The following is a 57,671-nucleotide window of genomic DNA, read 5'->3' as shown; positions in this document are numbered from 1 at the left end:
CGGGACGTGGACGGCGACGAGCTGATCGGTCCTCGGGCCTGCGGAGCGAGCCCAGGGCCGAGCCGAGCCGTTCGCAGCGGCGGTGGCCGACGTGCTGCAGGAGCGTGCGGTCCACGGCGCCCGGACCGGGGTGGACCGACTCGACGCGTACGGGCTCCTGCTCTCCCGACGGCCGGCCTGCACCTCCGACCGTCGCACCACGACGAGCACCTGTCCGGGCGGTCGACGGGCTCCCGAGCCCTTGACTCCCCTCGAGGCATCGTGCTCCACTCACCAGGTGGGCAGGTCCATCCACTCAGTGGTCACCACGACGCCGGGCCGACACCCGAGCAGGTCCACGCCGCACCAGCAGAGATCGAGAGCTCGTCCCCTCCCAGGAGACGCACCATGACCATGCAGCTCGAGCGCCCCACCGGTCACGACCTGGTCGACCTGGTGGCGCGTCGCGTTCCCGGGTACAGCCTGGAGGCGCCCTTCTACACGAGCCAGGAGGTCTTCGACCTGGACCTGCGCGCGATCTTCGCCGGGCACTGGCTCTTCGCGGCGGCCGAGGCGGAACTCCCCGAACCGGGCGACTTCGTCACCGTCGCGGTGGGCGGCTACTCCGTGATCATCGTCCGGGACGACGACGACGAGGTGCGCGCCTTCCACAACGTGTGCCGGCACCGGGGATCGCGGCTGCTCGACGACGTACGGGGCAGCGTGGGGAACCTCGTCTGCCCGTACCACCACTGGACCTACGGCGTCGACGGTCGCCTGATGCACGCCGACAACCAGCCGGCCTCGTTCGACCGCAGCTGCTTCGGCCTGAGGCCGGTGCACGTGCGCAGCACCGGCGGTCTGGTGTTCCTGTGCCTCGCCGACGACCCACCGGCCGACTTCGACGAGGTCGCCGCGCGCATCGAGCCCTTTCTGGCCCCGTACGGGCTGAGCCGGGCGAAGATCGCCCACCAGGACGACATCGTCGAGACCGGCAACTGGAAGCTCGTCATGGAGAACAACCGCGAGTGCTACCACTGCGACGGCCACCCCGAGCTGCTGAGCGCCTACTTCCCCCTGTTCGGTTACTCCGCCGAGGACGTCCCGCCGCGGCTGCGGCCCGTCCACCAGCGCTACACCCAGGCCGCCGCCGCACTCCGGTCGGCGTGCGTCCGGCAGGGCTTCCCCCTCGAGGGAGCGCGGGAGCTCGACACCCGTGCCACGGGCTTCCAGCTCTCCCACGCCCCCCTCGACGGTGCCGGCAAGTCGTTCAACACGAACGGCGAGTCGGTGTGCGGCAGGCTGATGGGATCCGTGACCACGGACCGCTTCGGTGACCTGTCCCTGCACATGCAGCCGAACTCGTGGTTCCACCTGCTGGCCGACCACGCGGTGCTGTTCTCCGTGCTGCCGCTCGCGCCGGACCGGACCCTGCTGCGGACGACGTGGCTGGTCCACCCGGACGCGGTCGAGGGCGTGGACTACGACGTGGCCACCCTGACCAGGGTCTGGCAGGCGACGAACCAGCAGGACGGGGTCCTGGTGGCCCGCACCCAGGAGGGCGTCGCGGACCCCGGCTACCAGCCGGGCCCGTACTCGACGGTCGAGGGGGACGTCGAGGCCTTCGTGACCTGGTACGTCTCCCGGCTGGCCGCTCACCTGTCCCGCTAGGGACGCACGGACGGTCGGGGCCGCAGAACCGCAGAGGTGGGACATGGACGAGACGGACGACCGGACCAGGCCATCGGCCCTGCCGGGCCCGGGGTCACGTGGCCGCACGGCGACCGGTGACGAGGGAGCCAAGCTCAACCAGTCGGTCAGGAAGGCGATCACACTGCTCCGCGCGACCGCCGACGACGACAGGGCCAACGTGTCGTCGCTGGCCCGGGCCGCCGGGCTCCCGCGGGCCACGGCGCTCCGGATGATCCAGACGCTGGAGCAGGAGGGCTTCCTCCTCCGGGTAGCCGGTGACGACCGGGTGCTCCTGGGGCCGGAACTGCTGCGCCTCGCCCGGAACACCGACGAAGGGCTCCTCCTGCTGGAAGCCGCTCGCCCGGTCATCGCCGAGCTGGTGGCCGCGGTCAGGGAGACCGGGACGCTGAGCGTGGTGGCCTCCGACGGGGGCCTGGACCTCGTGCACCAGGTCGACGCACCGCACCACCTCCGACCGGGATCCTGGGTCGGACAACGGTTCCCGCTCCACGCCAGCGCCAGCGGCAAGGTGCTGCTCGCCACGTTCGACGACGAGCAGCTCGAGCGCTTCCTGCGCGAGCCGCTCGCTCGTCTCACGCCGGCGACGATCGTGACGGCCGACGAGCTGCGCGCCGACCTCGGCCGCGTCCGCGAGCGCGGGCACGCCTTCTCCGTCGACGAGGCGGAAGAAGGCCTGTCCGGCGTCGCCACGGGCATCTACGGACAGGCGGACGAGCTCGTCGGCGTCCTCACCGTCAGCGGCCCCACGCAGCGACTCGACGGGCGCCGGGCGCGATCCGCGGCCGACCACCTGGCGCGCGCGGCCGGCCGCATCGAGTCAGCACTCCACCGGGACCGGGAGCGCGCCCGCGCCCTCTGAGCCGACGCCGTGCGGACCCGCACGCGGCGGCGCGACCCGGGCCTGCGCCCGACGCCCCACACCCGACCCGTCGCCGGCCGACACCCCGGTGACCGACCCCGTACGTCGAGAGGCTCCACGATGACCGCGCGCCCCAGCCCCGTGGCGGTACCGGACGCAGTCCCGCCGGCCCCTGCTGCTGGGCAGGTCGGCCTGACAGCCCACCCGTCCGTGCTGCCGGTCTGGGGCGAGACGGACAACTGCACGCTGGTGTGCCGGCAGGTCCTCGACATCACCCACGACGTCAAGACGTTCCTCTTCGAGTCCGAGGAACCCGCGCTGTTCCACTACGACCCGGGCCAGTTCATCACCCTGCGACTGCAGATCGGCGGCCGCCCGATCGACCGGTGCTACACGATCTCCACGCCACCGACGCGGCCCCACCTGATCGGGATCACGGTCAAGCGCCAGCCCGGAGGGCTCGTCTCCACCTGGCTGCACGACACCATGGGCCCCGGGCAGCGCGTCTCGGCCGACGGACCGTTCGGGCTGTTCTCGGCCGCCCGGCACCCGGCAGCCAAGTACCTGTTCCTGTCCGCGGGCAGCGGCATCACCCCGCTCATGTCCATGACGCGCACGTTGCACGACCTCGGCGCGGACACCGACGTCCTGTTCGTGCACAGCGCCCGGACGCCGTCCGACATCATCTTCCGGCGCGAGCTCGACGTGATGGCGAGCGTGGCGCCGACCATCCGCGTCGCCCACGTCTGCGAGCGGGACTCCCCTCGGGAGCCGTGGGTCGGGCTCCGGGGCTTCCTGACCGACGAGATGCTGCGGGTGCTCGCCCCCGACCTCCACGAGCGCGAGGTGTTCTGCTGCGGACCCGCCCCGTACATGGCCGCGGTCCGTCGGATGCTCGTCGCGGCAGGCTTCGACATGACGCGGTACCACGAGGAGTCGTTCTCGTTCGAGGACCTCATGGTGGAGGCGGCTCCCGAACCGGCGGACCCCGCGGGTGCCGACGGATCCCGGCCGTCGAGCGCTGGGGCACGGCCCGTCGTCTTCTCGGTCGAGTTCGTCCGCAGCGGTCGCACGTTCCCCTGCGGCGCCGACGAGAACGTCCTGGACGCCGCGTGGGAGGCTGGGTTGACCCCTCCCTCGTCGTGCGGCCAGGGGATGTGCGGCACCTGCAAGACGACCGTGCTCTCGGGCACCGTGGACATGCAGCACCAGGGTGGGATCCGGCCGCGCGAGATCGCGCAGGACAAGCTGCTCATCTGCTGCTCCAAGCCGCTCAGCGACCTGCGGATCGACGCCTGACCCGCCCGTCCGCACAGGTGACCGGCCCAGCGCCGGCCTCCCTGCGCTGAAGCGGCCGCTGCCTAAGCTGGCGGCGTGTTCTTCCTCTTCGGTCTCGGCACCAAGCAGCAGGACCTGGGCTCCGGGGAGGTCCGCACCTGCCCGCGCTGCGGCAACACCACGCAGTGGGCGCGCGTCCGGCAGGTCAGGCAGTTCACGGTGTTCTTCGTGCCGATCGCCCGGTGGGGACGTCGGCAGCTCGAGATCTGCGGGATCTGCGGCACCGCCGTCGAGGTCTGAGCACGGTCGCCGCCAGTGCAGTCGGCGGCCGCCCGGCTCGTGGCCTCCCTGCCTCCGGGAGGCGCACCGCGTCCACCGCCGGACCAGGACCGCCGCCCGAGCACCTTCCCACGGGTGTGACCGGGGTCACTCTCCAGTAGAGTCGCCTCCTCGCAGCCACCCGAGCGCCCGCCGACCCCCGGAACGGGGAACGCGATGGTCAACCGCGTGCTCATGTGGGCCGCCGCCAGCCCGAGGCTCCAGCGGCAGGTGACGCAGAACCCGGTCGCCCGCCGGGCCGCGCACCGGTTCGTCGCGGGAGAGCGCCTCGACGAGGCGCTCGACGCGGCTGCGGCGCTCGCTTCCCGGGGGATCGGCAGCATCCTCGACCTGCTCGGGGAGGGGGTCACCGATCTGTCCGGCGCGGGCGCCGCCGTCGCGGAGTACGAGGCGGCGGCGAAGGCGATCGCCGCGCGCGGCCTGGACGCCCGGATCTCCATCAAGCTCTCCCAGCTGGGCCAGACCGTGGACCGGGATGCCTGCGTGGCGAACCTGACCGAGATCCTCGACCAGGCCGCGGCCGTGGGCGTCCCCGTCGAGATCGACATGGAGGACAGCAGCCTGGTCCCCGACACGGTGGCGCTCTTCCGGGACGCCGCGACCGCGCACCCGCAGACCCGGCTCGCCGTGCAGGCAGCGCTCCGCCGCACCCCGGTGGACCTGGAGGCACTGGCGTCCTTGCGGCCGCGGGTCCGGCTGGTGAAGGGCGCCTACGCCGAGCCCCTCGAGCACGCCCACCAGGGCAAGGCCGAGATCAGGGCCCAGTACCGGTACCTCACCGACTGGCTGTTCGAGCACGGCTCCGATCCCGCGTTCGGGACGCACGACGACGAGCTCGTCGCCCACGCGCACCAGGCCGCCGCCAGGGCCGGCAAGGGGCCGCAGGAGTACGAGTTCCAGTTCCTCTACGGCATCCGCCGCGACCTCCAGCAGGAACTCGTGGACAGCGGTCACCGGGTCCGCGTGTACATCCCGTTCGGTTCCGCCTGGTACCCGTACCTGACCCGCCGGATGGCCGAGCGCCCCGCCAACCTGCTGTTCTTCCTGCGCGCCCTCGTCGGTCGATGAACCGCCAGACACAAGGAGCGTGATCACGGTGTTCGACGCCGTCACCCAGGTGCCCCCTCCGGTCAACGAGCCGGTCCACGACTTCGCCCCCGGCAGCGCCGAGCGAGCAGCGCTGGAGGAGACCCTGAAGCAGGTCGCCGCCGAGCGCGTCGACCTGACCATGGCGATCGGCGGCGAGCAGCGGGCCGGCCGCGGCAAGCCCATCGACGTCGTCCAGCCGCACCGCAAGGACGCCGTCCTCGGCACGATGCGCAACGCGACGCCGGAGGACGTCGCCGACGCCGTGGAGGCCGCCCGCGCCGCCGCCCCCGCGTGGCGGCGGATGTCCTACGACGACCGCGCCGCGGTCTTCCTCAAGGCCGCCGAGCTGCTGGCCGGGCCGTGGCGGCACACGCTCAACGCGGCCACGATGCTCGGGCAGAGCAAGACCTGCTACCAGGCCGAGATCGACACGCCCTGCGAGCTGGTGGACTTCTGGCGGTTCAACGTCCACTTCGGCCGGCAGATCCTCGAGGAGCAGCCGCAGAGCTCACCGGGCGTCTGGAACCGCTTCGACCACCGGCCGCTCGAGGGCTTCGTGCTGGCCATCACGCCGTTCAACTTCACCGCGATCGCGGGCAACCTGCCCACCGCGCCGGCGCTGATGGGCAACACGGTGATCTGGAAGCCCTCCCCCACCCAGCAGCTGGCCGCGCACCACACGATGCGGGTGCTGGAGGAGGCCGGTCTGCCGCCCGGGGTGATCAACATGGTCACCGGGGACGGCCGGGCGGTCAGCGAGGTCGCACTGGTCCACCCCGACCTGGCCGGCATCCACTTCACCGGCTCCAGCGCGACCTTCGGGCACCTGTGGCGGACGGTAACGGAGAACCTGACCGGCTACCGGGCCTACCCCCGGCTCGTCGGCGAGACCGGCGGCAAGGACTTCGTGATCGCGCACCCCTCCGCCGACGTCGACGTGCTGCGCACCGCCCTGGTGCGCGGGGCGTTCGAGTTCCAGGGCCAGAAGTGCTCCGCGGCCTCCCGCGCCTACATCCCCCGCTCGGTGTGGAACCGGCTCCGCGATCCGTTCCTGGAGGAGGTCGAGGGCATGCCGATGGGCGACATCACCGACTTCTCCCTGTTCCTGGGTGCGGTCATCGACCAGCGGTCGTACGACAAGCTCACCGGCGTCCTGGACCGGGTCCGCGGCGAGGACGGCGTGGACATCCTGGCCGGGGGCACCACCGACGACAGCGAGGGCTTCTTCGTCCGGCCCACGCTGGTACAGGCGGACAACCCCGACCACGAGGTGTTCACCACCGAGTACTTCGGCCCGATCCTCGGGGTGTTCGTCTACGACGACGCCGACTACGACCGCGTCGTCCAGCAGGCCGCCGACGCCGCCCCGTACGGGCTCACCGGCTCGATCATCGCCCAGGACCGCGCCGCGATCGTCGAGGCCATGGAGGTGCTGCGGTTCTCCGCCGGCAACTTCTACGTCAACGACAAGCCCACCGGCGCCGTCGTCGGGCAGCAGCCCTTCGGCGGCGCCCGGGCCAGCGGAACCAACGACAAGGCCGGCTCGCCGCTGAACCTGCTGCGCTGGGTGTCGCCCCGGTCGATCAAGGAGAGCTTCGTGCCGCCCACCGACTACCGGTACCCGCACATGGGCTGACGCCGGCGCGCCCCCGGTCGCCGCCACCGGCGGCCGGGGGCGCGGCGGTCACGGCGCCTCGTTGGGATAGCCCTCCTCGTCCATCCGCCGGATGACGCGGGGGTCGAGCCGCCCCTCCCCCACGGCGGCGTCGACCTCGACGTCGACGACGGCGCCGTGCTCGTGCATCCACTGGTCGGCGCGGGACTCAGCGGCGACCCCCTCCTCGGTCACGTGGGCCTCGCCGATGGCCCTGCGCCGGACGGCGTAGGCGACGAGCACGAGCGCCCAGGCCAGCAGGCTGAGCAGGAGCTGCGACCGGGTGCTCTCCCGGACGAACATCTGCACGAGGATCGCGACGATCGCGGCCGCCGTGAGCAGGGTCAGGACGGGGTAGAACCACATCTTCACCCGCAGCCGCTCCGGCGGGATCGTCGGCCGCATCCGCAGCTGCGAGAGGCTGATCAGCAGGTAGACGAACAGGATGATCGCGCCGGAGGAGTTCAGCAGGAACAGGAAGACCGTGTCCGGCGAGACGTAGGCCGCGATCACGCAGAGGAACCCGACGACGCTGGACGAGAGGATCGCCCACGCGGGCACACCACGCCGGTTGATCGAGAGCATCCGGCCGGGTGCCTCGTGCCGGGCGGCGAGCACGAACAGCATGCGGGAGGCCGTGTAGAGGCCGGAGTTCAGGCAGGACAGGACGGCGGTGAGCACGACCGCGTTCATGATGTCGGCCGCCGCCGGGATGCCCATCTCCTCCATCGCGGCGACGTACGGCGAGTCACCGAGCTCCGTGGAGTTCCACGGCAGGATGGTGGCCAGCAGGAAGATGGAGCCGACGTAGAAGATCAGGATCCGGAAGACGACGGAGTTCGTCGCCCGCGCGATCCCCCGTTCCGGCTCGTCGGACTCCGCGGCGGCGATGGTGGCGATCTCGGCGCCGACCATCGAGAAGACCACGATGACGATGCCCGAGAAGAGCGTGCTGACGCCGTTGGGAAACAGTCCGCCGTGCTCGGTGAGGTTCGAGAAGTCGAGGTCGCGGCCCGGCCACAGTCCCAGGACGAACAGCGCGCCGAGGCTGATGAACGTGATGATCGCCAGGACCTTGACGCCGGCGAACCAGTACTCGAACTCCCCGTAGGAGGCCACCGAGAACAGGTTGGTCGCCGTCATGAGCACCATCAGGACGAGCGCCATGATCCACAGCGGGACGTCGGGCAGCCAGCGCTGCAGGATGGCCGCCCCGGCCACGGCCTCGAAGCCGACCACGATCACCCAGAAGTACCAGTACAGCCAGCCCACGCTGAAGCCGGCCCAGCCGCCGAGCGACTGCCGGGCGTAATCGGCGAAGGACCCCGTCGAGGGGTTGGCCACCGCCATCTCCCCGAGCATCCGCATGACCATGACGATCAGGACGCCGGTGAGGGCGTAGGTCAGGAACGCCCCGGGACCGACCTCACCGATGATCGCGCCGGAGCCGACGAACAGGCCCGCGCCGATGACACCGCCGATCGCGATCATCGTGAGGTGCCGCTGCTTGAGGCCCTTGTGGAGGTTGCCGTTCGCGGAGGGGCCGTGTGCCATGTCCGCTCCCTCGTGTGAGTACGAGTGGGTGGGGGTCAGGCGTGAACTCGCAAGAAGCATGGGGGGGCCATCAGCACCGCGCTACTACAACGACTCCGCTCGGTGACGCGGCATGCGCGTGCACCGCCCGGCGCGCGGGCGGGCCGCCCAGGAGGACCTGCTGGTGCGCGTGCACCGGTCGCCGGGCGCCCGGCCTCCTCACCCGCGGCGGCGGGTCAGGCCTTCCAGGCCGTCGTCTCGTCGAGGGCCACCAGGGCGGCAGCCTGGGCCTCGGTGAGGTCGCCGGAGCAGGTCCACTCGGTGCGCAGGTGCCTCCGTGCGGCCTGCGGGGAGCTCAGCCGGTGGCTGTCCGGGGACCAGGAGTCGAGGAGCACCAGGCTGCGCACCAGGCGCCAGGTCCAGCCCGGTGCGGCTGCCGATCCGGACGTCCCGTCCGCCGGCCCGGCCGGGGTCTGCCCTGGCCCGGAGGGACCGGACCCGGTGGTGCCGAGGTCTTCGGGTTCGCTGGACACTGTCGCTCTTCTGCGCTTCTCGTCGGTGTGGTGGAACGCCGGAGACGGGTCGGCGTCTCGACGGCTGCCTCCACCGTACGACCGCGCTGGGCGTCCGGGTCGCACGTCGGGGCGTGACGGTCCGCACGCCCCGGTCCCACCACCGGCGGCACCACGTGTGCGCCCGCCCCCACCACGCCATCGGAGCAGTCCGGCCCCGTTTCCGGCGCCGTGGCCCGACCGCGGCTGGCCGGGTCAGACGATGCGCGTCTGGACGTGCACCTCCTCGGGGGCGGTGTGGGTCATCGCGACGACCAGGTCGAGAGCCATCTCCTCGATGTCGTCGACGCTGTCGGCCCGGGTCGTACCGACACCCGGGACGTCGATGACCCAGTGGTCGCCCTCGCAGATCGCGGTCGCGGTGTAGCTGGCCATCGGTCCTCCTCGGTCCGGTCGACGGTGGTGCGGCGCCCGTCAGGGTCCCGTGCGCGGCGCGGGGGTCGCTCCGGAGCCCAGGCGCACGTTGACCTGCTTGGTCTGGGTGAAGCCGGCGATCATGCCCTCGAGGGACACCTCCCGGCCGATCCCGCTCTGCTTGTAGCCGCCGTAGGACTGGCCGACGACCTGTCCCCCGCCCTGGTTGACCTGCACCCAGCCGGCCTCGAGGCGGTGCGCGGTGGTGATCGCCAGGTCGATGTCGTGGCTCCAGACGTAGGCCCCCAGTCCGTAGGCGGTGTCGTTGGCCATGCGGACGACGTCGTCGACGTCGGTCCAGGCGATGGCGACGACGACGGGGCCGAAGATCTCCTCGCGGGCGAGCCGGAAGCTGTTGTCGCCGCCGGAGAACAGCGTGGGCACGTGGAAGAACCCCTCGGCCAGCGGACCGCTCTCCGGTGGCAGCCCGCCCACCTCGACGTGCAGCGCGGGATTGGCCAGCCCGTCCTCCAGGTAGCCCCGGATCGAGTCGAACTGGGTCTCGTTGATGACCGCGCCGATGTCGCTGGCCTCGTCGAGCGGGTCCCCGACCGTCATCGCACCCAGCCGCTCGCTCAGCCGGGCCAGCACCTCGTCGTGGACCTCGCGGTGCAGGAAGAGCCGCGAGCCGGCGGTGCAGCTCTGGCCCTGGCGGCTGATCCGCGAGGACAGCACCAGCCCCTCGATCAGCTCGTCGGTCACCGCACCGGGGAACACGATCGACGGGTTCTTGCCGCCCAGCTCCAGGGACAGGTGGGCCAGCCGCTCCCCTGCCTTGGCGGCGATGCCCCGCCCCACCTCGGTGGAGCCGGTGAAGGAGATCTTGTCGACGCCGGGGTGCTCGACCAGGGCGTTGCCCGCGGCCCGGCCGGTACCGGTGACCACGTTGAGGACGCCCGGGGGCAGGAACTCCTCGCACACCTCGGCCATCAGCAGGATCGACAGCGGGGCGTCCTCGGCGGCCTTGAGCACGATGGTGTTCCCCGCGGCCAGGGCGGCCGGGACCTTGAACCCGGCGATCATCAGCGGCGAGTTCCACGGCAGGATCGCGCCGACCACCCCCAGCGGCTCCTGCCGCGTGTACTGCAGCTGCGACGCCCCGGCCGGCAGGGTCGTGCCCTTGACCTCACCGGCGACCCCGCCGAAGTAGCGGAACAGGTCGACCAGCAGCGCCGCCTCCGGTCGCGCCTGGGTGCGCAGCGCGTTCCCGGTGTCGGCAGCGGTGACCCGGGCGAGCTCCTCGCCGCGGCCCTCGAGGGCGTCGGCGATCCTCAGCAGCACCCGTTGGCGCTCCGTGAAGTGCTGGTCGCGCCAGGCGGGGAACGCCTCCCGGGCGGCGGTCACGGCACGGTCGACGTCGGTGGCGCTGCCGCGCGGGACGCGCGCGAGGACGTGGCCGCGGCGACCCGGGCTGGTGATCTCACGCCACTCGCTGTCGGCGGCCTCGACCCAGTTCCCGCCGATCAGCATCAGCCGGGTAGGCGGGGACGTCGCGCCGGAGGGCGGGCTCAGGACGCTCTGCTCGGACATGGACTGCTCCAGTGCCTCGGTGGGGCGGGGTCGGCCGGCCGAGCCGGGCCGCTCGGTGTGCCGTGCGTCGGACCGTCCGCACGGACCCACGGTCGACGGCCGTGGGGATGCCTCCGGCGTCGGGGCCCCTCGTCGGCCGCGGTGCTCCGGGCCCCAGCAGCGGGACCCGTGAGCAGGTGCCGCAGGCGGCCACGCCGGGCTGGGCCACCCGGCTGACCCACCGGGCGAGCATGGTCCTCCGAGCCCCAGAGCCCCCGGGTCACCCGGCGCCGCCGGCCTCCCGGGGGGCGCCAGGAATGGCCTCCTCGGCATCGGGGGCGGCCCTGGGCGCTGTCCGGGGCAGGATCGTCGGGGGCCGGGCCGCCGGTGCCTCGCCCCCGGCCACCTCCTGCTGTGCCCCCTGGAACGCGATGATCCGGTTGCCCCGGTTGTGGGACAGCCACAGCGCGCGGACCCAGGTGTAGAGGGTGCCGAACCGGTTGCCCCAGCCCACCAGGTACAGCACGTGGATGAAGACCCACATGGCGTAGGCGAGGAAGCCGGTCACCTTCACCCCGAAGGCGTCGGCGACGGCCGAGCGGTAGCCGATCGTGGCCATGGTGCCCTTGTCGAAGTACCGGAACGGCGGCGTCTGCCGGCCGGCGAGGCGGTCCTTGACGACCCGGGCGACGTACTTGCCCTCCTGGATGGCCGGCTGGGCGACCCCGGGCAGCTTGTCGAGCGACGCCATGTCGCCGATGGCGAAGACCTCCGGGTGGCCCGGCACGGTGCAGTCGGGACCCACCGGGACCCGGCCGGCCCGGTCGGTCTCGACGCCGGCGGCCTCGGCCAGTGCCCGGGCCAGCGGGGACGCCTGGACACCGGCGGCCCAGATGCGCGTGCGCGTCCGGATCGTCTCCCGCCCGCCCGGTCCCTGGACCGTGATCGACTCGTGGTCCATGTCGACGGCGAGGGTGTTGAGCCGCACCTCCACCCCCATCTCCTCCAGGCGCCGCTGGGTGTACGCCTGGAGCTTGGGCGCGAAGGGGGGCAGCACGGCCCCGGCCCCCTCCAGCAGGATGATCCGGGCCTGGCGGGTGTCCGCGGAGCGGTAGTCCCGCGGGAGGACGGTGTGGGCCAGCTCCGCGATCTGCCCGACGAGCTCGACGCCCGTCGGTCCGGCCCCGACCACCACGAAGGTCAGCCACTCCGCCCGCTCGGTGGGGTCGGTGGCGATCTCGGCCATCTCGAACTTGGCCAGGATCCCGTCGCGCAGGTACCGGGCGTCCTCGATGGTCTTCATGCCCGGCGCGTACTCGGCCAGCTGGTCCTTGCCGAAGTAGGAGTGCGTCGCCCCGGCCGCGACGACGAGGGTGTCGTAGGGCAGCTCGACCAGCCGCCCGTCCGGTGCCCGGGCGCCGACCACCTGCCGGTCCAGGTCGAGGTCCTGCACCTCCGCGAGGAGCACGCGCGTGTTCTTCTCCCGCTTGACCACGGCCCGCAGCGCCGGCGCGATGAGCCCGGGCGGCAGGATGCCCGTCGCCACCTGGTACAGCAGCGGCTGGAAGAGGTGGTGGTTGGCCCGGTCCACCAGCGTCACGTCGACGTCGGCGCGGGCGAGGCCGCGGGTGACGTTCAGCCCGGCGAAGCCGCCCCCCACGACGACGACCCGGTGCCTCCCGGTCTCCTTCGCACCCATGGCAGCGCCCTCTCATGCCAGGCCACCCGGGGGCGGCCGGAACCCGCCTCGCCCGGCAGCTCCTCGTGTGCACGATGTGTCGTCCCGACGGATCGTCTCGCCAGCAGCAGGCCTACCGGAACCCCGGAGCCCCCGCCAGTGGACCAGGGCCTGCCCGGTGAGCGCAGCCGCGTGTCGTCACCACGCCGTCCGCCCGCTCCTCGCCCACCGCGGCACCGAGCCGTGCCGTCGCTCGAGCCAGCAGGATCCCGGTGCGTTCCCCTCCCTCCTCGACCGTGACCGGGATACCCGTTCGACGTCTCACCGGGCAGCGAGGAGCTCGGCGGGGTCGGTGAAGGGCACGTCGTGGGCCTCGGCGACCGACTGGTTGACGAGCCGCCCGTCGAGCGTGCTGAGGCCGAGACGCAGGGCGGGGTCGGCCTGGGCCGCACCGGTCACGCCGTGCCGTGCGACCCGGACCAGGTACGGCAGCGTGGCCGAGGTCAGGGCCAGGGTGGAGGTACGGGCCACCGCCCCGGGGATGTTGGCCACGCAGTAGTGGACGACGCCCTCTTCGACGTAGGTCGGGTCGGAGTGGGTGGTCGGCCGGCTGGTCTCGAAGCAGCCGCCCTGGTCGATCGCGATGTCGACGACCACGCTGCCCGGGCGCATCGCGGCGATCATCTCCCTGCTGACGAGCTTGGGTGCCTTGGCGCCGGGCACGAGGACCGCGCCGATCACGACGTCGGCCTCGGCGACGTAGGCCGCCGTCCGGGCGCGGTTGGGCGTCACCAGGTCCAGCCGCCCGCCGAAGATGTCGGACAGGTAGGCCAGTCGACTGGGGTTGGTGTCGAGGACCCGGACGATGGCCCGCATCCCCAGCGCGATCTTCGCCGCCTCCGTGCCGGCCACCCCACCGCCGATGATGAGGACCTTCGCCGCGGGGGTGCCGGGGACGCCGCCCAGCAGGATCCCCGCTCCACCTGCCGGGTTCTCCAGGTGGTGGGCGGCGGCCTGCACGGCCATCCGGCCCGCGACCTCGCTCATGGGGGTCAACAGCGGCAGCTTGCCGTCGGCGGTCTGCACGGTCTCGTAGGCGATGGAGTCGATCCGCCGCTCGAGCAGGAACTCGGTGAGACCGCGGTCGGCAGCGAGGTGCAGGTAGGTGAACAGCTGCTGGCCCGGGCGGAAGCGGTCGTACTCCGCGGGCACCGGCTCCTTGACCTTGACGATGAGGTCGGCGGCGTCGAACACCTCGTCGCCGGTCGGCACGACCTTGGCGCCGGCCGCGGCGTACTCGTCGTCGGCGAACCGGGACCCGACGCCGGCACCGGCCTGCACGACGACCTGGTGACCGTCGTGCACCAGCTCCACGACACCGTCGGGGGTGAGCGCCACCCGCCGCTCGTTGTCCTTGATCTCGGTCGGTACTCCGACGACGGGCGTGCTCATGGCCGATCTCCTCCGGTCGAGGGCCGGTGCGGTCGCACCGGGGCGGTTGTCGCGGGTCGGGACGTCGGGTGCGGTCGCGGCGCGGTGGGGGGCAGGGAGGTCCTTCCTCAGACCAGGCCCTGGGCCTCGGTCAGCGTGTGCCGCAGGATCTGCTCCATCTCGTCGAACTCCGCCTGGCCGCAGATGAGCGGCGGAGCGACCTGGACGACCACGTCGCCGCGGTCGTCGGGGCGGCAGTACAGGCCGTTGTCGAACAGCGCGCCGGGCAGGAAGCCGCGGACGAGCCGTTCCCGCTCCGCGGCGCCGAACGTCTCCCGGGTGGCCTTGTCCTTGACCAGCTCGACGGCCCAGAAGTAGCCGTCGCCGCGGACGTCGCCGACGATCGGCAGGTCGAGCAGCTCGCGCAGGGTGGCACCCAGCGCCGCCTCGTTGTCGAGCACGCGCTGGTTGAGCCCCTCGCTCTCCATGAGGTCCAGGTTGGCCAGCGAGACGGCCGCCGCCACGGGGTGGCCGCCGAACGTGTACCCGTGCGGGAACGCCACTCCTGGGCGCAGGAAGGGCTCGACGACCTTCTCCGAGGCGATCATCGCGCCGATCGGGCCGTAGCCGGAGCTCATGCCCTTGGCGCAGGTGATCAGGTCGGGCGTGTAGCCGAACTTCTCGCAGGCGAAGGTCACGCCGTGCCGGCCGAAGGCGCAGATGACCTCGTCGGAGACGAGCAGGACGTCGTGCCTGTCGCAGATCTCCCTGACCCGCTCGAAGTAGCCCGGCGGAGGCGTGAGGCAGCCGCCGGAGTTCTGCACCGGCTCCAGGAACACCGCGGCGACGGTGTCGGCGCCCTCGAAGAGGATCGCCTCCTCGATCCGGTCGGCGGCCCAGCGGCCGAAGGCCTTGGGGTCCTCGGCGAACTCGGGGTGGCGGTAGAGGTTGGTGTTGGGCACCCGGAAGCCGCCCGGGGCCAGCGGCTCGAAGTCCTTCTTCATGGCGGGCAGCCCGGTGATGGCCAGGGCACCGTGCGGGGTCCCGTGGTAGGCCACCGCCCGGCTGATCACCTTGTGCTTCTGGGGCTTGCCGATCAGCTTGAAGTACTGCTTCGCGGCCTTCCACGCCGACTCCACGGCCTCTCCGCCGCCGGTCGTGAAGAAGACGCGGTTCAGGTCGCCGGGCGCGAGGTCGGCCACCCGCTCGGCCAGCTCGGCCTGCACCGGTGTGGTGTAGCCCCACACCGGGAAGTACGCCAGCTCGGCCGCCTGCTTCGCCGCCGCCTCGGCCAGCTCCCGGCGCCCGTGCCCGACCTGGACGACGAACAGCCCGGACAGGCCGTCGAGGACCTTCCGGCCCCGGTTGTCCCAGATGTAGGCCCCCTCCCCGCGGGTGATCACCGGGACGGGCGTCTCCGGGTGGCGGCCCTGGCGGGCGAAGTGCATCCAGAGGTGGTCAGCGGCGCGGGCCGCCGTCGCGTCCGGTACACCGGCCGGAGGCTGTTCGATCGAGGTGGTCATCCCAGGCTCCTCGTGACGTCGGGTCGGAGGCGTCGAACGGCCCTCGGGGAGCCCGCGCGGTCACGCCGGGCGGAACCGCGTCGCACCGCCACGCGCAGGGCGGTCGTCCTGGGCCCACGTGGTCGGTCCTCGCCCCGAGGTGGTGCAGTGTGCGCGCCGGACCTGCGCCTCGCGGTCGCTGCGGTCGCCGTCGGCATGACCCCAGTCTGCGGACGACCCGGCCCACGGTCACCGGGCACTTCGTGTCTCCCCGCCCCGCCGGCTCGAGGCGTCCGGGCGCTCCGGAGCGACGGGGACGACTCGCGCACCGCTCGGCAGCCACGTGCGCCACCGTGCACGTCGGCGCGGTGACGCACGTGGTGGCCGGGGGCTCCGGTCCGCTCCGCCCGTGGGTCGGCGGGTGGAGACGGGGGCTGGTGCCTGCACGGCAGGCGGCGACGGCGATCCCTCCCGATCACTCCGGTGGCGGCGGTGGTGCCGCCCGCGTCGGGTCTCCCGGTCAGGCTCGACCCACGACCGTGGTGACCGGCAGCCCGAAGCGGCGCTCGACCTGGTGCGGCACGTCCGAGCCGAGCCAGCGCGAGACCCGTTTGGGCAGGGTCGCCACGATGACCTCGTCGAAGCGGTGGCCGCTGAGGGCGTCCTCGATGGCCGCCATCGGCTGAGGACTGCCCAGGTGCCCCTCGGCCTCGACCCCCAGCTCGGCCAGTTCGGCCAGGATCCGGGACAGCCGCCCCCGGGCCTCCTCGGTCGCCTCCTCGTCGGTCTCGGGCCCGCCGTAGCCCGTGGCCATGCTCGGCATGGGGACCAGGCCACCGGCGGCCGGCACGACGTGGTAGTGCGCCGCCCGGGTGTTGGGCACGAGCACGTAGAACGAGGACTCCCCCGCCACCGCACGTCTGCGGAGCTCCTCCCGGAGTTCCCGACCGCCCAGGGTCTGGTTCGCGACGACGAGATACCTGCGCATGTGATCGACCTCCGCGCGTCGACCTCCGGGGAGGAGAGTCTAGGCAACCGACCGGCCGCCGGACCACGGATCCGCACACCGTCCGGGGAGCGAACGCAGGAACGGCCGTCAGCCGGAGCGACGCACGTCGCCGGCGACTGCACTGGTGTCGCCGTGCATGTCCTCCAACTCCACGCCCTTGGTCTCCCGCACCCAGCGCAGCACGAAGAGCAGCGAGAGGATCGCGAAGACGGTGTACAGGCCGTAGGCCAGGCTGAGGGAGATGTCCGAGAGCGAGGGGAAGCTCACCGTGATCAGCCAGTTCGCCACCCACTGACCGCCCGCCGCGAAGGCCAGCGCCGCGGCGCGGATCCGGTTGGGGAACGCCTCCCCCAGCAGCACCCACACCACCGGCCCCCACGACATGCCGAACGCGACCACGAACAGGTTCGCGGCGATCAGCGCGATGGGCCCGGTGACGTCCGACAGCACCGGTGCGCCGTCGGCGTTCAGCGGTGCGGTGCCGAAGACGACGGCCAGCGTGCCGAGCGTGACCGCCATCCCGACCGAGCCGATCAGCAGCAGCGGCCGCCGGCCGAAGCGGTCGACGCTGGCGATGGCGATCAGCGTGGTCGCGATGTTCACCACGGACGTGATGACCGTGATGATGAACGAGTCGTTCTCGCTGAAGCCGACGGCCTCCCACAGGACGTTGGAGTAGTAGAAGATGACGTTGATCCCGACGAACTGCTGGAAGACCGACAGGCCCAGGCCCACCCAGACGATCGGCAGGAGACCGGACCGCGGGGCGCGGAGGTCGGCCCAGGACGGCCGGGTCTCCCGCTCCATCGTCTCCCGGATCCGCTCGATCTTGATGTCGAGGCCACGCTCGCCCAGCAGGGTGCTGAGGATCCGCCGCGCCTCCGGGATCCGGTGGGTGGCGATGAGGTACCGCGGCGACTCGGGGATGGTCAGGGTCAGCACGCCGTAGATCACGGCAGGGACGGCCATGGCGAGGAACATCCACCGCCACGCCTCGAGGCCGAACCAGAACTCGTTCCGTGATCCGCCCGCGGCGCTGGCGAAGGCGAAGTCCACCAGCAGGGACAGGAAGATGCCGGTGACGATGGCCAGTTGCTGCAGCGACCCCAGGCGACCCCGGATCCGGGCGGGGGCGACCTCCGCGATGTAGGCGGGGGCGATGACGGATGCGACGCCGACACCGACGCCGCCGATGATCCGCCCGATGATCAGGATCAGCAGGTTGGGGGCCAGTCCGGTGACCAGGGCGCTGATGAGGAACAGCACCGCGGCGACCTTCATCGTGAACAGCCGGCCGAAGCGGTCGGCGAACCTCCCGGCCGTCAGCGCGCCCGCCGCCGCTCCCAGCAGGGCCGAGGCCACGGCGAAGCCCAGCGTGGCGGAGGGGACCTCGAACCGGTCCTCGATGGCGGCGACGGCGCCGTTGATCACCGCGCTGTCGTAGCCGAAGAGGAAGCCGCCGAGCGCGGCCACGGAGGCGATCCGCACCGCGCTGCGACCGCTCCCGGTGTCCGTGTCGTCGTAGATGGACGCGTGCTGATCAAACGAACCGTGCTCGCTCACCGGATCCCCCTCCGCCGTCCCCTGCACTCCACCCTGTGTCGCCCGGCCGTGCCGTCTGGCACCCCCGCGAGTCCTCTCCCCCGTCGTGCCTCACCGGCGTCGGGCGAGGTCCGCAGCGCCGACGATCCCGGCCTCGGGACCGAACTGCGCGAGCCGCACGGCCGGCACCTCCCGGTACGCGCGCGCCGTGACCCGCTCCTGCAGCGACCGCTCCGCCGGCTCGCGCAGCAGCTCCCCGGCGGCGGAGACCCCGCCGCCGAGGACGAACACCTCCGGGTCCAGGGCCGCGGTGAGGGCGGCCATGCCCTGACCGAGCCAGGTGCCGATCACCCGGAACGCCTCCAGCGCGGCCTCGTCCCCGTCCTGGGCCGCGCGGGTCACGTGCAGCCCGGTGATCGCCTCCGGCCGGCCACCGGCCAGCTCCAGCAACCGACCGGCGATGGCCGGCGAGACCGTGGCGAGCTCCTGGGCCTCGAGGATCAGCGCCCGGCCGCTGGCGTAGCGCTCCCAGCAGCCGCGGCCGCCGCAGCCGCACCGCCGTCCGCCCGGCTCCACCGTCACGTGGCCGAACTCCGCGGCGATGCCCTGCCGCCCCCGGTACAGCTCCCCGCCGGTCACCAACCCGCCGCCGAGGCCGGTCCCGACGGTGAGGACGACGAGGTACTGCTGCCCCCGCCCGGCACCGAAGCGGGCCTCGGCCCAGGCCGCCGCGTTGGCGTCGTTCTCCACGACGACCGGCAGCCTGCACCGCTTCTCGACGTTGACGCGCAGCGGCTCGTCGCGCCAGGCCAGGTTGGGCGCGAACACCACGGTGGACCGGGCGGCGTCGACGAACCCGGCCGCCCCGATGCCGACGGCCTCGACCTCGTGGGATGCCTGCAGCTCCCGCACGACGTCGGCGATGATCTCCTCGATCCTGGCCGGGTCGTGCGACGGTGTGTCGCGCCGGGCGCCGGCGACGACGCCGCCCTGCTCGTCGACCAGACCGGCGGCGACCTTGGTGCCGCCGATGTCGACGCCGATCGCGAGCGACATGGTCGCCCCCCGGTCCTGGGTGCGGTGTGATCCAGAGCACTGTGGACTCTGCTCCAACTCCGCACCCGGTGCCACCGGAAGCGGGTCGAGCAGGCCGGCGACCCCCGGGCCTGCTCGGGCTGCCGGTCCACCGTCCGGCGGACGGACCGGAGTGCTCCGGGACGACCGCTCCGGCGACGCCCACGGGTGTCCCCGGCTCCGGTTCCGATCCGGAGCCCCGACGAGCATGATGTGACGCGGCTCACCGCAGAGCCCCGCTCGGGGCTCGGAGCCACCCGCCCGTCCACCACGGGACGACAGGTCGTCGAGGCGCTGGTGGGTGACTCAGGAGGTGTGGGATGGCGGAGCCGAAGATCCTCGGGATCGTGCTGGCCGGTGGTGCAGGCACACGGCTCGCGCCGTTGACCGAGGACCGGGCCAAGCCCGCCGTGCCGTTCGGTGGCCTCTACCGGCTGATCGACTTTGCCCTGTCCAACCTCGTCAACGCCGGCATCCTCAAGATCGCTGTGCTCACGCAGTACAAGAGCCACAGCCTCGACCGGCACATCACGACGACGTGGCGACTGTCGAACCTGCTCGGCAACTACGTCACCACGGTGCCGGCGCAGCAGCGCCTCGGCCCGCGCTGGTACACCGGCTCGGCCGACGCGATCCTCCAGTCGCTGAACCTCATCAACGACGAGCGCCCCGACCTCGTCGTCGTCTTCGGTGCCGACCACGTGTACCGCATGGACCCGGGGCAGATGTGGCGCCAGCACCTCGACGGGGGTGCCGGGGTGACGGTGGCGGGCATCCCCGTGCCCCGCCGGGAGGCCACCGCCTTCGGCGTCATCCAGACCGCGGACGACGGGCAGCGGATCGAGGCGTTCCTGGAGAAGCCCGCCGATCCGCCCGCGCTGCCCGGCCGCCCCGACGAGACCTTCGCGTCCATGGGCAACTACGTCTTCAGCACCGAGGCGCTGCTCGACGCGCTGCGGACGGACGCCGCCGACGAGGACAGCAAGCACGACATGGGCGGCAACATCGTCCCGATGCTGGTCGGGCAGGGTGCGGCGCAGGTGTACGACTTCAACGGCAACGACGTCCCCGGGGAGAAGGCCGGCACCGAGCGCTACTGGCGTGACGTCGGCACGCTGGACTCCTACTTCGACGCCCACATGGACCTCTGCGCGACGATCCCGGCGTTCGACCTCTACAACGAGCGCTGGCCGATCCTCACCCACATCCCGTCCCGGCCGCCGGCGAAGTTCGTGCACGACGACGGCGACCGGGTCGGCCGGGCGATCAGCAGCATCGTGTCCAACGGCGTCATCGTCTCCGGCGGCTGCGTCCACGAGTCGGTGCTGTCCCCCGGCGTGGTCGTGCACAGCTGGGCGTCCGTCGAGCGGTCCGTGGTCCTCGACGGCACGCACGTCGGCCGCCGGGCCGTGGTCCGCGATGCGATCGTCGACAAGAACGTCCGCATCGGCGAGGGCGTCGAGATCGGCGTCGACAAGGACGACGACCGCGCCCGGGGTCTCGTCGTCTCGGAGGCGGGCATCACCGTGGTCGGCAAGGGACGGGAGATCCTGGACTGAGCACGGACGCCGGCGACCGGGCGACCGGGCGAGCCGGCGCTGCCGACCCGTCAGCCGTCGGCCGCCTCCCTGTCCTGCCGGCTGGTCCGCCGCCGAGGCGGTCGGGGAGCGCGTGGCCGCCGTCCCGGTCGGTGGCGCTCCGGGCGTGCCCACGGTGGTGGGGGAACGCGCTCAGCGAGGGTGCTCGCTGAAGTTGGCGTAGAGGTCGTGCTCGGTGAACTCCCGGCCCAGCTGGCGGCGGAAGAACGCGTTGGTCGAGTAGCGGGTGGAGGACAGGAAGAAGCGCTCCTCGTTGCTCCTGACCATGGCGAAGAAGGGATCCGCCGCATCCGGGCCGAGGTCGAAGTTGTCGTAGTTCACGACGACGTGCACCCGCCGGTCGAGCGCGGAGAACCGGCGGTCGAGCTCCCGGGCCAGGTCGTCGGCGTCCTGCGCCGTTCCCAGCCGCAGCCCCTCGAAGTTGACGTAGACGGTGTCGGTGGCCCCGTCGAACCGGAAACGCTCCGCCATGTCGACGGGAGGCCGGTCGCGCAGCCCCATCGGCCGGTCGCGGAAGATCACCGCGTCCATCGTGCACAGGTCGTCCCCGATGACGGGAGCGACGTCCATGTGGGCCAGCACGTCCCGTTCCACGTCGACGCCCGGGGCGACCTCGACCAGCTCGAGGCCCCGCTCGGTCAGCCGCAGGACGCACCGCTCGGTGACGTAGTAGACGGGCTGCCCGCGCTCCGCAGCCAGGCGCCCGTTGAAGGTCACCTGCCCCACCCGGTCGCGGAACTTGGCGACCGCGCCGGTGTCGTCGACGACCAGCGCGCCGTCGCGCACCGCCACCTGCGAGCGGGCGGTGAACGTGCCGAGGAAGAAGACCACCTTGGCGTTCTGGCTGATGTTGATGAAGCCGCCGGCACCGGCGAGCCGGCGACCGAACCGGCTGACGTTGACGTTCCCCTCCGCGTCGGCCTCGGCCATGCCCAGGAACGCCTGGTCCAGCCCGCCGCCGTCGTAGAAGTCGAACTGGTACGGCTGGTCGATGATGGCCTGCGGGTTGGCGACGGCGCCGAAGCTCAGCCCGCCGGCCGGGATGCCACCGACACCGCCGGGCTCGACGGTCAGCGTGATCAGGTCGAGGATCCGCTCCTCGGCAGCGACTGCCGCCACGCCCTCGGGGATGCCGATCCCGAGGTTCACCACCGCGTTGGTCGACAGGAACATCGCGGCGCGACGGGCGATCACCTTGCGCGCGTCGAGGGGCATCGGGGCCAGCCCGGTGCTGGGCGCGGTGATCTCCCCGGTGTAGGCGGGGTTGTGGGCCTCGGCGAAGGTCTGACCGTGGTTGGCGGGCTGCGCGACGACGACCGCGTCGACCAGGATGCCGGGGACCTTCACCTCGCGCGGGCTCAGCGTCCGGTGCTCGGTGACCCGCTCGACCTGCACGATCACGACGCCGCCGGAGTTCTTGGCCGCCTGCGCCATCGACAGCACCTCGAGCGTGAGCGCCTCCCGCTCCATGGTGATGTTGCCCTCGGGGTCGGCCGTCGTCCCGCGCAGCAGCGCCACGTGCACCGGCTGCGCGGGGAAGAACAGGTGCTCCTCCCCGCGCAGCGTCACCAGCTCGACCAGGTCCTCCCTGGTGCACTCGTTCATCCGGCCGCCCCCGTGGCGCGGATCGACGAACGTGCCGAGCCCGACCTTGGTCACCACGCCCGGGCGCCCGCCGGCGATCTCCCGGAACAGGTGGCTGATCACGCCCTGCGGCCAGCAGTAGGCCTCGATGCGGTCGTCGAGCGCGAGCGCTCCGAGGCCCGGCACGAGGCCCCAGTGCCCGCCGATGACCCGGCGCACCATGCCGTCGGCCCCGAAGTGGTTCAACCCACGGGTGCCGCCGTCGCCCTGGCCCGCCGCGTAGACCAGCGTGAGGTCCCGCGGCGAGCCAGTGGCCTCGAACCGCCGTTCCAGCGCGAGCGCCAGCTCCTCGGCGAACCCGACGCCGACGAACCCCCCGGTGGCGACGGTGTCGCCGTCGAGGACGATCTGCGCCGCGGCGTCGGCCGAGATGACCTTGTTGCGTCGCACCGGACGGCGGGGCTCAGCGCCGACCGGCGCCGACCGTCGCCCGATCGGCGGCGGGGTCCCGCGTCAGGTCGCTGCGGGCGGTCTCCCGGCTGAGCACGACGGCGATCACCGTGAGCACCGCGGCACCGGCGAGGTACAGCGAGATCGGCACGGAACTGCCGTACTCGATCAGCAGCGCCGTGGCGATGACGGGTGCCAGGCTGCCCGCCACGATGGAGGACACCTGACCGGCCACCGACAGGCCGCTGTAGCGCACCTGGGTGGAGAACAGCTCGGAGAAGAAGGACGCCTGCGGCCCGTACATCGCGCCGTGGAAGACCAACGCGATGGTGCCTGCGAGCGCCAGCAGCACGAACGACTCGGAGTCGTACATGCGGAAGAAGACGAACCCCCAGACCCCCACGCCGACCGCACCGAGGAGGTAGACCGGCCGGCGGCCGAACCGGTCGGAGAGTGCCCCCATGGTCGGGATGGCGGCGAAGTGGATCGCGGAGGCGATGAGCGCCGCGTTCAGCGCCGTGCTCTGCGGGACGCCCAGCTGCTGGGTGGCATAACTGAGCGCGAAAGCCGTGAAGATGTAGTAGCCGATGTTCTCCGCCAGGCGGGCGCCGATCGCCAGGATGATCTCGCGGGGGTAGTCGCGCAGGACCTGGACGACGGGCAGCTTGGGAGCCTCCTCCGCCTTGGCGGACTGCTCGCGGGCGGCCCGGAAGACCGGCGACTCCTCGATCGAGACCCGGATCCAGAGGCCCACACCCACCAGCACCGCGCTGAGCAGGAACGGGATGCGCCAACCCCAGGACTCGAACTGCTCGTCGGTGGTCAGCGCCGAGACCAGCGCGAGGACGGCGACGGCGAGGAGGTTGCCCGCCGGCGCACCGGCCTGCGGCCAGGAGGCCCAGTACCCGCGTCGCTCCGGCGTGCCGTACTCGGCGGCCATCAGCACCGCACCGCCCCACTCGCCACCGAGGGCGAAGCCCTGCACCAGCCGGAGGACGATCAGCAGGATCGGTGCCCAGATGCCGATCTGGGCGTAGGTCGGCAGCAGGCCGATCAGGAACGTCGCGCCGCCCATCAGCATGAGCGTGATGACCAGCATCTGCTTGCGGCCGACCTTGTCGCCGAAGTGCCCGAAGATCACCCCACCGATGGGGCGGGCCGCGAAGCCCACGGCGTACGTGGCGAACGCGAGCAGCGTGCCGACGAGCGGATCGAAGTCGGGGAAGAACAGCGTGTTGAACACCAGCGCGGCGGCCGAGCCGTAGAGGAAGAAGTCATACCACTCCACGGTCGTCCCGACGAGGCTGGCACCGACGACCTTGACGATGGACGTGCGGGACGCCGGCGGGACAGCGGCTTCCTGGTGGGAACTGGACAAGGCTCATCCCCTTCGCGTGTGCAGAATCTGTGGAGGTTGCGGATGTCTCCGGCCGAGGGACGGGAACCCCCGGCGATCGCGGTGGCCGCCCGCCTCCGGGCGGCCGGCTCAGCGTTCGGGACGGGTGCAGCGGCGGCGCAGAGCTCGGCGGGGCAGGGGCGCGGGCAGGGCCCACGGACGACGGTGCAGGCCATGGTCACCCCCTTGCTGCGCGATCTCCGGCGACAGCATCCCGGGGTTGCGGCACATCGGCCAATTGTGGGCGTTCTGGATCCGGTGACCGGCGGCGCACGCGCGAGTGGGCCGGGGCCGGCGTGTTCGACCGGGTGCACCAGGGGTTGCTCGACCGCCTCGGCCGGCAGGCCGACCGGGACCGGTCGCGAGCCGTCCCGGACTCGGTCAGCACCCGGGCGAGGAGGGAGTCGAGCCGACCGGCCGCAAGCCGACCGACCGGGCAAGGCCTCCCCAGCCCGTACCACCCGCTCGTCGACGCCCGCGGGGTGCCGCTCGACGTGCTGGTCCCCGCCGGGAACCGGCACGACCGCCCGTACGTCGAACCGATCCTGGACTCGATGCCGGCTGTCCGGATCGGTGGCCGAGGTCATCCGCGACGCTGGTCCGATGACCCGCCGGAGGAGTGCACACCGGCGGGAACGGCTGTGCCGGGGTCGATGGCCGTCGGCGGGACAGCGGGGCGGTTCGCGTTGCGGACGACCGCGTCGTTGACCGCCCTGACCTGGTCGACGCGCATCTTCTCCACCCGCCGGTCATAGGTGAAGAAGCCGTTGACCTCGTGTTCGATGTCGGTGATCTGGGTGTAGACGGCGCCGCTGATGCCGCGCTGCTGCGCCAACGGGATCAGCTCGCGCTGGTTCTCCACGTACAGCCTGGTGAGCTCCTCGCTGTCCTGCGCCATCTGGTACCCGTGGCCGTCCTCGAACCACATGTGGCCGGGTACCTCGAGCCCGAACCCACCGTGCTCACCGTCGACCGCCACGCGGTGGCCGTCGGGCGTGGGGTCCGCGGGACCGGTGTAGTCGTGCCAGTCGATGACGTCGCCGCGGCCGCTGTCGCCGTGCGAGGCGCAGCAGTTGACGCCGCTGTGGGCGTCCACGAGCCGGGTGGGGTCCTGAGCCGCGACCGAGTCGGCGATCCGCCCCGTGGCCTCCCTGCTCCACTCGCCCCAGCCCTCGTTGAAGGGGATCCACCCGATCACCGAGGTCCAGCTGTCGTGCTGGTCGACGACCTCGTGCAGCTGGCGCTCGAACTCGGCCTGTGCATCCGGCGGCGGGATCCCGCCCGTCCGCATGGACGGCATGTCCTGCCAGACCAGCACGCCCAGCGTGTCGGCGTGGTGGTACCAGCGGTCGGGCTCGACCTTGACGTGCTTGCGGATGGCGTTGAACCCGAGGCGCTTGGCCTCGGCCACGTCGAACCGCAGCGCCTCGTCCGTCGGTGCGGTGTAGATGCCGTCCGGCCAGAAGCCCTGGTCCAGGGTCGACATCAGGAAGCGGATCTCGTGGTTGAGCGTGATGCGGAGGCGGCCGTCCGCGCCGTGCACGGTCCCGATCTCCCGCATGCCGACGTAGGACCCGACCCGGTCGACCTCCTGGTCGCCGTCCAGCAGGGTCACCTCCAGCTCGTAGAGGAACGGGTCGTCGGGTGACCACAGGTGGGCGTCCGGGACGTGCACGTCCAGGGGCCGGCCGGGCACTCCCTCCGCGGTCGCGACCTGCACGTCGCCGTCCCTGACCACGGCCCGGACCGTGATGCCGGAGGCGTTCCCGCCGGTGTCGACGGTCAGCGCGAGCGTGTCGGTGTCGACGTCCGTGGCCGTGTCGAGGTCCGCCACGTACGCGCGGGCGGCGACAGGTTCCATCCACACCGTCTGCCAGATCCCGGAGGAGCCGGTGTAGAAGACGCCGCGGTCCGGGACGTTGCGCTGTTTGCCGACCGGCTGCCACGTCGCGTCGGTGCGGTCCTCGACACCGACGACGATCTCCTGAGGACCCGAGGGCGCCAGGGCATCGGTGACGTCGACGGAGAATACGGTGTAGCCGCCGGTGTGCTCGGCGACCTCGGTGCCGTTCACCCACACGGTGGCCGCGTGGTCGACGGCGCCGAAGTGGAGACGCAGCCGCTGACCGTCTCCCACCTGCCAGGACGCCGGGACCTCGAACGTCCGCCGATACCACATGTGGTCCTCGTGCCGCTCGATGCCGGACAGCGCCGACTCGATCGGGTAGGGCACCAGGATGCTCTCGGCGAGGTCCTCACCGAAGGGCGGCACCTCCCCCGCCGCGGCACCGGCGAACTGCCACACCCCGTTGAGGTTCTGCCAGCTGGCCCGCGTCAGCTGTGGCCTCGGGTACTCCGGCAGGGCGTTGCTCGGCGAGACCTGGCCGGTCCACGGCGTCGTCAGCCGCGGCCGGCCCAGCTGCCAGCCGTCGTCGTCCGACGGCTGGGCCGCCGCGGTGAGCACGAAGGCCGACCCCACCATGGCTGCCGAAGCGAGCAGTGCGGTGGTTCTCCGCCGGAACCGCAGAAGACCCGTCATGCCTCTCCCCTCCGAGTCCGGTCTGCCGGCGCACCGGGCGACACGGGCCGCCGGCTGCGCCGAATCAGCGGGGTGGAACCGGCCGGCGACCGCGGATGTGCGCACGCACACCGATCAGCTCCCGGCCAGGGACACCGGCAGCCGCCGCGCTCCCCACCGGCCGACCGGCCCGTCGAAGCGGCCCGGGACGGCGGTGCCGCAGGAGGCGCAGCGCCCGTCGTCGGCGAGCCGGTAGCGCCCGATGACGTACCAGTCCCGCTCCACGAGCGCCTCGCCGCAGGCCGGGCAGGTGGTCCGGCCGCCGTCCGCGTCGTGCACGTTGCCCGTGTAGACGAACTGCAGCCCGTGGTCCCGGGCGATCCGCCGCGCGCGGGTCAGCGTCGCCGGCGGGGTGGGCGGGACGTCGCGCATCTTGAAGTCCGGGTGGAAGGCGGTGAAGTGCAGCGGGACGTCGGGACCCAGGTTCTCGGCGATCCACGCGCACTCGGCGCCGATCTCGGCGTCGGAGTCGTTGTGCCCCGGGATGAGGAGCGTGGTGATCTCGAACCACACGTCGGTCTCGTGCCGCAGGTACACCAGGGTGTCGAGCACCGGCTGCAGGTGAGCGGCCGACACCCGCCGGTAGAAGTCGTCGGTGAACGCCTTGAGGTCGACGTTGGCCGCGTCGACGTGCGCGTACAGCTCCCGTCGCGCCCCGTCGCCGACGTAGCCGGCGGTGACCAGGACGGACCTGACCCCCCGTGCCCGGCAGGCGTCGGCGACGTCCACCGCGTACTCGAGGAAGACGGTCGGGTCGTTGTACGTCATCGCGACGCTGCGGCAGCCCAACCGCTGGGCGGCCGCGGCGATGTCCTCCGGCCCGGCGGCGTCGGAGAGCCGGTCGATCTCCCGCGACTTGGAGATGTCCCAGTTCTGGCAGAACCGGCAGGACAGGTTGCACCCCGCGGTGCCGAACGACAGGACCGCGCTGCCCGGCAGGAAGTGGTTGAGCGGCTTCTTCTCGATGGGGTCCACGCAGAACCCGCTCGAGCGCCCGTAGGAGGTCAGCACGACCTGGTCGTCGACGCGGCCGCGCACGAAGCACAGGCCCCGCTGCCCCTCGTGCAGGCGACACTCCCGCGGGCAGACGTCGCACTGCACGCGACCGTCATGGAGCCGCTGCCAGAACCGTCCAGGCACCGTGAAGGGGTCCTGGAGACTGATGTCGGCCGTCATGGCGCCTCCCCTCGCTCACGATAGGGGTGCCGGGCGCAGTCTCAGGTGACAGCCGGCGCGCACGGCTGCGACCAGGATCGCCACCACGCCGGCCGGGCGCCCGGCCCTCGTCGCCGGCGCTGGCTGTGGCCTGAGCCCGGCTGCGTGCTCCACCCGCGCCGCAGCCGTACCGTCATGGAGGCGACGGTGGACACGCGACGGTCGCGTGTGGGCGGACGTCGCTCGCACCGACCGCCGCGAGCGCCTCCCCTGGTGTCGCTGTACACGGCCCTCGAGAGATCAGGCGGCACACCGCTCCTGTTCGGCCCTCCCGACAGGCCATGACCGACGCCCTCGCTCGCTGCCTCGGCAGCGCGGTCCGGTCCAGCGCCGTCAGCAGCCGTCGCTCTCCAGCTCAGTCAGCTCCATCCCGCGCCTCGCCCTCGAGGCGATCAGGGGGGTGCCAGGCGGGCAGCAAGGTTAGGGCAGGCTAACCTCGCCTGATGTCGAAGAGAGCGGGCCCGCCGCGCCCGTCCCGTCTCGCCGTCCCCCTCGCCGTCCTGACCCTGTCCGGAGCGCTTGCCGCCTGCGGCGGCTCGGAGGACGACGGCTCCCCGCCCGTCGCGGAACCGTCCTCCTCATCGGGCGCCTTCCCGGTCACCATCGAGAACAGGTTCGGCACCACCGAGATCCCCGCGGAGCCACAGCGCGTGGTCACCGTCGGCTTCAACGACCAGGACTTCGTGCTGGCCCTGGGCCTGACCCCGGTCGGCGAACGCGAGAACCTGGGCGAGTACGACGCCACGACCCGTCCGTGGGCGGAGGAACTGCTCCCGGCGGAGGACATCCCGACCGTGGGAGGCGAGGAGATCAACCTCGAGGCCGTCGCCGCCCTGCAGCCCGATCTGATCGTGGGCGTGTACTCCTTCATGGACCGGACCGTCTACGACCAGCTGTCCGGCATCGCGCCGACGCTCGCGCAGACCGACGAGTACGCCGACGGTGCCACCCCGTGGCAGGAGCAGACCCGCCTCATCGGTCAGGCGCTCGGCCGTGCGGAGGAGGCGCAGCAGCTCGTCGAGGACGTCGAGGGCCAGGTCGAGCAGGCGGTCGAGGAGAACCCCGGTTTCGCCGGCAGCTCGATCGCCGTGGACCTGACAGGCGTCGGCTCAGGCCACTACCTGCTGGGTGAGGACGACCTGCGCACCCAGTTCTTCACCGATCTCGGCTTCACCGTCCCCGACGCCAGCACCGACCTCAGCCAGGAGCGGCTGGACCTGCTGAACGCAGACGTGCTGGCGGTGAACGGGTACGACCAGGAAGACGCCGATGCCGACACGCTGCTCTCCAGCCTCGACGTGGTGACCCAGGGCCGCACGGTCCTGCTCGGTGGCTACTCCGGCGATGTGTCCGCCGCGCTCGGTTTCGGCAGCCCGCTGTCGCTGCCCTACCTGCTGGACCAGGCCGTGCCGGCCCTGGCCGCCGCCGCCGACGGCGACCCCTCCACCGTGGTCCCGGCCCTCGGCTGAGTGCTCGACGCGCCCTCGGCCACCCGGCCGGGGGCGCGTGCCGCCTCGGGCAGATGCCGGTCCTGGAGGGGGCACACCGAGACGAGCGCGACGACCCACTGCACCCAGGAGACCCTGCAGAGCCTCGGCCCGATCGCTGGCACGGAGTACCACCACCTGACCGGCCCGATCCTCGTCCGTGTCACCGGCGAGCTGCCCCCGTCGGTGACGACCGAGTACGAGGCTGCAGTCGCCGGTCCGTCCTGAGACGACGAAGAGCCTGGCCGGTCGGCCTCCGAACAGTCGACGAGCCAGGTCCAGGCCCACCAGCAGCCAGTGGGCCTGATCGCGTCCGTGGCTGTGGTGTCCCTCGGGCCGCGTTGCTGTAGTCGTGCAAGAGGCAGGCCGGCCCTCACGGCCGACCCGCCCCTGACCTGCCGTTCCGGCGGCCGCAGCCCGGTGTCCGCGAGGGATCCGGTTGCGGGAGACGCCGAGGCCTCACTCAGGCCCGGCGCTGCCCTTGCTCGACGAGCCAACCGTGCAGGACGGTGGCAAGTCCCTCGGGAGCGTCCAACTGGATCAGGTGCCCCGCATCTCGGACGAGCTGCAGACGGGCCCCAGGTATCGCCTCGGCCAGGGCGTGAGCCCGGTCGACCGGGATCCAGGTGTCCTCGACACCCCAGACGATGAGGACCGGCAGCGCCAGCGAGCCGTACAGCGGCTCCACCTCGTCGGTGTAGGCCTGGTCGGCCTGCGCGATCTGCCGATAGAACGCCGCCTGGCCCAGCGATCCGAGCCACGGCTCGACCAGCATGCCCATCCGGCGCTCGTCGAGGCCGCGATGGCTGGCCCCCTTGATGTACGCGCGCACTGCGCCCTCGTGCACAGCGGCCGGCAGAGCGGCGAAGACCTCAGCGTTGTCGCGGACCAGACGGAAGAACTCCGAGCCCCACGGCGCGAGCGCCACGACGTCGACCAGGGTCAGGGAGCCGTAGAGCGCGCCGTGGAGCAGGTGTGCCCGCAGTGCGACGGCCCCGCCGTAGTCGTGGGCGATGAGGTGCGGCCGGTCCAGTCCCCAGTGACCGACGAGATCGGAGAGCAGCTCGCCTTGCACGTCGAGCGAGACCCGGTGCTCGGCCTCCATCGAGGACTGGCCGTATCCGGGCATGTCCCACAGGTGGACCCGGAACCCGGAGCTCAGCGCGTCGGCGAAGGGGCGCCAGAGCGCCGAGGACCACGGGGTGCCGTGGCAGAAGACCACCGGTGGGCCATCGCCCCAGACGTCCCACCGCACCCGACGTCCTCGCCAGGCGAACGTCTGCTCGAGTCGCACCCGACGATCCTCGCAGGGCTCAGATCGGGTCGCCTCGCCCTCGATCCGACACAGCCCGCCGGGTCGCTGCCGGGATCCCGTGAGCCGAACCCGCTCCGGCCGTGCTCGCGCGATCTGGCCAGCCCGGCGCCTGTGTCTCCGCGGTGGATCCCGCTACGACGAAGTTCAGAAGGGCCCGGGGGTGACTTGCAGCGTTGAGAAGTCGTTGCGGAAGTACGTCGGCGGGGTTGGCGACCGGTCCCACGGCCGCCTCACCTGGGCTGCCTGTCGGCGGGGTGGGCCGAGCTGGACTCCCGCAACGTCTGGTGAGTGGCGTGCTCGTCGCAGCGCCATGTGGCCGTGCTGGCGCCCGGTCAGCGTTGGCGTCGATGACCGTGAGGGGAGGTACCGACGAGATGGCCGCCGCTCCCGCGCTCCAGCACCCGCGGGCGCTTGCTGATCGCCGGACCGCTCATCGCGAACGGCGGGGCCAGCGCCCCCACCGACGCCTCGCCCTGGGTCAGCCGGGCGAAGACGGCCCGCCGGGTGGGGTCGGCGAGCGCGGCGAACTCCGCACTGAGCGGGTCGCGTCCGCGAGCGTCCCGGTGTCCGGGGCAGCGGCGGTCACCGCCTTCACGGCTGCCGCCCGGTGAAGGCCAGCAGCCGGGTCTGCTCATCGGCGTCGTCCGGCACGGCGACCCGCGGGCCGTACTGCCCGCTCGCGCGCAGCGCCGCGTCCCACGGCTCGATGCCGACGAGGAAGTCGTGCACCTCGTCCGGCGGGAGCCGCTCGTCCTGCCCGGTCGCCCGGGCGAGGTCCCAGGTGTGCACGAGCAGGTCCATCAGGCCGGTCATGGCCACCAGCTCCTCGAGGGTCATCTCGCCGGCCGCCGTGCGGGTGGGCAGCTTGCCGAGCTCCGGGTCCGCAAGCACCGCCGCGACGGCGCGGTCGACCGCCCGCCAGGCCCCCGCCGGGTCCTCGTCGACCGACGGCGCCTCGGGCACCGGCAGCCCGGTGCTGCCGAAGTGGAGCCCCGGCATCCACTCCACGAGGTGCCGGACGACGTCGCGCGCCACCCAGCCCTCCGGCGGGGCCGGGGACTCCCAGCGGCCCTCGGGCACCCCCTCGATCCGGCGGGTCAACCCCGCCGACAGCTCCTCCCACCGCTGCGCTGTCGTCACATCACCCTCCTCTTGCTAAACCGACCGGTTAATCAACCGAATGGTTGTCTATACCTCCCGGCGCTCCCCGTCAAGCCCCCTGCACATCGCTCACGGTCACCGAGCCCGAGACCGCCAGGTCCGAGCGCTTGGTACCTTTCTCCGAGCCGGCCGAGCGGGTGCTCCGCCGCGTCCACGCCGCCCAGGCAGAGGAACGACGGCTGGCCGGCGCGGCGTGGCGGCGGACCGGATCCGTTCTCACCACCGCGTTCGGGGAGCCGTGCGATCCCCGCAACGCCTTCCGGGCCCTGCGCGCCGCCGCGACGAAGGCAGGCCGTCCGCACGCCGGGCTGCACACTCCGCCACGCGGCGGCCAGCGTGATGCTCACCAGGGGTGTCCCGCTCGAGGTCGTCTCGGACATCCTCGGCCACTCGTCGATCGCGATCACCGGCGACACCTACGGCCACGTCTCCCCCGACGTCGCCCGCCGAGCCAAGGACACGCTCGGCGACGCCTTGGATCGATGGTCCATCGCGCCACGACACCGAGCGGCCGCCGCTCCCCGTGACCGTCGGACCTGTCACAACGGGTCACCACGGTCTCGACCCGGCGCTCGCAGCAGCCAGTCGCGGGAACTCAGGGTCGGCCGATGGTGGTCGGACCGTCCCGAAAGCGGTCAGGGGCCGTTCCGGATCTCTCCGGAAACGGCCCCTGACCTGCACTGTCGGGCTGACAGGATTTGAACCTGCGACCCCTTGACCCCCAGTCACGTTCGCGGGATTCGCGATCGTCCGCGGTCGTGCTGTTCGCGCAGGCCACAAGCTTGCAGCGTGCGCCGGCGTTCGGCCGGGTACGGGCTCGTTCGGACCGCGTTGCTGTAACGGTTGCTGTAGTCCTCCCCTGCGCCCGGGAGTGTCGTCCACTGTGCCCAGCACTCCAGCGCTGAGCCCGGGGGATGCCTGATGCACTCCGGGCTGGCAGGACGGATACATCCTCCAGTACTTCTCCAGTCGGCTCTCCGAGGTCGATTGCTAGCACCGACACGGCACCGCGGTGACGTGGTCCCGCGGCTGGGCCGGAGGCGACGACACCGTCGAGGGCCGCCCGACGACCCCGACCGTGCGCACAGGCCGGCCTCGGTCTCCGACTGCGACGCAGAGGCGCCGGACCGCTTCCTCACCGGCGTCCGGGCGTTCCTCCTCGGCACCAGAGACCATGCGCAAGGAGCACGAGCGACGGGTAGGCGGCCAATAGCCTGCCGCGGTGGCCCCCGTACCGTCCCGTGCTCACGCCACCGTCGTCGACGAGCTCTTCCGGCGACTGAGCGGGGACGCGGATCGGGCAGTCCTGCTCACCGGGCTACCAGGGATCGGGAAGTCCACGACGGTCGGCCTCCTGGCGGCCAGGTTCGCCCGTGCCGGGACGTCCGTGCACCGGGTGGAAGCGGACGACATGAGCCGCAGCCGGCCGTTCGGCCTGATCGCGGGCCTGCTGGGGGTCGAGGCGGTCTACCCGCCGGGGCCGGACACCGTGGACCGGATGGTGGGGGCGGCGGAGAGGTTGTGCGCCGAGGGCCCGGTGCTGTTGTGCGCGGACGATCTACACCAGGCCGACGGGGACTCGCTCGACCTGCTCGGGTGGCTCGTCGACATGTCCCGGTACCTGCCGCTGTCGTTGCTGCTCACGCGGCGGCCGCTGCCCGTCCGTGAGGGCCTGGCCGTGCTGGCGGCCCGCCCCGATGTGCACGAGGTGGAGCTCAGCGGGCTCGCCCCGGAGGAGCTGGACACCCTGGTCACCGCCCGCTACGGCGCGCCACCAGGCCTGCAGGTCCAGGAGCTGCTCGCCGTGACCGGCGGCAACCCGTTCCACGCGCGCGTCATGCTCGATGACCTGCAGCGGCGCGGGCTGCTCGACGCCGGACGAGAGCTGCTCACCACCTCGGCCACCGCCGCCGACACGCCCGCGTCGGTGCAAGCCGGGGCGCGGACGCACCTGGCGATGCTCGACCCGGCGTCCCGGGACCTGTTGCAGGTGCTGGCCGTGTGGGGCAGGCCCGCGGCGCCGGACCAGCTCGCGGCGGTGACCGGCAGCAGACCAGCCGCCCTGCTCGGCGCCATCCAGGCCGCCGTCGGCTCGGGTGTGGCCCGCTGGACCGACGACGGGCTGCTCGCCTTCCGGCACGACCTCTACCGCGACGTCGTCTATGCCGATCTCGAGCCTCCGCTGCGGAAGATGCTGCATGCGGCGTGCGCGGCGGAGCTGCGGACAGGCGGGGAGATCCCGTCGCAGGTGCTGCAGCAATCCGCCGCCGCGGCTCTGTCCGCGACATCGGAGGCGGAGGTCGCGCTGCAGGTCGCCGAGACCGATCTCGCCCACGCTCCTGCGCAAGCGGCCGATCTGCTCGCCACCGCCGCGGAGCAGGTGGCCGCGCTCCCCGCGGGCCCGGAGCGGACGCAGCTGGAGGACCGGATCGCCCTCGCCCGGACGGGGGTGCTGGCAACGGCGGGCAGGATGGCGGAGGCGATGCACGTGGCGAGTGAGGCCCTGGACCGCACGTCCGATCCCGCGGTGCGCGCGGGGCTCGTGCGGCTTCGCCTGCACCACATCGTGAGCACCGCCGACGTCCCCGGCGCACTCAGCGAGATCGACCGTCATCTGGCTGGCGAGCTCCCCGACAGCGCCCGCGAGGCGCTGACCCAGCTGCGCCGGTGGGTGGTCGTGCTCGGGGGACGCGAGCCGGTCGGGGACGGGGTCCCCACAGGCAGCAGCGGCGCCGCACTGCTGCCGGCCGCGGTGAACCTGTTCCTGTCGGGCCGCTGCCGCCGGGCCCTGCACATGATCGACGACGCGGTGCGCGCGCGTGTGGACGCCGGCTCCCCGGACTGGGCGGACGGGCCGACGGCTCCGGTCCTGCCACCGTGGTTCGCCCTGTACGCCGACGGGATCGAGGTCGCCCGTGCACGGTCGATGGAGCTGCGCCGGCAGGCACAGCAGTCGGGGCGCGGCTGGCAACTGCCGTACCACCTGTTCGTCGCGGCTTCGATCGAATACGTCGCAGGCCGCTGGGACGACGCGCTCGCCTTTCTCGACTCCGGTCTCGAGGCGACCGCAGTCACCGGGACGGGATGGCTCTCCCGCGCGGTCGGCCTCGGCCTCGGCATGCGGGTGCGGCGCGGCGAGCTCGACACCGCCGCGACGGGGCTCTCCCGGTGGAAGCTGCGGGCGCTGCCCGAGCAGTACGGGTTGCCGGCCGTCGGACACGCGGAGATGCTGCTGCACGAGGCCTGTGGCGACCTCGCCGGCGCCATCGCCCTGGCGCGGCGGAGCTGGATCGAGACCCTTGGCTCCGGCCGCCTGGTGTGGGCGGTGTACGCCGGTCCGGACACCGCCCGCATCGCTCTGCAGGTCGGGGACACCGACCTGCTCGCCCGTGTCACGGCCGACTCCGCGGCGGCGCCCGTCCAGGAGATGCCCGGCATGGCTCCGGCGACCGACCTGATCCGGGCGATCGCGGAGCGGGACCCGGACCGGGCGATGGCGGCCGCGTCGGCGTTCGCCGGGCGCGGGCACGTCCCCGGTGAGCTCGGTGCCTGGGAGGAGGCCGCCGTGGCCGCCGCGGCCCGCGGAGACACCGAACGGGCCCGCAGTTGCGCGGCCCGGTGCACGAACATGGCCGACCTGCTCGGCGCCACCACCGTCGAGCGACGGCTGACCGCCCGGCTGCGCGAGCACGAGATCCGGCTGGGTGTGACCGGCCGACGGCGACGTCCGTCGTCGGGGTGGAACAGCCTCACGCCCACGGAACTGCAGGTCGCCAAGCTCGTCGGGCGGGGGCTGACCAGCCCGCAGATCGCCGCCCGGCTCTACGTCTCACCCCGCACTGTGCAGACCCACATCTCGCACAGCCTGCGCAAGCTCGGCCTCGGCTCCCGGGTCGAGCTGGCCACCACGGTGGCGCGGCACCGTTGACCCCAAGCGGACGGGCGACGGCGCGGACATGGGCCTTGACCGACCCTGCTCCCCCGGGGACCGCGTGCCCGGTCCGGCCGGTCGCGCCGCCGCACGCCGGACCGCCTGGGCAGGCAGACCCCCGTCGATGGTCCCCACCGCGGCCTCCCTGTGCCCATCCCGATGGGGCTGACCGACCGGGGACACCGGCGCCGGGGGTCACCGGCTCCCGGTGACATCCCCCCGGCCGGGAGCCGCCGTCGACCCCATCGGTCCCGCGACATCGACCCCGCCGTGCGGGAGCGCTCGGACCGCCTGGTCGCCACGGAGGTGCTGCCCGCATTGCGGTCGCCCCAGCGCCGACGCCCGACGAACTCGCGGTCAGGCCCGTCCTGCGGCCGACAGGTCGTGTGAGCCGGCAGCCGACATCACCCCCGTCCTGGTACGCCGGGTCCCCCGACACGGGTCACGTCCTGCGGTCGTGGTCCTGCGCCGGCGTCGGGACCGTCTGCTCCCTTCCGGTGACGTGGTCGGGGTAGGCAGCCGTGAACTTCACCAGTCCCCAGATGACCGCGATCGGGATCACCCAGTTGAGGAGCAGCTCCACGAGGTGGACCGAGGAGAAGGTGGTGTGCTGCTGGTCGAGGGCCGTGAGGAGCAGAGAGCACCCCCCTATGACGACCAGGCCGAGTCCCCAGGCCGCGCTGATGACCCGGTTGATGGAGTGGAACGTCGGTGATCCCCAGTACTGACGCGGGGTCGACTGCCGGGCGTACTGCTCGGTGAAGGGGCGCGCCGAGGCTGTGGCCAGGACGTACACGCCGAGGACCACGCCCACGAGGGGCCGACCCCAGGTGTAGAGCCAGTCGTCGACCGGAGGGCCGCCGACGAACCCGAGGACGGCGATCACCCCGAAGATGCCGAGGGACACGGCGTTCAGCGTCGTGGGGTCGCCCCGCTGCCTGGCCCTGATCAACAGGACGGCTGTGAGGACGACCGCGAGCAGCGCGCTCCACGCTACGGCGTCCGCGGCCGAACGACGCGCCACGACCGTGAAGACGATCCACGGGAGGAAGTCGAGGACGAAGGACAGTGGCTTCATGGCAGCGACGCTAGGAAGCCGCCACCGAGCAGACATCCGCCATCGTGCCGATGTTCGGTCCAGGCGGGAGCGACATCGGCGCACTGCGCGGCGATCCCCATCCGGGAGCGAAGGTCGAGCTTTGGCGAGGATGTGCGGGACGTGGCTCTGGACCGTCCGCGGCGAGGCGTACAGATGCTGGGACGGTACCCGCGTCGCTCGACACGGCGATCCGGTCGCGACCCGACCGGACGGGCAGGCCCCGGGTCTACGGGTCCCCCACAGCAGGAGGACGAAGAGCGGGTCGCCGCGGCTCGGTCGAGAACGGCGGAGAGGGTCCGCAGAGCGCCATGCGCCCAGCCGCTCGCGCACGAGCTCCCCGACGTCCAGCGGGTCCACGGGTGGGAGGACGTGGCAGGGTCCCGAAACCGCGGAGGGAGTAGAGCGGCTGGCCCACGCCAGGCGGCGGGGCAGGCCGATCGACGCGTTGTCCAGCCGGTGGGCGTCGTCGACGCACGACAGGACCGGCCCGGCCTGGCACCAGGCGTCCACCTGTGCGAGCGAAGTCAACCGGGTGGGTGCCGTCCGGCGGGGCGCCAGCAGCTGCGCGGCGATCGCGAGGCCGTGCCGCAGGCCGCGGTCGTCCCCACTCGCGCGGCGCACCACGTCGCCGGCGACGAGGGCATCGGCGGCCAGCCGGTCCAGCAGGACACCCACGGCACTGTAGGAACCCGGGTTCGGTACAGGCCGGGAAGCACGGATCGCGGCCTGGACGTCAGCGGCTCGGCAGGTGGGCCTCCAGCCACTCGAACGCGCGCAGCGCGGTCAGCCGCCGCCCCAGCGGCTGGCAGTGCCAGTTGGCGCCGTCCACCACGCCGAAGCGGGCCACCTCGTGCGGTGCGGTGAGCAGCCGGGCCAGTTGCTCGGACTGCCCGGGCCAGAACTGCTCGTCCTCGGGTTCGGTGATCAGCAGCGGGGTCCGGATCCGCTCCGCCACGTCCCGCAGCTGGTAGCGGCGGACCTCGGTGAACAGGTCGAACGGGCTGCTCGCCCCGTAGGGACGGGCCCGGTAGGCGAAGGTGCGCCCCGTCTCCGGATCCCCGCCCGCCTGGGCCATGTACCGGTCGAAGTCGTCCTTGCGGCCGGCGTCGAGCAGCTGGAGCATCTCGGCCGGCAGGTACTCCACCCAGGACGTCGACACGTCGACGACCCCTGGATCGGCGACCGCCGCGACGAACCTGTGCTCGAACGCCAACGCACGCGGCACCCAGTACCCGGCCTGGCTGATCCCGGAGGCTGTGAGGGCGGCGGCGTCGACGTCTGGGCGCCCGACGAGGGCGTCCACCACCGGGGTCAGCACCGCCTCCCAGTCCGGACGGAAGGTCGTCCCCCGCTCGAAGAGCATCGACTGCTGCCCCGGGCCGTCGTAGACGAACGCGTTCCAGCCGCGGTCCAGGGCCTCCGCCGCGCCGGCCCACCACATGTCGGTGATCGGGCCGTCGCTGCCGTTGGTGATCACCAGGGTCGGCCGCGCCCTACCGGAGGCGTCGGGCCGTAGCAGGTACCCGGGCAGGGTGGTGTCCTCGTACGGGACGTCGACCCGCACGTACCGGGAGCCCGCGCAGTCGATCCACGCCTCCCAGCAGTCGCGTCCCTTGCGGAACGTCGGCAGCAGAACGGCCTCGGCCTGCTCGGCCGGCAGGCCGTCGACGGCATCGAGCGAGCGGGACCAGGCGTCGGCCGCCGCGAGAAAGGCCCAGCTCGCTCCCCGGAGGTCGCCCGCCTGGCGGTGCTGCACAGCGAGTGCCGCGAGCTGGTCGGCCCGATCCGTCCACGCCGAGAACCAGCTCGCCCAGTCGCCGTCGGTGATCCGCGCCGCGGTCGCCAGCACCGTTCCGACGTCACCCACCCCGTAGGCAGTGGCGCCGAGTGTGATGCGTATCCCGTAGTCGAAGCTCTGGCTGGCGAAGAATCCCTCCTCCAGCACGTGGGAACCGGTCGCGGTGGTCGGGACCGTCTGCTGCGCGGTCATGCGTCCTCCTCGGCTCGAGCTGCTCGGGAGCCGAGCCTCGCAGCCGGGGGTCTCGCGGACATCCGCCATCTGACAGACGGCACCCGCCCAGGTACCCCTCGCCCCAGGCCACCGCTCGCGCGGCGACCGCCCCGCCGGTTACACGCGCGGTGCGGATCGGCGGCTTACGCACCGACGACCGTGTGCCGGGGCTCGACGACGCGGCGCCGGTCCCCACGGGGTCACGACCGTGGCGGCGAACGCGACCGTTGCCACTCCTCCGTCGGTGGTCCGGGCCCTTCGTCCCCAGCCCCGCGGCTGACGGTGCCGGGCGCCTGCGACCCACCCCCGCCCGCAGCCGCGACCACCGCCCGGGCCGCCCTCACGGCCGCGCCGGCGGCCGGCTGCCCTCCGCCGCGTCCGGTTCCAGGACGATCAACTCCCGGGGTGGGTCCGGCCACCGTGAGCGGTCGGCGGTCGTCACACCGATCGACAGGCGCAGGCGCCCAGCCGGCCCGCGACGGCCGGCTGGGCTGGTCAGATCGTCGACAGCTGCGTGATGCGCAGCGCGTCGGCCAGATAGGTGCGCAGCACGCCGGCGTCGGCCGAGTCCGCCACGAGGCCGAGGTACCCGTCCGGGCGGATCAGGGCGAACCCCGCGGATCCCGCTGCGCCCAGGCCGTACGCCCGACCGATCACGTCGTCCGGGTCGACCACGCAGTCCTCGGTCGCCCCGTCGTCGCCGTACACGACTCGGATCACCGTGCCGAGGTCGCCGAGGGTGTCGCGCAGCTCGTCGAGCGTGTCGGAGTCGTCGCTCCGGACCAGCAGCAGCATGCCGGGTCGGGTCAGCAGGTCCTCCACGGTCACCGGGGTGCCGTCGGGGCGGAGCAGGCCGTCGGGGTCGGGTGCATGGTCTCCCGTCCGGCTCGCGCCGCGGTGGTGGGCGCCGTGCTGCACCGAGAGGACGCTATCGCGGTAGCGGATCGTCGTCTCGGCCATCGTCGCGGCGCCGGTGTCGGCGAGCCGTGGGAGGTGGCCGACGAGGAACAGGACGCAATTGCGGATCGCAGCCTCGGGACCAGTGGCGGTGCCAACGTCGGTCAGCGTCGTCGTGTCCCGGACGACCATGGCTCCGACGGGGTGGCGTTCGTCCTGATAGGTGTCCAGCAGCTCCGGGGCCGCCCGGCGGTAGGCCACGAGGGCGAGCTTCCAGGCGAGGTTGGCGGCGTCCTGGATGCCGGTGTTCATGCCCTGGGCGCCGGCCGGGCTGTGGATGTGGGCGGCGTCGCCCGCGAGCAGGACGCGCCCGAGACGGTACTGCGGGACCTGGGCGTGGTGGACCTCGAAGTACGCGAGCCAGCGCGGGTTGCGCACCGTCACGCCGCCGCCCATGCGCGCGTCGGCGAGGGCCTGGATCTGCTCCAGGGTGGGGTCGGGCGCACCGGCACCGGGGTCGTCGACGAGGAACATGATCCGGGCGCGGCTCCCGGCCAGCGGGAACAGGATCCCCATGCCATCGGGGTGGGTGAACATGCGGATGGTGTCCGGCGACCACGTCGTGTCGACGTCGACGTCGGCCATGGCGAAGTGCTGGCCGTGGAACCCGCCCTCCAGCTTCGTGCCGGCGAGGGCGCGGGTGGTGCTGTGGCCGCCGTCGGCGCCGACGACCCAGCCGACGCGCGCGGTCTCCTCCCCGGCGCGGGAGCGGAGGGTGACGTCGACGCCGTCGGCGTCCTGGGCGAGCGCGGTGAGCGTGACGCCGCGTTCGACGACGATGCCGAGCTCGCCGGCCCGTTCGGCCAGGACGGCCTCGGTGTCGGGCTGGGCGACGTCGAGGACGTAGGGGTGGCGGCTCGGTACGCCGGTGACGTCGAGGCGGGCCCGGGTGGCACCGGTGCGGCCGTCGAGCATGGCCAGCGCGCCGATGCGCCGGCCCCGTGCCTGCAGCCGGGGCAGGACCCCCAGGGCGGCGAGCATCTCCATGCTGCGGGCGTGCACGCCCACCGCGCGCGACTCGGTGGTCGGCTGCTCAAGGGTGTCGATGACGCGTACGGGCACGCCATGGCGGGCCAACTGGCAGGCGGCCGTGAGCCCCACCGGGCCGGCCCCCACCACCAGCACCTCATCCGTCGTGGTCATGGTCGTCTCTCCTGTCGCGGTGCGTTAGGCCGTCCCGTGCCACCTGGTGTGCGTTCATCGGACGTTGGGGTCGGCGTCGTGGCCCGCCGCAGGGCGACCCCCTGCCCGCGGTCGAGGTTCTCGGCCAGCGGCTCGGCGTACGTGCCGGCGCGGGCCCCGTGGATGTGGTCCAGCGTGGCGTCGTGGGTGTGCAGGGACAGCGCCGACGTACTGGGTTCCCCCGCCCACTGGCACGGACGAGGGGCCATGGCCTGCCTCATGCGGAGCCCGGGAGGGTGCGGTGCCGGTCCGCGGTGAGTCACTGTCGGCCCGGTTGGTGGTCCCGGCCGGCGGGATCGTGACCGTGAAGCGAAACAGGTCCTGCGGGTCCCATGCCGCCTTGACGGCCTGGAGCCTGCTGAGGACGGGAGCTTCAAAGGCGCCGCGGGCGTCGGCGGGTCGGCCGTCGGGGCGCGCTGTGAAGTTGTAGACCGCCCGTCCGCCGCTCCAGGGCAGCAGCCGACGGTACAGCTCGTTCTGCATCGCCATGGCCCCGCTGAAGCCAGCGCCGGGGTAGGCGGAGGTGAAGAGGTTGAACCCCGCGTCGCGGTGGCCGACCGCGTCCGGCATTGCCAGCGGACGGGCGAGCGCGCCGCCCAAGTGCCGCAGCTCCAGCATGTGCGGCGTGGTCGCGCCGATCTCGGCGAGCAGGACGTCGATCACCCCCTCGTCCCAGCGCGGCAGGACCGCCCCACCACAGCTGACCGGCTGCGGCCGGGTGGGATCACCGTGGACCGTGCCGAGTTGGTCGATCGAGAGCGGGCGCACCGTGTCCAGCAGCGGTACCGCGACCGCGCGCAACGGCGCGATCAGCCGCTCCGCCCCCTCGGCGGGCCCGAGGTGGGTCACCCGCAGGTGGGCCACGAACCGGCCGCGCACCGGCGCGGGGACCGCATCGACGTCGGGGAAGGTCAGGAAGGCGACCGAGAGGCTCAGCTCGTCCGGCGCGGTGGCCGTGCACCGGCCGAAGGCGGCGAGCAGTTCCGACGCCGACTCCCCCGGCAGGTAGAGCCCGCCGCCGTAGAGGGCGTCGGCGGGCATGAGGTCGAACTCGAGCTCGGTCGCGACCCCGAAGTTGCCGCCGCCGCCCCGGACCGCCCAGAACAGCTCCGGTTCGGTGTCCGCGGTGATCTCCCGCGCCTCACCGTCGGCGGTGACCAGCCGCACCCGCCGGGCGTGGTCGGCCGCCCAGCCGTGCCGCCGACCCAGCGGACCCAGGCCCCCGCCGAGCGTGTACGCCGCGACGCCGACGTCCGGCGAGGACCCGCACAGCGGGACCAGCCCGAGGGGTGCGCACTTCTCCAGCACACGGGCCCACGGAACACCCGCGCCGACGGTGGCGGTGCGGCGTTCCGGGTCGACCGTCACCGTCGACAGTGCCCGGGTGTCGATCAGCAGCCCCTGATCGACGCCGGGGACGGGGCCGTGGCCGGTCGCCCGGACGGCGACGGGCAGCCCGCGGCCGGCCGCGAACCGCACCGCGGCGGCCACGTCGGCCTCGTCGGTCGCCGAGACCGCCACGTCGGGGGCGGGGATCGCGGACAGGTCGAACCCGTCGCGCGCTGCGTCATAACCGGCCGTGCCCGGCAGGTGGCTCCGGTCGGAGAAGACGCCGTCGAGAGAGGCGGAGTTGGTGGACGTGATCGTCCTCCTGTCGAGGTCGGGGCCCGCGGCGGGCCCGGTGCGAGAGACGGTCGAGGCTCCCGGCCCAACGGGCTGCAATCGCCCCGGCAGCCGGGGTGGACGAGCCGCAGGCCCCGTCCGGGCTCACCCGGAAGGTCCGCCCGCGCCACCCTCCCGTTCGGCGCACAAGAGCTCGGCTGCCCCGCGCTCCACCGCCTCGGCGAGCAGGTCGAGGTCCCCGACCACCGACGGGTCGGCGACCAGCCCGAAGCCCAGCCGGTCGGCGACCGACAGCACCGCTACGCGTAGCGCGTGGTGCTGCGCGACCTCGACGAGCGGCTGGACGGCGGCGACCGGCGCGTCGAGCACGGTGACCGCCCGGTCGGGGCCGCGCACGTTGGACACGTTGAGCGCGAACGACCGCCCGCAGCGCTGCAACCGCTGCGACCAGTTCGCCAGGCGCGGCGAGAACCGGGCCATCCGGTCCGCGAGCTCGTCCAGTTCCTGGGCGTCGTGGCGGGCCTTCCGCTGCGCCGTCTCCCGGCGGACGGCGGCCAGCCGGGCCACGGGATCCGGCTCGTCTACCGGCAGGTCCACCCGGAAGTACGAGTCGCGGTTGCCGGCCTGATCGCCGTCGTGGTGCAGGGTCACCGGCACCTTGACCCTCAGCTCGTGGAGCGGCCCGTGCCGGTGCTCCAGCCACCGGCGCAGCGCACCTGCCACCACCGCGAGCACGGCGTCGTTCACCGTCGCGCCGGCCAGCCTGCCGGCGGCCTCGCGCAGAGCCGACACCGGGGTTACGGCGAGGGCGACCTCGCGCTCGCGCCCCACCTCCGCGTCGAACGGCGAGCGCCGCAGCCCGGGGAGGAGTTCACCGGTGAGCACGCCGGCCAGGGAGGAGCGCCCCGGGTCCCGGCCCGGGGTGCCCGCCGCCGCGGTCCGGGAGCCGCGCCCGCCCGGGCCTGCGCTGGCCGGCGCCGGGTCCCAGAGCACGTCCTCGGCCAGGCGCATCACCGTTCCGCCGTCGGCCAGGGCGTGGTGCACCCGCCACACCAGGACCGCACCCCCGCCCGCCACCGGGCCGACCACATCCATCCGCCACAGCGGCCGGCTCCGGTCGAGGCGCTGCCCGAACAGCCGGACCAGCTCGGTGCGCAGTCCGGACCCGTCGAGCGGGCCGGCCGCGTCGACGGCCCGGACGTGCGCCGCGACGTCCACCTCGTCCGGGCGCCACACCGGCTCGTCGGACGTCCCGCTCAGCCGCCAGGTCAGCCGCGGCGCGTCCGGCAGCCGGCAGGTGACCGCGTCGCGGAGCTGCCGCAGGTCCGGCGCGCCCGCCGGCAGGTGGACCACCGTGGCCGTGTGCCCGACCAGCCGGGCATCCTCCAGTGCGAGGATCGCCCGGTCCTCGGCGGTCAGCGAGACCTCCACGGCAGCAGCCTGCCGGTGCCGGGCTGGTGCCGACAAGCGGGATCCCGACCGAGGTTGAGCACCGCAGCCTTGGCGGCCCAGTACGCCTGCGGGCCGGCTCCCCGCTGAACGCTGCCGCCGAGGCCGTCGACGATCGACCCGCCCCGCCCGGCGGCCTGCATGGCCCGGGCTCCGTGCTTGTTACCGAGGAACACGCTGTGCACCCACACGGCGAACGTGCACGGCCTCAGGGTGACCTGATGGTGGTCAGATTGGGGGTCGAACCGCCTCGGGAAGCGGTCACGGGCCGTTCCGGACTTCTTCGAGCACGGTCCCTGACCTGCGGTTCCACGGTCGGGCTGACAGGATTTGAACCTGCGACCCCTTGACCCCAGGCGTAGGCAGCGTGTGCAGCATCGTCCGCCGAAGTCCGTTTGCGCAGGTCAATCAGTGTACAGAACGCGGACGAACGGGTGAGAACGCCCTGAACAGACCCCCCAATGGTGGTCAAGAACCGCGGTCCTGACCTGTACGAACACGGCCCTCGCGTCGCCAACCGTTCTGGTGCTGAGCGTGACGATGTCTCGAAAGGTCATGGCTGGATGGCTCGCGTTATCTGGATCGCGGCCAACGCGGATAAGCCCCCGGCGCCTTGAGAGCGCACGTCCGCCATGGATAGTGCGGCGCTCCCGTCCCTTCCCCTCCCTCCCTGCCTACCCTGCAACTGACAGTTCCCCGGTGTGGGGTTCGCGGTCGTCCGCCGTCGTACGGACACCCAGGTCAAACGGATGATGCGGTCATCCGCGCATGGCTGCGGACGACTGTGAACGCCCCGTGGCGGCACACACGCTGGCACACAGCATCACCCGCGAGTGAGGGAACACCCGGTCGGCCGGTCGAAGCCGAGCCCAGCATCGATGACGACGATCTCCAGCTGGCCAAGCTGGCCATGCGGGTTCGATTCCCGTCACCCGCTCCACGCTTGGTCGGGCCGACGCCCCTCTGTGCCGCTCGGCGGACCTCCGTCGCTACTCCTATGAGCAGACGTCCTTAGCGGCCAGGCCGCATTAGCGACGCTCGTCGACGGTTGCAGAAACGCCGACGAACTCGAGGCCGCCGCCGCCGAGTAGCGGTCTCCCTCGGATCGCACCCGTGCCGGAGCCGGTTGAGTAGCGGGGGGACCGGCCGGACCACCGCTCTTGCTGTTGAACTACGTCCGTTTCCGCAGCTCACGAGCCCCTGCATAGGCACCTGGACCCTTGTGCTATGCCTGTCGCCGATCCACAGTTCGCGTGCTGGTTGACTGCGTGGGGTGTTCCGCGACGGGGTGTCCAGAGGGGTTGACAGCGCGCATCGGCACCGAGCAGGCGAGGGCGAGCACCACGAACAGGCTGGCGAACAGTGTGGCCGCCCAGGTCTCCTGCGGGGTGCGGGCCGAGCTGAGTAGCAGCGGCACCAAGGCGAAGCCGATGATGCCGGCGGGGACCCGTGCGACCAGCCGCCCGCGACCGGACAGCGATCGACCGGCCAGCATCGCCAGCAGGACCATGATGATCGATGCGCTGCCCTCGCCCGTTTTGAACAGGTGCCCGAGAGCGCCCGGGATCATGAGGGGCCCGAGCGGGAAGATGAACGGTGCGAGCGTGAGCCACCGTGGTTGTCTGCCCGCTCGTTGCAGGTCGAGGGCTCGCCCGAGCAGACCGCCCACGATGGCGCCTGGGAGCAGGAGGCAGAGAAAGGTACCTGTCCAGGTGAACGTGGATTCGTCGCCGGCGAGGTTGACCATCCAGCCGCGAAGACTGGCGGACCACGTGAGACCCACCAGGGCTCCGACAACGACGGTCCTCATCACGCCGCCTCGAGAAGCTGGTCCGGCTGCCGGGTCGAGCTTCGGGATGTGGTGAGCAGCGCCCAGCCAACACGGGCGAAGAGCAACATCCACCCGGCGATCACGACCTGACCGGCTCTGAAGCCGGCCAGGATGCCGGGCGTGAGAACGGCGAAGACGTAGAGGCCGATGAAGAGCGGCAGGAGGCGGAGCGTCGCAGAGCGGGCCGGTGTCCGCGCCGCCGAGACACCGGCCATGGTGAGGGCGACTCCCACGCCGAAGGAGGCGAGGCCGTACCACCCCCCCGGGTCGACGGTGTCGTCGACTGCGACCGAGACGATCTCCAGTGCCGCCAGCAGCAGCATTGAGACGGCGCCACCTGCGAGGCCCACTCGGGCGACCCGGCTGCGCGCCATCGGCGTCCAGAGGAGGCCGGCGATGAGGACGGCGAGCGCGACGTCACGCGCAGCGAGGAAGCCCTGGGACACCAGGAACGCCCCGGGTGGGAAGGGGAAGCTGTAGCTCCCGTCGGCGACCGCTGGCAGGTAGGTAATCAGCAACACGGCGTGCAGCGCCCCTAGCAGACCCGCGCCCACGCCCAGGGCGCCGATGAAGCCGAGTGCCCCGACTCGCCGAGTGCTGGTGGACGGCGATGTCGCTTCGGTGGAAGTCATCGTGATGCTCCTCCAGCCTGGCGTCGGGCTGCCTGACGGATCGCCCTCTTGCGTGTGCCGCGGCGCGGGTGTTGGTCAGGCACTGGGTCGCTGGTGACCGCAGGTGATCGGTGGACGGGACGGCCAGTGGCGACCAGGGATCCGATGAGATCTGCGGCGGCTCGAGCGCCGCGATGACGGGCGATGTCATCTGCGATCGCCTGGGCTCCACGCCGGAAGCTCGGGTCGGTGAGCACTCGGCGAACCGCCTGCCGGATGGCCGCTTGTGTCGGCGTTCCCGTGCGGAGATTGACCCCGGCCCTGGCGAACTGCACCCGGTTGGCGACCTCGGGCTTGTCCTGGGTCGCGCCGGCTACCACGAGCGGGATGCCGTGCGCGAGCGCTCTGAGCACGCCGCCGTACCCGCCGTTGGTGACCATGACCCCGATGTGCGGGAGGAGCGCGGCGTGTGGGATGAACTGGGCAGCTCGGGCATTCGCGGGTAGGGGCCCCAAGGTGTCGATTCCCGGGCCGCCTGTGGTCGCCACGACGAGGACGTTCTCGTCGGCCAGCGCTCGCAGGGCCGGGATTAGCAGCTCCTCAGGATCGGTGTTCGCCGTTCCTTGCGTGATGTGGATGACTGGTCGGTCGCTGGACACGAGGTCCTCCCACCACGGCGGCAGGTCCTGGGGGTCGCCGGACGGTGGATCGGTCATCGGGCCGACGAAGTGGACCTGGGGAGCCAGGTCCGAGCGCGGGTATTCCAGCGACGCGACCCCGGCTTGCAGGTAGAGGAACGGAGAGAGAGCGGCGTCGAAGACGAGCTCTGTTCGAGGCGGCAGGCCGAGGGTCGCCCGCTGGGCATTGGCATGTAGGACCACGTCGCGCATGAGGATGCGGGCGGCGAGCTCCTGCAGGACCGCGTTGCGGAGTCGCCCGAGGCGACCAGGCATGGGCAGGAACCCGGGTCCAAACGGTGCGGTGTCCCGGCTGGAGAGCATCAGCGGGAAGATGTTGACCGCTACCCAGGGCGGCCCCTCGCCGAGCTCGTGGAGGAGTGCCGCGCCGCGGAACGAGGAGTCGACCACCAGCGCGTGGGGTTGTACGCGGGGCACGATGCGCCGCAGGTCGCTGACTTGACCGTGCCCAGAGTCGATGAAGAAGCGCTTGAGCGCGTACTTCAACTGAGCGATGCCGGTGAGCTCGCGCAGCTCGGGCAGGAAGCTTTCCAGTGGTCGCTTGCCCGGGTCGAGAGCGTCCGACATCGTCTCGAACTGAGCGCCGGTGTTCTCGACCTGCTCGCGGAAGCGAGCTCCGGTGTAGAAGTGCACGGTGTGGCCGCGTCCCACGAGCTCTCGCGCCAGCGGGAGCAGGGGCGTCACATGTCCGACCAACGGCATCGCGCACAGCAGAAGCCCCATCGGCGTGGAGGTCGGCACTGATTCGCCTGCGCGAGCGGCCTCGGCCAGCGCGTCCGTGGAGCCGGCGTTGCAGCGGAAGGCGCCGGCGACCAGGTCCTCAGTGTTCATCGACGGCCTTCTCGTCGTCGCCGCGGTGGGGCTCCAGGACGCCGCCAACCAACGCCTTCATCGTGCGAGTGGTCTCGGCTCGGCTCAGCAGCAGATCCCGACGCAGCAACTTCCAGGTATAGACGTCGGTGGCTGCGTGCAAGGCGTTGAGGCAGCGACGCCGGGCTGTCGGCGCATCAGGCAGAAGGGTCCCGAAAACCGTCTCCAACCAGATGCGATGGCCCGCGCGAGCCTGGTCGAGGAGCAACGCGAGGCGCCCGAGACGTTCAGCCGACATTGCCCAACGAACGTTCAGGTCACCGAATTGCTCGTACTGCTCGACCAGGACCTCGACGACGTGGGACGCACTGCCGTGCCGCACTGACCTGCGCAACCCCTGGATCTCCGACCTCAGCAGCTCGAGGGCGGCCACAGCAGCTCCCTCCTTCGAGTCGAAGTGGTTCAGCACGGTCTGGTGGGAGACACCTGCGCCGGTGGCGATGTCAGCCAATGTGATGTCCTCGTACGGCCGCGCCAGCAGCAACCCCTGCGCCGCGCGCGCAATCCGCTCCCTGGTCGCCGCGACTTCGTCGGCCCTTGCCCCCATGCCACACCACCGTCCTCGCTCGCGGTTGAGTGACAGTCAAGCGTGAGTCCTGAGTCACTGTCAAGCCAACTCGTTGCTCCGCCTCAGGCACGCCGGGGCGTAGGCGGGACCGCGACGCGAACCGCGCGGATGCTTGACAACCGATCAAGCTGATTGCTTGAGTGTCACTCAAGCGGTGCGCCGGGTTGCGCAAGCGGTCGATGGCGGCGCCGCGCGCTGCGCTCAGTTGGCACCGAAGAGCCAGGAACCCTCGGTGCCGGCAGACACCACGCGGTCGGACCGGACGCTCCGCGTCGTCCGACCGTCCGACACGACATACCAGCGACACGAGGAGTGACATGCCCACCCTCAGCATCCGAGGCGAGCGCCTGGCCTACCGAGTCTCCGGAAAGGGCGAACCACTCGTCCTCGTCCACGCGAATATCAGCGACATCCGTTCCTGGGAACCGCTCGAGGGTCTGCTCGCGGACTCGTTCAAGGTCGTCAGTTACAGCCGGAGGTACGCCCACCCCAACAGTCCCATCGCGGACGGAGGGGACGACCCCTTCGACGTCCACGTCCAGGACCTCATCGCGCTGATCGAGAGCCAGGAACTGGGTCGAGTGCACCTGCTGGGCAACTCGTCGGGTGCCTTCATCGCGCTCCTAGCGGCGGCCAGCAGGCCGGACCTGGTCCGCAGCCTCTCGCTCGAGGAACCACCGGTCGTGTCGATCTTCGTGCGGACTCTTCCGCCGGCTCCAGCAGAGTTGATCAAGCTGCTCGTCACGGCGCCAGGGGCCTTCGCAGCCTTCGTGAAGTTCGGTGCCGGCGCCATCGGGCCGGCCACCAAAGCATTCAAGGAGGGAGACGACGAAAAGGCGCTCGACGCGTTCGGCAAAGGCGTCCTAGGAACTGAGGCCTTTGCACGCATCTCGACCGCCCGTCGACACCAAATGCTGGACAACGTGGCCGCGCACCGCGCAACACTTCTGCGATCCGGTCTCCCGACCTTCACGGCCGACCAGGCAAGGGCGCTCCGGGTCTCCGCCCAGCTGATCCGTGGCGAGCACACTGCCCACTTCCAGCGACGCATCAACCAGCGCCTCGCCAAACTCATCCCGGATGCCCGCGACGTCGTCATCCCCGACGCCTCACACCTCGTTCACGAAGACAACCCAGCAGCTGTCGCTGCGGTCGTCCGCGAACACGCCCTCGAGCGGCCGCGTCCGAGCGGTCGCCATCAAGCCCAGCGGAGAATCTGATCGACCACAATGCCCGCGTCCACGAACGCCGGCTCCGTGCTCCGAAACCCTTCATTCCGGACCCTCTTGATGACCTCCTCTTTCACTAGGTGGAGAACTGGAGTTCGCACTGAAGGACGCGATGTCTACGCCGGTCACTCCCCTTCCGACTCCGCCGGCATGCAACCCGCGAGCAGGCCCGAGGTGGAGGGTGGACCCACCTTCGTGGTTGCGAATTCTTCACTTCGCGGGTTCGGTCCGCTCCATCGCTGCCACGACGTCATCGCCCCTGCACCTTCCCGAAAGGAGGTCGTTAGCCGATGAGCCAAGCTACGCAGTTTCGTTCAGCGGCCGGCGCTCGAGAGGTTCACGATTCCTACCGGCGACTCATCAAGACTCACCTGCCTTTCGCCGAGTCGCACATAATCTCGACCAGTGCCGGGTCGACCTTCGTTCTGTCAGCCGGACCCGTTGAAGGTTCGCCTATCATCCTGCTCGCCGGGTCGGGGTCAGTGGCAGCGTCGTGGGCGCCGGAGATGCGCGAGTTCAGCCGCAGCTACCGCGTGCACGCCGTCGATCTTCCCGGCGAGAGCGGGCTAAGCACCTCCGAGCGTCTCGCTCTCCAACCCGGTACCCATGCGGGCTGGCTGCACGAGGTGACGTCCGCACTCGGGGCCGAGCGGGCCGTCGTGGTGGGTGTGTCTTTGGGAGCCTGGGTCGCGATGGACTATGCCTCGTCCTTCCCGGTCAACGTGCAGGAGCTTGCGCTGTTCTCTCCGAGCGGGATCGGCGCCCGAAGAGTGGGTCCACTTCTCATTGCCGTGTTGTTGAGCACCCTCGGCGACGCGGGACGCAGGCGTGCCTTGGCGTACCTCCTAGGGCCCAACGCCCCCGCGTGGTCCTCGCCGTTTCACGAAGACCTTGGAGCACTCGCCCTGGCTACCTTCCGTCACTTCAAGCCGCGCACCGATGCCATTCCAACGTTCTCGGACGAGGCGTTGCGCCGACTGCCGCAGGCGCTCACCGTGGTGCTAGGAGAAAGAGATCGCATGCTGGATGGGCCAGGCGCTGCGAGGCGTCTTCAAGCACTGCAGCAACCCGGACGTATCGAGTGCCTTGCAGGACGGGGTCACCTTGTGCCGCAGAAGCCGTACCTTGAGCACCTACTCGCCTGACCGTCACGACGGCAGTTGTTCATCGCCGACCGATCACCACGTGGCCCGCCATGCGCGCCTCAGAAGACTGCGCACACTCGTGTACAGCCCAGCACACCAACGGGATCCTTCCGTTCGACTGACCGCTTGTTCAGGTTCAATAGCGCGACAATCATCCTATAAGCCATGGACGGAAAGGTTTGCAAAGTCGGCAGAAGCCGCGACCAGCCCTTACAAGACGTTGCATTAGTCCGTGGTTAGGCGTGGGGCACAGATGAGGACGACGGCAAGGCGGACCAGGGCGATGATTGTCGTGGCGGTGCGGTCGTAGCGCAGGGCGAGACGGTTGTAGGACAGCAGCCAGCCCAGGGTGCGCTCGACCACCCAGCGGTGCCGGCCGAGCCGCTGGCTGGAGTCGACGCCGATGCGGGCGATGCGGGCGGTGATGCCGCGGCGGCGCAGGTACCGGCGCACGCGAGGGTTGTCGTAGCCCTTGTCGCCGTGCAGCTTGACCGGCCGCCGACGGGGATGGCCGCGGCCACCGATCCTGATTGCCGGCATCGAGTCCAGGATCGGTTCGACGAACAGGCTGTCGTGCCGGTTGGCCGCCGAGACCAGCACGTTGAGCGGCAGTCCGTGCGCGTCGACGAGCAGGTGGTACTTGCTGCCGGCCTTGCCGCGGTCGGTGGGGTTCGGGCCGGTCAGCGCACCCCCCTTTTAGCCCGGACGCTGACCGAGTCCAGGGCCGCCCGTGACCAGTCCAGCTCGCCTTGCTCACCGAGGCGGTCGAGCACGGTCTGGTGGACGCGGTCGAACACGCCGGCCTCGGCCCACTCGTGCAGCCGGCGCCAGCAGGTCCAGCCCGAGCCGTAGCCCAGCTCGGCGGGCAGCTTGGTCCAGCCGATGCCGGTGGACAGCACGAAGGCGATGCCCTCGAGCACATCGCGGTCGGACACGCGCGGGCGGCCGGTGCGGCCGTGCACCGCCGGCGGCTGTGGCGGGATCAGCGGCTCGACCAGCGCCCACAGCTCGTCACTGAGGTTTTCTCACCTGGTTCCGCGGTCGAGTGAGGTGAGCACCAATGCGGCGGCGGCGATTGCGCCGATGCGGTGCGGGCTGACGGTGACCCGGTCGAGAGCGCGCCAGCGGCCGAGCAGGGCATGGCCTCGTTCGGCGGGTGCGCGTAGTGCGGTGATCAGTCGGTTGTAGCAGCGGTTGTCGGCGTGCAGCGGCCCGTCGGGCTGGTGCTTGATCGGGACGTGCACCCCGATGCCGGCACCGGGGTAGCCCTTGTCGGCCAGCACGGGCAGCCCGCGGGCGGCGTGCGGGTACAGCGCCGGCAGGACCAGCTCGCGGGCGGCGGTCAGATCGTGGGTCGAGCCGGGCCGGACGTCGGAGACCCACAGCGGGAAGCCACCGGGGTCGCAGATGACCTGCACGCTGCCGCCAAAGGCGTGGTGTTCGCCGGAGACCACAGGTGATGGCCGCGCTCGGCGTGGGCGGCCACCCGGTCGGTCGGGATCAGCGTGCCGTCCAGGCAGAGGAAGGGCAGGCCGGCGGCGCGCGCATGGGTCAGCACGGCGCCCAGGGCGGGAGCGTGCGCGGCGATCACGTCGAGCGCTTCGTGCAGGTAGCGGTAGGCGGTGGCGATGCTGACCCCGGCGTCTGCGGCCAGGGTGCGCACATCCAGACGGTGGCGCAGCCAGCGCAGCGCCAGCACGACTTGAGCGTGCACCGTGCCGACCCGCTGCGCCGGACGGGTCCCCGGCCGACGGCGGTCCCGGGCGATCCAGCCGGTCACCGCCTTCAACACCGGTGCGGACACATCCAGGCTGGCACGATGAGACACAGCGGGCTCCCGGGGAAGAGGAGATCGGTCTTTGGCGAGTCGATCTTTAACCCCGAGAGCCCGCGCCCTGTTCTTCCACCCCGGCCACGACCAGCGACGACGTCAGTCAAGCCGGCAATGCTGGTGAGAAAACCTCACTGATCAGCCGGGGCGGCAAGGAAGACGCCGACAACAACATGCCTGCAGCCTGCGCCGAGCCGCCAGAACCGAACAAAGCCCGACGACGTACTTCTGCAACGTCTTCTTAGTGAGGTCTACTCACTGGCCGCGGTCGAGTATAATCAGGACGAGAGCGGCGGCGACAATCGCCTTGATCCGCTGCGGACAGACCGTCACACGGTCCGGGGCGCGCCAGCGGCCGAGTAGGGCGTTGCCGCCTTCGGCCGGTGTGCGGATGCCGGCGCCGGCACCGATGTCGTCCCGGTCGCTCAGCACCGACAATCCGCGGACGGCGTGCGGATACAGCCGGGGCAGCACCTGCTCCCGGGCGGCGGTCAGGTCATGCGTGCAGCCGGGACCAAGTCGGAGACCCACAGCGGGAAGCCGGTGGTGGGTTCATGGGAGTTCCGGGGCGGAGCGCTGATAGTGATCATCTGCTTGCCGGCGAGCCTTCACGGATCTGATCGGGTGACGTCCCCGCTGGTGGTGTAAGTCCAGGTCACCGCTCGTGTGGAGGACCACGCGAAGGGGCCATCGTGTGATGGTCAGCGAGACCACGCCAATGGTTCTCGCGGAAGGACACAGCACACGATGGCCTTGGACCAGTCTGCCCTGTTGACCAGCAGCACCGGCAGCGTGTTCGCGTACTGCAGCGCCCCGGGCGCGGCATCGGCCCGGCCGACCGACCCGACCGGCCACAGGTCCTGCGGGTAGTCGCGCCCGGCCTCGCCCTCGGCGCGCCAGCGAAATTCCCGTCACCCGCTCCACGTCTTGACCAGCTCGGATGCCCGTTTGCGCAGCTCAGCCGGCAGTGGCGCTCTTTCCGTGCCTTAGCAGTGTTGACCCCTATTGACCGCTGACCACTGGGTTTGACCGGTGCTTAAGGCACGATTGAGGCACGAGACTAGAGGCTGGCCGACGACGCCCCGAAGCGCCAGGAACCGGATCCGAACGACGTTGCAGCGGCTGCCTCGGCAGCGGGGAACCGACGTGGAGTCGACCCGCGCCGGGTGATGTCCGGAGCCTGACCCGGTTCCCGGACACCTGACCTGAGGCGAGCGCTTGATAATGTAGATCTTGGCGAGCTGCGTGACGACGCCACCCAGCAGGACGCCGGCGAACGTAAAGGCGGGGGTGCCCCACCATGGGGCCAGGGAAGCTGCCTCGGCTGCGACCAGCATGCACCGAGCGTACCGGGGCGGTGACAGTCCTCAGGGTCGACCAGTGGGCTCACTCAAGTGCCTAAAAAGCCCTAGGCGACGTCTTCACTCGTCCCAGTCCTCGACCCTCATATCGTTCACGCCGAGTGCGGTTAGGCGTCTCACTTAAGCTGGCTGAGGACCTTGTCTAATCCCGCGCCGTTGATAAGTAAAACTATTGCCGCCACAAGTCCACCTACCAGTACGAGCACCTTCTTGGCAGTTTCTGTGACTTCTCCTACAGATTGAACGGTGGGGAGTCGACGTCTACTCGGCAGGGGCGCCGGGACTGCATCCGCGAGTCCGCGCTCCTTCAGCCAGTCGTCAACTATGCGCGTAGCCTCGGAGTGATCTTTGGAATTCGCTAACCGAGCACTGAGTTGCAATGCCTGCCGCATAGTTCGGCCCGCCTGGTGCCGAGTGTTCTGCTGAGCTTCGGCAATTCTTAGTATCTCGATCAGCTTGCCACTAGTAGAGAGGAAATGGTCTCTGAGTGCGGTGGGCAAGCGCCTGGAACGTCGCCGAACGCATAGCTCGAGCAGGAGAGCAACCCGTGGACCTAGCGGTGGTCGCGGGCTACGTCCAAGCCAGCGAGGGCTGATCATTGCGTCGGCAGCCCAGCGAGCGAGCGTTAGTCGCGGCGTGGCGCGGTCGAGCAGCCAGAGCAACAAGGCAGACAAAATCAATACTATGATTATGCCCCCGTACAGCGCCAACTGTCGGGAAACCGGTCTAGAGTCATTCGACTCAGCTTGCTGACGGGCGAATACGGTTAGCGGGTAGACGAGCGCAAATGGCACTGCAAGCCCCACCCAAAATAGGTCCTGGGCACGTAACGGCATGGCAAAGGTAAGGACATGCCAGTTGTTTCTAGCTTCTTTCGACCTAGCCTTCCACACCTCATCACCAGCACAGAGTCGCGCCCCTCGCCGAGCGCTGCGAACGGTCAGCACTATATGGACGACTTCGAATGCCACGGCCACCAAGCAGCAGATCGCAAGTACCCGCAAGGTCGTTTGAGAAATACCAGCCGCGAGCAAGCCGAAGAGGATAGTCGTGAGAGCTCCGGCCGCTACCACGACGACCGCAGCTCCCCACCGCACAAGCGCGACGGCCATCTTCCGTCCCCTGCGACCCCGCGAACGACGCTTCAGTCTCGGATGCGGCACAAGCAGTGGGAGGATCAGGCTTTCGGCCATGTAGCTGGTCACGGCGATAGGCAGGATGACCGCCACAGTCAAGCCATAGCTCTGCAGCGCCGCTAGCGGTATCTCCCAGGCTGACATGAAAGCTTCCCCCGTTTAGCTCGTGCCGCCCACTTCGGTCTGGGGCGTTGCGGCAGGATCGTGGCATGGAGCAACGACAACTCCCGTGGCTCGGCTGATGCTCGCCTGGGCCAAGCGTCACATCCCCGAAGCCCTGCTCATCCCGGCCGGCCTCGGGGCCCTGACTGTTACCACCTTGTCGGACATCGACGAGGTAGTCCCCTGGGGTCAGGAGCTCGGAATAGGTGTGTCCGAGCTGGCCTTCGCCTATGTTGGGGCTTACATCTTCAACTGGCTGATCGTGGAGCGGCCGCGGGCGAAGGCCCTCCAGGGGTACTACGTAGCAGCCGGAACTGAGCTAGAGGAGCTTGTGTACAGCCCCGTTCAGATTGTGCAGCACCTGTTCCTCATCTGCAATCCAGCTATCGACGCGCCGACGAGCACCAGCGCGGACAACTTGGAGAGGCTGCTTTCTTCGGTCAACTGGGCCGAGATGGACAAGCAGGGGATGCACCCAGAGAAGTTCCTTGGTTACATAGTTGAGAGTTATAAGTCGGCATATCAGAGTCTTGCCCCCATCTTAAACAACTTTGAGCCGCCGGTATCGGTCGCGATCGCGCAGCTCAACGCTCAGGAAATTCATAGGATCCTCAAGTATCTGTTTGATCACCCTAGCGCAGCGTCCATGGGGAACATGCAGGACATCTTCGTCGATGCTCTCGTGAGGTATCAGCGGGCCGGCCTACGGCTTGCGCAGGCGCTGGAAGAGTCGCGTTACACAGGACGTCTCAAGAGACGCGGTAGCAACGGGGCGCCCACGACGAGTCTCTACAGCGCTGTGCAGGCGTCGTAGACACGGGTCGCAGCCTGAACCGACCCTGGCCACGGGCTAACGCATCAACAAGCATCGCAGGCTGCAAGGCCGGTGTTACGGTCTGTGTAGCGATTCCTGACAATCGTTACGTGCAGGTCTCAACTATTGTGCACCGCCTGCCGATGCCTATGCTGCAGTCAAGATCTACCGAAGGAGTAGCAATGGCACAGCAGACCGTCGTCCGCCTGGTCGACGACCTGGACGAGACCGTCATCGAGAAGGGCGCCGGCCAGACCGTGCAGTTTGGTCTTGACGGCACGGCCTACGAGCTCGACCTGACCGACGAGCACGCCGACGAGCTCCGGGAGGCGTTCTCGCGCTACGTCCGGGCTGCCCGCAAGACCGGCGGTCAAAAGTCCACCGCCAGCAAACCGAGCCGGACCGCCAGCAAGTCGGAAGTCAGTCCTCAGGCCGTTCGTGAGTGGGCCAAGGCCAACAAGGTCGAGCTGTCGGCGCGGGGCCGCATCCCGCAGAGCGTCATCGACCAGTTCAAGGCCGCCGGCAACTGACCTGACGCCGTTACGTGGACGCGCCGTATAAAGCGTCTTCAAGCGGTTTGACCGGCCGGGAGCCCTCAGGACGCATCAACGCGCGTCCTGAGGGCTTCAAGCGTCTCGGCGTCCCATACGTCCTCTCCCCCGCCGCCGCTGACCTTCGGACGGGGCCGTGCCGGCGTCAGCTCCGGCCTTCGCCGTTCCTCCATCTCACGAACGACCTCTTCAACAGGCCGCCCGTAGTTCTGCCGGGACACGTAGCGCACCCACTTCGCCGTCTCGGCCGACTTGGCCGGCTCGGTGGCTGTCAGGGTCAGGGGCGCACTCACCCCGTCGCCCGTCGCCACGCGGGCCAGAGCCTCGTACTTGCCGAGGTGCATGAGGTCTTTGTCAGTGACGCCTACGCCGAACTCCCGGGAGAAGATCGCGGCATCGTGGGCCGTGGTCTGGAAGACCACCTTGGTCCGGGCGTTGGCGAGCACGGCCTCGCGCAGCTCAGTCGGCAGCTGCTTCAGATGCTGGTGTGCCAGGGTCATGCCCAGCCCGAAGCCGCGGGCCTCCGCCAGGATGCTCTCGGGGTCGATCGGCAGCCTCAGCATCTTCTGGAACTGCGGCCGACGCGCTGGCCCGGTAGCGCCTCGGTGCCGACCCTGTGGACAACCGGGGTCGCTGTCGGCGGCATCTCCTAC

The 57,671-nt window shown here is 71.3% G+C and carries 43 protein-coding genes and 2 pseudogenes (1 of these 45 only partly in view); 16 read left to right on the top strand and 29 right to left on the bottom strand.

What is annotated here, in order from left to right:
- The 7 genes from BMW27_RS24225 to pruA form a co-directional block, all read left to right on the top strand.
- Positions 1 to 25: the end of a hypothetical protein gene (locus BMW27_RS24225; RefSeq protein WP_281244734.1), read on the top strand. It extends 110 nt beyond the left edge of the window; the window shows 25 of its 135 coding nt (coding positions 111-135); the start codon falls outside the window, past its left edge; the stop codon is at positions 23 to 25.
- Between the two features lie 362 nt (positions 26 to 387).
- Positions 388 to 1,650 carry an aromatic ring-hydroxylating oxygenase subunit alpha gene (locus tag BMW27_RS00500; RefSeq protein WP_091437535.1) on the top strand — a complete coding sequence of 421 codons (1,263 nt, stop codon included), beginning with the start codon at positions 388 to 390 and terminating at the stop codon, positions 1,648 to 1,650.
- Positions 1,651 to 1,693: 43 nt separating this feature from the next.
- Positions 1,694 to 2,551, top strand: a complete 858-nt coding sequence (locus BMW27_RS00495; RefSeq protein ID WP_091437532.1) for an IclR family transcriptional regulator — start codon at positions 1,694 to 1,696, stop codon at positions 2,549 to 2,551.
- A 210-nt stretch (positions 2,552 to 2,761) separates the two neighbouring features.
- The gene (locus tag BMW27_RS00490) at positions 2,762 to 3,850 is read left to right on the top strand and encodes an FAD-binding oxidoreductase (RefSeq protein WP_245743233.1); all 1,089 of its coding nucleotides are present in this window, start codon (positions 2,762 to 2,764) and stop codon (positions 3,848 to 3,850) included.
- Between the two features lie 75 nt (positions 3,851 to 3,925).
- Positions 3,926 to 4,129 carry a zinc-ribbon domain-containing protein gene (locus tag BMW27_RS00485; RefSeq protein ID WP_091437527.1) on the top strand — a complete coding sequence of 68 codons (204 nt, stop codon included), beginning with the start codon at positions 3,926 to 3,928 and terminating at the stop codon, positions 4,127 to 4,129.
- 195 nt (positions 4,130 to 4,324) lie between these two features.
- A complete protein-coding gene (locus BMW27_RS00480; RefSeq protein ID WP_091437524.1) occupies positions 4,325 to 5,236 on the top strand; it encodes a proline dehydrogenase family protein in 912 nt (303 codons plus the stop codon).
- A gap of 19 nt (positions 5,237 to 5,255) precedes the next feature.
- Positions 5,256 to 6,893 carry an L-glutamate gamma-semialdehyde dehydrogenase gene (gene pruA / locus BMW27_RS00475; protein ID WP_245743232.1) on the top strand — a complete coding sequence of 546 codons (1,638 nt, stop codon included), beginning with the start codon at positions 5,256 to 5,258 and terminating at the stop codon, positions 6,891 to 6,893.
- 48 nt (positions 6,894 to 6,941) lie between these two features.
- Here the strand turns inward: pruA and BMW27_RS00470 are convergent, their stop codons facing one another.
- The 10 genes from BMW27_RS00470 to BMW27_RS00425 all read right to left on the bottom strand — a co-directional run bounded on the left by BMW27_RS00470 (position 6,942) and on the right by BMW27_RS00425 (position 19,157).
- Entirely contained in the window at positions 6,942 to 8,465 is a 1,524-nt protein-coding gene (locus tag BMW27_RS00470; RefSeq protein WP_091437522.1) for an amino acid permease, read from the bottom strand.
- A 215-nt stretch (positions 8,466 to 8,680) separates the two neighbouring features.
- A complete protein-coding gene (locus tag BMW27_RS00465; RefSeq protein WP_091437520.1) occupies positions 8,681 to 8,977 on the bottom strand; it encodes a hypothetical protein in 297 nt (98 codons plus the stop codon).
- Between the two features lie 234 nt (positions 8,978 to 9,211).
- Entirely contained in the window at positions 9,212 to 9,391 is a 180-nt protein-coding gene (locus tag BMW27_RS00460) for a hypothetical protein (RefSeq protein WP_091437518.1), read from the bottom strand.
- Between the two features lie 39 nt (positions 9,392 to 9,430).
- A complete protein-coding gene (locus BMW27_RS00455) occupies positions 9,431 to 10,960 on the bottom strand; it encodes an aldehyde dehydrogenase family protein (protein WP_091439644.1) in 1,530 nt (509 codons plus the stop codon).
- Positions 10,961 to 11,219: 259 nt separating this feature from the next.
- Entirely contained in the window at positions 11,220 to 12,638 is a 1,419-nt protein-coding gene (locus tag BMW27_RS00450; protein WP_091437514.1) for an NAD(P)/FAD-dependent oxidoreductase, read from the bottom strand.
- Between the two features lie 300 nt (positions 12,639 to 12,938).
- A complete protein-coding gene (ald, locus tag BMW27_RS00445; RefSeq protein ID WP_091437511.1) occupies positions 12,939 to 14,069 on the bottom strand; it encodes an alanine dehydrogenase in 1,131 nt (376 codons plus the stop codon).
- Positions 14,070 to 14,176: 107 nt separating this feature from the next.
- The gene (locus BMW27_RS00440; protein WP_091437508.1) at positions 14,177 to 15,571 is read right to left on the bottom strand and encodes an aspartate aminotransferase family protein; all 1,395 of its coding nucleotides are present in this window, start codon (positions 15,569 to 15,571) and stop codon (positions 14,177 to 14,179) included.
- Between the two features lie 499 nt (positions 15,572 to 16,070).
- On the bottom strand, positions 16,071 to 16,538 hold the full coding sequence (locus BMW27_RS00435; RefSeq protein ID WP_139206799.1) for a hypothetical protein: 468 nt from the start codon (positions 16,536 to 16,538) through the stop codon (positions 16,071 to 16,073).
- A gap of 108 nt (positions 16,539 to 16,646) precedes the next feature.
- A complete protein-coding gene (locus BMW27_RS00430; RefSeq protein WP_091437501.1) occupies positions 16,647 to 18,122 on the bottom strand; it encodes a sugar porter family MFS transporter in 1,476 nt (491 codons plus the stop codon).
- A gap of 90 nt (positions 18,123 to 18,212) precedes the next feature.
- On the bottom strand, positions 18,213 to 19,157 hold the full coding sequence (locus BMW27_RS00425; protein WP_091437499.1) for an ROK family glucokinase: 945 nt from the start codon (positions 19,155 to 19,157) through the stop codon (positions 18,213 to 18,215).
- 338 nt (positions 19,158 to 19,495) lie between these two features.
- Here BMW27_RS00425 and glgC point away from each other — a divergent pair, with 338 nt between their 5' ends.
- On the top strand, positions 19,496 to 20,734 hold the full coding sequence (gene glgC / locus BMW27_RS00420; protein WP_091437497.1) for a glucose-1-phosphate adenylyltransferase: 1,239 nt from the start codon (positions 19,496 to 19,498) through the stop codon (positions 20,732 to 20,734).
- A 171-nt stretch (positions 20,735 to 20,905) separates the two neighbouring features.
- On the opposite strand, the gene BMW27_RS00415 is transcribed toward glgC, so the two are convergent.
- Complete coding sequence (locus BMW27_RS00415; protein WP_091437494.1) at positions 20,906 to 22,807, bottom strand: acyl CoA:acetate/3-ketoacid CoA transferase; 1,902 nt, start codon at positions 22,805 to 22,807, stop codon at positions 20,906 to 20,908.
- Between the two features lie 13 nt (positions 22,808 to 22,820).
- The gene (locus BMW27_RS00410) at positions 22,821 to 24,185 is read right to left on the bottom strand and encodes an MFS transporter (protein WP_091437491.1); all 1,365 of its coding nucleotides are present in this window, start codon (positions 24,183 to 24,185) and stop codon (positions 22,821 to 22,823) included.
- A gap of 284 nt (positions 24,186 to 24,469) precedes the next feature.
- Here BMW27_RS00410 and BMW27_RS23780 point away from each other — a divergent pair.
- Positions 24,470 to 24,799, top strand: a pseudogene (locus BMW27_RS23780) (transposase family protein); the annotation flags it as partial.
- Here the strand turns inward: BMW27_RS23780 and BMW27_RS00405 are convergent.
- The gene (locus BMW27_RS00405) at positions 24,787 to 26,685 is read right to left on the bottom strand and encodes a glycoside hydrolase family 2 protein (protein WP_091437488.1); all 1,899 of its coding nucleotides are present in this window, start codon (positions 26,683 to 26,685) and stop codon (positions 24,787 to 24,789) included. The pseudogene BMW27_RS23780 and the gene BMW27_RS00405 sit on opposite strands and share 13 nt — an antisense overlap.
- 171 nt (positions 26,686 to 26,856) lie before the next feature.
- Positions 26,857 to 27,957, bottom strand: a complete 1,101-nt coding sequence (gene amrS / locus BMW27_RS00400) for an AmmeMemoRadiSam system radical SAM enzyme (RefSeq protein ID WP_091437484.1) — start codon at positions 27,955 to 27,957, stop codon at positions 26,857 to 26,859.
- A 482-nt stretch (positions 27,958 to 28,439) separates the two neighbouring features.
- Between amrS and BMW27_RS00395 the strand changes: the two genes are divergently transcribed.
- A complete protein-coding gene (locus BMW27_RS00395) occupies positions 28,440 to 29,465 on the top strand; it encodes an ABC transporter substrate-binding protein (RefSeq protein WP_091437481.1) in 1,026 nt (341 codons plus the stop codon).
- A 481-nt stretch (positions 29,466 to 29,946) separates the two neighbouring features.
- Here the strand turns inward: BMW27_RS00395 and BMW27_RS00385 are convergent, their stop codons facing one another.
- The gene (locus BMW27_RS00385) at positions 29,947 to 30,777 is read right to left on the bottom strand and encodes an alpha/beta fold hydrolase (RefSeq protein ID WP_091437476.1); all 831 of its coding nucleotides are present in this window, start codon (positions 30,775 to 30,777) and stop codon (positions 29,947 to 29,949) included.
- Between the two features lie 612 nt (positions 30,778 to 31,389).
- Positions 31,390 to 31,938, bottom strand: a complete 549-nt coding sequence (locus BMW27_RS00375) for a TIGR03086 family metal-binding protein (RefSeq protein ID WP_217637994.1) — start codon at positions 31,936 to 31,938, stop codon at positions 31,390 to 31,392.
- A 12-nt stretch (positions 31,939 to 31,950) separates the two neighbouring features.
- On the opposite strand from BMW27_RS00375, the gene BMW27_RS24525 reads away from it, so the two are divergent.
- Both BMW27_RS24525 and BMW27_RS00365 read left to right on the top strand, forming a co-directional pair.
- Complete coding sequence (locus tag BMW27_RS24525; protein WP_425431640.1) at positions 31,951 to 32,661, top strand: tyrosine-type recombinase/integrase; 711 nt, start codon at positions 31,951 to 31,953, stop codon at positions 32,659 to 32,661.
- 520 nt (positions 32,662 to 33,181) lie between these two features.
- Positions 33,182 to 35,887: a LuxR C-terminal-related transcriptional regulator gene (locus BMW27_RS00365; protein WP_091437473.1), complete on the top strand. Its 2,706-nt coding sequence runs from the start codon at positions 33,182 to 33,184 to the stop codon at positions 35,885 to 35,887.
- 445 nt (positions 35,888 to 36,332) lie between these two features.
- On the opposite strand, the gene BMW27_RS00360 is transcribed toward BMW27_RS00365, so the two are convergent.
- From BMW27_RS00360 to BMW27_RS00320, 9 genes are all read right to left on the bottom strand, one after another.
- Positions 36,333 to 36,968 carry a DUF3159 domain-containing protein gene (locus BMW27_RS00360; protein WP_091437470.1) on the bottom strand — a complete coding sequence of 212 codons (636 nt, stop codon included), beginning with the start codon at positions 36,966 to 36,968 and terminating at the stop codon, positions 36,333 to 36,335.
- Between the two features lie 754 nt (positions 36,969 to 37,722).
- Positions 37,723 to 38,979 (bottom strand): alpha/beta hydrolase family protein, encoded by a 1,257-nt coding sequence (locus tag BMW27_RS00355; RefSeq protein ID WP_091437468.1) that lies wholly within the window; start codon positions 38,977 to 38,979, stop codon positions 37,723 to 37,725.
- A 516-nt stretch (positions 38,980 to 39,495) separates the two neighbouring features.
- Positions 39,496 to 41,100, bottom strand: coding sequence for an FAD-dependent monooxygenase (locus BMW27_RS00350; RefSeq protein ID WP_091437463.1), 1,605 nt, complete (start codon positions 41,098 to 41,100; stop codon positions 39,496 to 39,498).
- Between the two features lie 54 nt (positions 41,101 to 41,154).
- On the bottom strand, positions 41,155 to 42,660 hold the full coding sequence (locus BMW27_RS00345) for an FAD-binding oxidoreductase (protein WP_139206798.1): 1,506 nt from the start codon (positions 42,658 to 42,660) through the stop codon (positions 41,155 to 41,157).
- A gap of 246 nt (positions 42,661 to 42,906) precedes the next feature.
- Positions 42,907 to 44,193 (bottom strand): WS/DGAT domain-containing protein, encoded by a 1,287-nt coding sequence (locus BMW27_RS00340; protein WP_139206797.1) that lies wholly within the window; start codon positions 44,191 to 44,193, stop codon positions 42,907 to 42,909.
- Positions 44,194 to 45,436: 1,243 nt separating this feature from the next.
- Positions 45,437 to 45,958, bottom strand: a complete 522-nt coding sequence (locus BMW27_RS00335) for a hypothetical protein (protein WP_139206796.1) — start codon at positions 45,956 to 45,958, stop codon at positions 45,437 to 45,439.
- 62 nt (positions 45,959 to 46,020) lie between these two features.
- The gene (locus BMW27_RS00330; protein WP_091437452.1) at positions 46,021 to 46,674 is read right to left on the bottom strand and encodes a hypothetical protein; all 654 of its coding nucleotides are present in this window, start codon (positions 46,672 to 46,674) and stop codon (positions 46,021 to 46,023) included.
- Positions 46,671 to 48,182: a glycosyltransferase gene (locus BMW27_RS00325; protein WP_091437449.1), complete on the bottom strand. Its 1,512-nt coding sequence runs from the start codon at positions 48,180 to 48,182 to the stop codon at positions 46,671 to 46,673. The genes BMW27_RS00330 and BMW27_RS00325 overlap by 4 nt, the downstream gene beginning before the upstream one ends.
- Complete coding sequence (locus BMW27_RS00320; protein ID WP_091437446.1) at positions 48,172 to 48,768, bottom strand: TetR/AcrR family transcriptional regulator; 597 nt, start codon at positions 48,766 to 48,768, stop codon at positions 48,172 to 48,174. Before BMW27_RS00320 ends, BMW27_RS00325 begins: the two co-directional genes overlap by 11 nt.
- Before the next feature lie 338 nt (positions 48,769 to 49,106).
- Between BMW27_RS00320 and BMW27_RS00315 the strand changes: the two genes are divergently transcribed.
- Together BMW27_RS00315 and BMW27_RS00310 are read left to right on the top strand one after the other, a co-directional pair.
- Positions 49,107 to 50,009 (top strand): alpha/beta fold hydrolase, encoded by a 903-nt coding sequence (locus BMW27_RS00315; protein WP_175486256.1) that lies wholly within the window; start codon positions 49,107 to 49,109, stop codon positions 50,007 to 50,009.
- Positions 50,010 to 50,308: 299 nt separating this feature from the next.
- Positions 50,309 to 51,163: an alpha/beta fold hydrolase gene (locus BMW27_RS00310; RefSeq protein WP_091437439.1), complete on the top strand. Its 855-nt coding sequence runs from the start codon at positions 50,309 to 50,311 to the stop codon at positions 51,161 to 51,163.
- 225 nt (positions 51,164 to 51,388) lie between these two features.
- Here BMW27_RS00310 and BMW27_RS00305 read toward each other — a convergent pair.
- From BMW27_RS00305 to BMW27_RS00295, 3 genes and pseudogenes are all read right to left on the bottom strand, one after another.
- Positions 51,389 to 52,170, bottom strand: a protein-coding gene (locus BMW27_RS00305; protein WP_245743291.1) for an IS5 family transposase whose coding sequence is annotated in 2 segments (ribosomal slippage) — positions 51,389 to 51,859 and positions 51,862 to 52,170 — 780 coding nt in all. Because the reading frame shifts where the segments join, the coding sequence is not laid out codon by codon here.
- An 18-nt stretch (positions 52,171 to 52,188) separates the two neighbouring features.
- Positions 52,189 to 52,991, bottom strand: a pseudogene (locus BMW27_RS00300) (transposase family protein).
- A 258-nt stretch (positions 52,992 to 53,249) separates the two neighbouring features.
- Positions 53,250 to 53,468, bottom strand: a complete 219-nt coding sequence (locus tag BMW27_RS00295) for a hypothetical protein (protein WP_091437436.1) — start codon at positions 53,466 to 53,468, stop codon at positions 53,250 to 53,252.
- Between the two features lie 2,252 nt (positions 53,469 to 55,720).
- Between BMW27_RS00295 and BMW27_RS00285 the strand changes: the two genes are divergently transcribed.
- Positions 55,721 to 56,467: a hypothetical protein gene (locus BMW27_RS00285; RefSeq protein ID WP_091437429.1), complete on the top strand. Its 747-nt coding sequence runs from the start codon at positions 55,721 to 55,723 to the stop codon at positions 56,465 to 56,467.
- Positions 56,468 to 56,649: 182 nt separating this feature from the next.
- Entirely contained in the window at positions 56,650 to 56,997 is a 348-nt protein-coding gene (locus BMW27_RS00280; protein ID WP_091437426.1) for a histone-like nucleoid-structuring protein Lsr2, read from the top strand.
- Positions 56,998 to 57,062: 65 nt separating this feature from the next.
- Here BMW27_RS00280 and BMW27_RS00275 read toward each other — a convergent pair whose 3' ends face one another.
- On the bottom strand, positions 57,063 to 57,581 hold the full coding sequence (locus tag BMW27_RS00275; protein ID WP_091437424.1) for a hypothetical protein: 519 nt from the start codon (positions 57,579 to 57,581) through the stop codon (positions 57,063 to 57,065).
- Positions 57,582 to 57,671: the final 90 nt, after the last annotated feature.

The sequence above is a fragment of the Geodermatophilus poikilotrophus genome (assembly GCF_900111455.1).
Taxonomy (GTDB): domain Bacteria; phylum Actinomycetota; class Actinomycetes; order Mycobacteriales; family Geodermatophilaceae; genus Geodermatophilus; species Geodermatophilus poikilotrophus.
This window is presented reverse-complemented; position numbering and strand designations above follow the sequence as displayed.

Bases quoted from the DNA above. Each gene is read 5' to 3' on its own strand.
- BMW27_RS00500 (WP_091437535.1), top strand. From the start codon at position 388: ATGACCATGCAGCTCGAGCGCCCCACCGGTCACGACCTGGTCGACCTG.
- BMW27_RS00495 (WP_091437532.1), top strand. From the start codon at position 1,694: ATGGACGAGACGGACGACCGGACCAGGCCATCGGCCCTGCCGGGCCCG.
- BMW27_RS00480 (WP_091437524.1), top strand. From the start codon at position 4,325: ATGGTCAACCGCGTGCTCATGTGGGCCGCCGCCAGCCCGAGGCTCCAG.
- BMW27_RS00470 (WP_091437522.1), bottom strand. From the start codon at position 8,465: ATGGCACACGGCCCCTCCGCGAACGGCAACCTCCACAAGGGCCTCAAG.
- BMW27_RS00460 (WP_091437518.1), bottom strand. From the start codon at position 9,391: ATGGCCAGCTACACCGCGACCGCGATCTGCGAGGGCGACCACTGGGTC.
- BMW27_RS00455 (WP_091439644.1), bottom strand. From the start codon at position 10,960: ATGTCCGAGCAGAGCGTCCTGAGCCCGCCCTCCGGCGCGACGTCCCCG.
- BMW27_RS00450 (WP_091437514.1), bottom strand. From the start codon at position 12,638: ATGGGTGCGAAGGAGACCGGGAGGCACCGGGTCGTCGTCGTGGGGGGC.
- ald (WP_091437511.1), bottom strand. From the start codon at position 14,069: ATGAGCACGCCCGTCGTCGGAGTACCGACCGAGATCAAGGACAACGAG.
- BMW27_RS00440 (WP_091437508.1), bottom strand. From the start codon at position 15,571: ATGACCACCTCGATCGAACAGCCTCCGGCCGGTGTACCGGACGCGACG.
- BMW27_RS00435 (WP_139206799.1), bottom strand. From the start codon at position 16,538: ATGCGCAGGTATCTCGTCGTCGCGAACCAGACCCTGGGCGGTCGGGAA.
- BMW27_RS00425 (WP_091437499.1), bottom strand. From the start codon at position 19,157: ATGTCGCTCGCGATCGGCGTCGACATCGGCGGCACCAAGGTCGCCGCC.
- glgC (WP_091437497.1), top strand. From the start codon at position 19,496: ATGGCGGAGCCGAAGATCCTCGGGATCGTGCTGGCCGGTGGTGCAGGC.
- BMW27_RS00405 (WP_091437488.1), bottom strand. From the start codon at position 26,685: ATGGTGGGGTCGGCCTTCGTGCTCACCGCGGCGGCCCAGCCGTCGGAC.
- amrS (WP_091437484.1), bottom strand. From the start codon at position 27,957: ATGACGGCCGACATCAGTCTCCAGGACCCCTTCACGGTGCCTGGACGG.
- BMW27_RS00395 (WP_091437481.1), top strand. From the start codon at position 28,440: ATGTCGAAGAGAGCGGGCCCGCCGCGCCCGTCCCGTCTCGCCGTCCCC.
- BMW27_RS00360 (WP_091437470.1), bottom strand. From the start codon at position 36,968: ATGAAGCCACTGTCCTTCGTCCTCGACTTCCTCCCGTGGATCGTCTTC.
- BMW27_RS00355 (WP_091437468.1), bottom strand. From the start codon at position 38,979: ATGACCGCGCAGCAGACGGTCCCGACCACCGCGACCGGTTCCCACGTG.
- BMW27_RS00350 (WP_091437463.1), bottom strand. From the start codon at position 41,100: ATGACCACGACGGATGAGGTGCTGGTGGTGGGGGCCGGCCCGGTGGGG.
- BMW27_RS00335 (WP_139206796.1), bottom strand. From the start codon at position 45,958: ATGGTCAACCTCGCCGGCGACGAATCCACGTTCACCTGGACAGGTACC.
- BMW27_RS00330 (WP_091437452.1), bottom strand. From the start codon at position 46,674: ATGACTTCCACCGAAGCGACATCGCCGTCCACCAGCACTCGGCGAGTC.
- BMW27_RS00325 (WP_091437449.1), bottom strand. From the start codon at position 48,182: ATGAACACTGAGGACCTGGTCGCCGGCGCCTTCCGCTGCAACGCCGGC.
- BMW27_RS00320 (WP_091437446.1), bottom strand. From the start codon at position 48,768: ATGGGGGCAAGGGCCGACGAAGTCGCGGCGACCAGGGAGCGGATTGCG.
- BMW27_RS00315 (WP_175486256.1), top strand. From the start codon at position 49,107: ATGCCCACCCTCAGCATCCGAGGCGAGCGCCTGGCCTACCGAGTCTCC.
- BMW27_RS00310 (WP_091437439.1), top strand. From the start codon at position 50,309: ATGAGCCAAGCTACGCAGTTTCGTTCAGCGGCCGGCGCTCGAGAGGTT.
- BMW27_RS00280 (WP_091437426.1), top strand. From the start codon at position 56,650: ATGGCACAGCAGACCGTCGTCCGCCTGGTCGACGACCTGGACGAGACC.
- BMW27_RS00275 (WP_091437424.1), bottom strand. From the start codon at position 57,581: ATGCTGAGGCTGCCGATCGACCCCGAGAGCATCCTGGCGGAGGCCCGC.